This is a genomic window from Streptomyces sp. NPDC050534 (assembly GCF_044457745.1).
In the GTDB taxonomy this organism is placed as follows: Bacteria; Actinomycetota; Actinomycetes; order Streptomycetales; family Streptomycetaceae; genus Streptomyces.
Window position 1 is genome coordinate 512,877 of the sequence record NZ_JBITHF010000005.1, and the last position, 53,796, is coordinate 566,672.

Consider the following 53,796-nt stretch of genomic DNA (forward strand, 5'->3'; position numbering starts at 1 on the left):
CACGAAGTCCCCGGCGTGCGCCGTGACCACGAGTGTGGAGCGCGGGCCGGCGGGCGCGTTGGCCTGAGTCATTACTGCTCTCTCCTTGCTGGACAGGTGGGCGCCCGCCTCCCCCGCGTCCGGCGCGTGTGCGTCAGTCGCGCAGCGCCTCGATCACGCTGGTGAGGTGGGCGCGGACGGCCGTCTCGGCCGCCTGCGGATCCCTGGTCCTGATCGCCTCGATCATCGCCAGATGCTCGTTCAGGGAGTGCTGCGGACGACCCGGACGGAGCGCCAACTGGAAGCGGTGGCGCACCAGTTGGGCGTTCAGCCGCTCCAGCAGGTCCACGGCCGTGCGCTGGCCGGAGAACTCCCGGACCTTGGCGTGCAGCTCCTGGTTGAGCTCGGAGTAGGTCACCGGCTCACCGTCGGCCACGGCCTTGGTCATCGCCGTGCCCAGCTCGGTCAGCTCGGCGAGCTGCTCGTCGCTGGCCAGGGTGGCCGCCTTCGCCGCGCACAGGCCCTCCAGGACCATGCGGCACTCGGTGATGGCGACCGCCTCCTCGACGGTCACCACCCGCACCCGCGAGCCGCGGTTGCGGATCCGCTCGACGAGGCCCTGGGCCTCCAGGTCGATGAGTGCCGCACGGATGCTGGCCCGTGTCACACCGAACTGCTCGGCGAGTTCGTTCTCCACCAGCCGCTGCGCCGGCGCCATCTCGCCGTGCAGGATCGCCTGCCGCAGCTGCGCGAGCGCATGCTGCTTGGCCTGCTCTCCGGTGCTCGGACGGGCTTCCTTCGGCATCGCTGCCCTCCCTGAGTGAGTGCCTGTCGAACCTAAATCTAGCCAAACAAGATTGTCAACAATTTTGTCTGCCGTATTGCGGGCACAGCTCCGGCACTGCGGGCACAGCTCTGGCAGGGCATAGGGCGATCAGGACCGGCGGGCCGGGTCAGATGCCGGGAAACTCCGGCGGCCCGCCCTCGTACGCGGCCCGCAGCACCGCGAGCGCCCCCTCCGCCGTGACCGGGCGCGGATTGGCGTACGCCTGGACCGCCGTCTGGGCGGCCGCTTCCGCCAAGTCCGTCTCCTTCAGGCCCAGTTCGGCCAGGGTGCTGGGGGCGCCCAGCCGGGCGGCGAGGGACCGCAGGGCGTGCGGGGCGTCGGTGGCGGACAGGGCGCGGGCCACCGTGGCGGCCGCCTCGGGGGCCGCGGGGGCGTTGTAGGCGAGGGCGTAGGGCAGGACCACCGTGTGCGTCTCGGCGTGCGGCAGGCCGAAGGTGCCGCCCAGGACGTGGCACAGCTTGTGGTGCAGGCCCATGGTGGTGGCGCCGAGGCAGGAGCCGCACAGCCAGGCCCCGTACAGGGCACGGCCCCGGGCCTCGAGGGAGTCCGGGCGGTCGGCCACCGCGGGCAGGGCTCCCGCCATGGCCCGTACGCCCTCCTCGGCCATCAGCGCGATCAGGGGCGAGGTGTCGGGGGCGTAGAGCGCCTCGACGGCGTGGGCGATCGCGTTGATGCCGCTGGTGACGGAGAGCGGCACGGGCAGGGAGAGGGTCAGCGCGGGGTCGTAGACGACGCTGCGCGGCAGGACGACGGGGTCGCGGCCGGTGCGTTTGGCGCCGTCTTCGGTCAGGCCCCAGACCGGGGTCATCTCCGAGCCGGAGTAGGTGGAGGGCACCGCGATCAGCGACAGGCCGGTGCGCAGCGCGACGGCCTTGCCGAGGCCGATCGAGGAGCCGCCGCCGACCGCCACGCAGCCGTCGGCGCCCGCCGCGCGGGCCACCTCGACGGCACGGGTCGCGACGTCGGCGGGGACGTGCATCCGGGCGCCGTCGTGCAGGCCGACGCAGGCGGGCCCGAGGGCGTCGGCGACCGCGCGGGCGGTGCCCGTGCCGCGGCTGCCGCAGACCACCAGCAGGCGGCGCAGGCCGAGCGCGGCCGCCTCGCCGGGGGTCGCGGTGGTGGCGGCGCCGGGCCGGAAGACGACCCGCACGGGCCGGGACTCGTAGGAGAAGTCCAGGACGTCCTTCACGACCGCTCCAGGACGAGGTCGAAGCGGGCATGCCGGAACGGGTTCGCGACGCCGAACTCCCCCGCCAGGGAAGGATCGTCCGTCCTGGCGAAGTCCTTGACGAGGCTCCGCTTGACGGCGAACACGGCGTCGGAGTCGAGGTAGTCGGTGCCCGCGACGAAGATGTGCGTGGTGACCGGCACATGTCCTTCCGCCGAGGCGATGAAGTGGATGTGGGCCGGGCGGTAGGGGTGGCGGCCGGTCGCGTGCAGCAGGCCGCCGACCGGGCCGTCCGTCGGGATCGGGTACGGGCTCGGCACGCAGGTGCGGAACCAGAAGCGGCCCTCGGCGTCCGCGGTGAACAGTCCGCGGCCGTTGCCCGGCGGCTGCACGTCCGGGCGCTGGACGTCGTAGAAGCCGTTGCCGTCGGCCTGCCAGACGTCGATCACCGCGCCCGGCAAGGGAGTTCCGTCGCGGGACAGGACCCGGCCGCTGACCACGCAGGGCTCGCCGCCGCCCACCAGGTCGATGTCCGCGCCGAGTTCGCGCACCGGAGACTCGGTCATGTGGAAGGGGCCGAGCACCGTGGACTCGGTGGCACCGGCGGCGCGGTCGCCGTTGAGCGTCTCGACGAGCATCGACAGGCCCAGCACGTCGGACAGGAGGATGAACTCCTGCCGGGTGTCGGTGCAGGTCTGGCCGGTCCTGGTGAGGAAGGCGACGGCCTTCTCCCACTCCTCCTGCGTCAGTCGCGTCTCGCGCGCGAAGGCGTGCAGATGGCGGATCAGGCCGGCGAGCAGCTCGCGCAGCCGCGGGTCGGCGGTGCCGGCCAGGCTGCCGACGGCCTCGTCGGTGACGGTCGTGTCGGCGGAGGGCGTCCCGGTGGTCGTGCCGGTGGTCATGCCGGTGGCGTCGGTGGTCATGACAGCTCCCTTCCCGGGTGCGCGGGTCAACCGAACCAGACGGTGAGCCGTACGTGTTCGTCGCCGTGGTCGGCCGCGAGGTGGCGCATGGCGCCCCACACCTCTGCCCAGCATCCCTCGTCCGGCGGGGCGAGCATGCGGGCGGTGAGGACCACGGGCCGGTACACCGCGCCGTCCAGGTGCACCTCGGCGCCGGGCGGCCATTCCGGCGGTGCGAGCAACAGCCCACCGCCGCCGAAGAGTTCGCCGGCGGCCGTGCGCAGGGTGGGCGTCACCCGTACGAGGTGCTCGCCGCCCGGGTCCGAGCGGTGCGTCCAGTACCAGGCGGGCCGGGAGGCCAGCGGCTCGTCCCAGTCGACCGCGCCGGCGTCGGCCCAGCTGAGGTGCGTGTGGCCGTGCTGCCCGTCGCCGAACGCCGCCTCGCGCACCGGGTCCGACACGTCGTCGGGCAACCCGCGGTCGGCGAAGAGCGGGCGCTCCACGTCCCCGGTCCCGCGCACGCCGAAGAGGCAGTCCCAGGCGACGTAGTCCCGCGGCGGGCTGAAGTCCAGCAGATCGAACTCCATCCGCCAGCGTCCGTCGGCGCGGCGGCTTTCGATGACACCATCCATGTCCGTCCCCACGCGGCAGACCTTATGGCAGGACGGCCGGTCTGTGACGCCATCATTTGATGATCGCGTTCGCGACGACCACGATCATGCCGAGCAGCGCGTCCACCATTCCGGTGCCCACGGCGAGGAGCCAGGTGCGGTGCGACCACCGGGCGGTCACCAGGCCGAGCGTGAAGAGCAGGACGATGTTCAGCACGAACGCCGCGTACTCCACCCCCTTCGGCGGCCACCAGCCCCATCCGGCGCCGGCCAGCAGCAGCACGGTCGGCAGCACGGCGGCGATCAGGGGCCATTCGTCGACGAGGGCGCGCAGGACGTCCCAGCGGCGATGCGGCTCGCGTTCGGCGATGTAGTGGGCGTAGCCGTGGGCGAGGGCCGAGGCCAGCGCCGTGACCAGCAGCCACAGGGCGTCGTAGCGGCGGCCGGCGCGGGAGGTGTGGCCGTACTGGGAGAGTGCCGCGACCATCGAGCAGGCCAGCACCGAGCCGTAGACGCCGCCGAAGAGGACGGCCTCGCGGGTGTCGTGGCCCCGCCGGGCGGCGACGGGCGTCGCGGGGTCCGCCATGGAGTCGGCCATGCCCTCAACGATCACCCGGGGCCGGGCGGTGCGCCAGTTCGCGGCCGCCGCGACGAAGTGTCCTCCCACCTGGGCCGATAGCGCACACAGTGTCCACGCACGGGCGGCGGGCGCGCTCGTTAGGGTCGCGGCATGACCGACAGCCTCGCCATGCCCCACAGCTTCGTCGTGCACGTCCCGGACGCCGAGCTCGAGCCGGAGCCCCTCGACCCCGGGCAGATCGTCTCCGGTTCGCCCGAGGTGACCGGCAAGGTCGTCTGGGAGTCGCCGGACGGCACGCAGATCCGCGGCATCTGGCAGATCACGCCGGGCGTCGTCACCGACACCGAGGCGGACGAGCTGTTCGTCGTGCTCAGCGGGTCGGCGACCATCGAGTTCGAGGGCGGTCCGACGCTGCGGGTGGGGCCCGGGGACCTGGCCGTGCTGCGCGAGGGCGACCGCACGACGTGGACGGTGCACGAGACGCTGCGCAAGGCGTACGCCATCAACCTGTGAGCCCGCGCCGGCGGTTACCCGGCGGGCGGCGCCGCGGTCGTGCCGCGGATCTCCAACGCCGGTGCGGCCAGCTGCAGTTGCCCCGCTCCCCCGGGCCGCTCGAAGCGGTCCAGGAGGCAGCGCGCGGCGCGGCGGCCGACCTCGTGCCCGGCGTTGTCGACGGTGGTCAGCCAGACGTGGCGCAGCCGGGAGATGCTCGTGTTGTCGTAGCCGACGACGGACACGTCGTGCGGGACGCGCAGGCCGAGCTCCTCCGCGGCCGAGAGCGCGCCGACGGAGGCGATGTCGTTGACGGCGAACAGGGCGGTGGGCCGCGCGGGACGGCTCAGCAGCCGGACCGTGGTGCGGTAACCGCCCTCCTCCGTCATGTCGCTGGGCTCCACCACGGCCTCGTCCGCGAGGCCGTGCGCCCGCATCGTCGCCTCGAAGCTGCGCCTGCGCAGCTCGCCGACGGCGCCGTAGCCCGCGATGTGCGCGATGCGCCGGTGACCGAGCGCGATGAGGTGCTCGGTGACCAGCCGGGCGCCCTGCTCGTCGTCGCACGCCACCACGTCCACGCCGGCCGGGGCGGGCTCGCGGGCCCCCGCCACGACGACCGGGACGCGCTCGGCGGCCGTGCCCAGCGCGGCCGGGTCGGGCAGGGTGCCGACGACGACCAGGCCGTCCACCCGCAGGTCGAGGAGCGGGTCGGCGGGGTCCTGGCCGGCGCGGCGGTTGAGGCGGGCGTCGGCCAGCAGCATGCGCAGCCCGTTGTCGTGCAGCAGCGAGTTGAGGCCGTCGAGCAGGTCGACGAACCAAGGGTTGCGCAAATCGTTCAGGAGCACGCCGACGGTGCGCGTGCGCTGCTCACTGAGGCTGCGCGCCGCGGCATTGGGACGGTAGCCGAGCTCGCGCGCCGCCCGCAGCACGGCGTCGCGCTTCTCCGGCCGCACCTGCCCGGAGCCGCGCAGCACGAGCGAGACCAGCGACTTGGACACGCCGGCGGCTTCGGCCACGTCGCGGATGGTCGGCGATTTCATGGCCTGGACCGTTCCATGGACCGGAGGGCTTGTCAAAGGGTCCGGTGAGCGTCCGGTCAGGGTTGACAGCAGCGGATACGGGCCTTCAGGGTGACCTGGACAGATTGTGGACCGTTCCAAGCAGTGCCGAAGAGGGGCCGTCATGGTGGATTCGCTCGGTGTCGCCGTCATCGGGTTCGGCTGGATGGGCCGGGTGCACACCCAGGCGTACGCCCGCGTCCTGCACCACTATCCGCGGCTGGGCCTGCGCCCGCAGCTGGTGACGGTCGCCGAGGAGGTGCCGGGCCGGGCCGAGGAGGCCGCCGCGCAGTTCGGGTTCACCTCGACGACCCGGGACTGGCGCGAGGTCGCCGGGGACCCGCGCGTGCGGGCCGTCTCCATCACCGCCCCCAACTTCCTGCACCGCGAGATCGGCGTCGCGATGGCCGAGGCGGGCAAGCACATCTGGATCGAGAAGCCGGTCGGCCTGAACACGGCCGACGCGCAGGCGGTGGCCGACGCGGTCGCCCGCGCGGGCGTGCAGGGCGCGGTGGGCTTCAACTACCGCAACGCGCCCGCCGTCGAGACCGCCCGCGCACTCATCGCCTCCGGGGAGATCGGCCGCATCACGCACGTCCGCGTGCGCCTCTTCAGCGACTACGCCTCCCACCCCGAGGGCGCCCTCACCTGGCGCTACGAGAAGGAGCGCGGCGGCAGCGGCGTGCTGGGCGACCTCGCCTCGCACGGCGCCGACCTGGCCCGCTTCCTGCTCGGCGGCATCGAGTCGCTGACCGCCGACACGGCCGTCTTCATCCCGGAGCGGGCCCGTCCCACCGGCGCCACCGCCGGCCACACCCGCGCCACCGGCGGCGAGCTGGGCCCGGTCGAGAACGAGGACTACGTCAACTGCCTGCTGCGCTTCGCCTCCGGCGCCCGCGGCGTGCTGGAGGCCTGCCGGGTCTCGGTGGGCGAGCAGAACAACTACGGCTTCGAGGTGCACGGCACCGAGGGCGCCCTCTTCTGGGACTTCCGCCGTATGAACGAGCTCGGCGTCAGCCGCGGCCCTTCCGACACCGGCCCCAGCTACCAGGACCAGCCCGTCAGCACGGTGTACGTCGGCCCGGGCGCCGGTGAGTACGGCGCGTTCCAGCCGGGCGCCGCCAACGGCATGGGCTACGACGACCTGAAGGTGATCGAGGCGCACCGCTTCCTGCGCTCCGTCGCGGAGGGCGAGCCGCACGGGGCCACCCTGCCGGACGCCGTGCGCAGCGCCGCCGTACTGGAGGCGATGGTTCGGTCGGCCGCGAGCGGTGCCTGGGTCAACGTGCCGGATGCGTGACGGACTTGGCCGCCAGCAGCCGGACGCCGGTGACGAGGGCGTCGACCACGCGGCGCGGCGGATTGTCGGGGATCTCCGGGTCCCAGCCCGGCCTGCGGGTGCGGGCGGACAGCGGGAGTTCGACCTGGACACCGCCGCGCCGGGGCAGGTTGACCGGGTTCCTGGCGTGCACGCCGCGCAGGCCGGCCGGGATCTCGGCGAGCTCGGTGACCGGGTCGAACTCCGGTCGCAGGGCGCCCAGTCCCGAGGCGAGCAGACGGGCGGCCGGCCGGTTGGCCCCGCCGAGGAAGATGGACCGCGGTGTCGCCCGTCTCATGTGGCCGTGCAGCGAGACCGCGACGGTGACCCGGGACAGGAACACCCGCAGCAGGGCACAGTGCTCCACCGCCATGCGCGCGGAGGGGATGTGCACCGGCTCGGGCACGCCCGGCTGGGTGAAGACCAGGCTGGTGGCGCCGCAGCGCTCGGCCACCGACCGGGCGAGCTCGGCCGTGCCGCCCTCGTTGCTGCCGTGCAGCGCGAGCAGCCCGATCTCGCCGCCCGTCGTGAGCGTGGCGAGCAGGCGGACGCCCTCGATCTCCACGAGTTCCGTCCTGGTCATGACCTGTCTCCTCACCCCGTCGCCTGTGGTGGCATGTTGTACGGCGTCACCACCTGGATCACCGAGGGCAGCGTAGGCCCCGTGGGCGGCAGCGCGCCGTGAGCACGCATGACGATGTGGCAGGCCTCGCGCATGTCCTGGCGCAGGTCGTGGTGGAGGACGGCGGACAGGCGGTGTTCGCGCAGCAGGCGGGTGTTGTCGTGGTCGAGGTCGTGCGCCACGAACACCGCGCACTCGCGGCCCAGGTCCTCGAAGGCGCGCAGGGTGGCGATGTTGCCGCCGCCGATGGAGTAGACGGCGCGGATGCCGGGGTCGCGGGCGAGGGCGGCGCGCACGAGGTCGTACTGGGTGGCGTCCAGGCCCTGCCCCTCGGCGATCTCGACCAGCGTGCGGTCCGGGTGGCGGGTGCGCATGGCGCTGCGAAAGCCCATCTCGCGCTCCTCCTCGTTGCGGAAGAAACCGCTGCTGAGGCTGGTGAGCACGTTGCCGGGCCGCTCGCCCAGCCACTGCCCCATGAGGTAGGCGGCGGTGGCGCCGGCGGCGCGGTTGTCGATGCCGACGTAGGCGAGGCGGGCGGTGGCGGGCAGGTCGGTGAACAGGGTGACGACGGGGATGCCCGCCTCGGCGAGCCGGCCGACGGCGGCCGTGATCTCGGGGACGTCCGGCGCCTTGAGGATCACGCCCTGCGAGCCGCGCCGGGCGATCCGGTCCAGGGTCGCCGTCAGTTCCGCCACCGGGCCGGTCTCGCGGAAGTGGAAGCGCGAGCGCACCACGGCCGGGTGCAGCGCGGGCAGCTCCGCCTCCAGGGCGGCGCGGACGGCGGTGGAGAACCGCTCCGGCGCCTGCATCACGATGTCGATCATGAAGGTGCGCCCGACCAGCCGGACCTGGGTGCGCTGCCGGTCCAGGTCGCCGATGGCCTGCCGGACCTCCCGTGCGGTGCTCTCGCGCACCCCGCCCCTGCCGTTGAGGACCCGGTCGACGGTGGCCTCGCTCAGGCCCGCCTGCCGGGCGATCTCCCGGATCGGGAAGGGGTGGCCCATGCGCGGGCTCCTCTCGCTGGGTCCTTGAGGGGTTTTTGATGGCAGCGTGCCGGTTGTTCGCCAGGTTTGTCATGACAAGAATGACAGGGCAGCCCAGGACTGTCACCGAGCGCTGCGTGGCACCTCCGACCGAAGGAACGACGATGTCTCCGAGCTCCGTGGATCACCGCGCCCGGCTGTCCGAACAGGACTGCGACCTGGCCGGCTTCCGTGAGCTGGTCGAGCGGGGCACCGACCTCGCGGACTTCCCGCACGCGTCCGGGGTGGAGCAGAACGTCCTGATCTACGACAGTGAGCGGCTGCGCGCGGCCGAGCGGCACCCGGTCCGCTCCGAGCTGGTGCGGGCGTTCACCGAGGGGCCCGGGATCGTGGTCTTCAGGGGCGCGTTCCCCGACCCGTCCGTCGTCGACCGGCTCAGCGCCGTCTTCGACGCCCTGATCGCCGAGCAGCGCGCCTCGGGCGCCACCGCCGGGGACCACTTCGCCAGGCCGGGCGCCAACGACCGGGTGTGGAACGCGCTGGAGAAGGCGGCCCTGTACGACCCCGAGGCGTTCGCCGGCTACTACGCCAACGACATCCTCGCGCTGGCCTCGGCGGCCTGGCTCGGCCCCGGCTACCAGGTCACCTCGCAGGTCAACGTCGTCAATCCGGGCGGCGCCGCGCAGACCGCGCACCGCGACTACCACCTGGGCTTCCTCTCCAACGAGGCGGCGGCCGCCTACCCGGCCCATGTGCACGTCCTCTCCCCCGTGCTCACCCTCCAGGGCGCGGTCGCCCACTGCGACATGCCGGTGGAGTCCGGGCCGACGCTGTACCTGCCGTACTCGCAGCAGTACGAGCCCGGCTATCTGGCCTGGCGGCTGCCCGAGTTCCAGGCGTACTTCGACGCCCACCGCGTCCAGCTCCCGCTCGCCAAGGGCGACGCGGCCTTCTTCAACCCCGCGCTGTTCCACGCGGCGGGCACGAATCGCTCCACCGGCATCCGCCGCATGGCCAACCTGCTCCAGGTGTCCTCCGCGTTCGGACGGGCCATGGAGACGGTGGACCGCGAGGCCGTCGCCAACGCGGTCTTCCCCGTGCTGCTGAGGCGCGCGGCCGAGGGCGCGGATGAGGAGTGGCTGGAGAACGTGATCGCCGCGAGCGCCGAGGGATACCCCTTCCCCACCAACCTCGACAGCGACCCGCCGGCCGACGGCCTCGCCCCGCCCGCGCAGGCGGACGTGGTCCGGCGCGCGCTGCGCGAGTCATGGACTCCCGAGGCTCTACGGCAGGAGCTGCGGGCCGGCGCCGAGCGCCGGGAAAGCTGAAAGGACCCGGAACGCATGGGACTTCTCGACGACAAGGTCGTCCTCGTCAACGGCGGCAGTCAGGGCGTCGGCGCCGCGGTCGCCCGGGCCGCGGTCCGCGAGGGCGCGGCGGTCGTGGCCGTGAGCGGGCGGCGCCCGGCCCCGGGCGAGGCGCTGGTCGCCGAGCTGACGGCCGAGGGCGGCAAGGCGATGTTCATCCGCGCCGACCTCGCCGACGCGGAGCAGGCGAGGACCGCGGTGGGCGACGTGGTCGCGGCGTACGGGCGCATCGACTGCCTGGTCAACTCCGCGGGGCTCACCTCGCGCGGCACGCTGCTGGACACCACGCCCGAGCTGTTCGACCAGCACATCGCGATCAACCTGAAGGCGCCGTTCTTCGCCATGCAGGCCGCCGTCGCCGACATGGTCTCCCGCAAGGCCCCCGGCACGATCGTCAACATCATCACGTCCTCGGCGCACGGCGGGCAGCCCTTCCTCGCGCCCTACGTCGCCGCGAAGGCGGGCCTGATCGGCCTGACCCGCAACGCCGCGCACGCCCACCGCTGGGACCGGGTCCGGATCAACGGCCTCAACATCGGCTGGACGGAGACGGAGGGCGAGGACGCGACGCAGAAGCGGTTCCACGACGCCGACGACGACTGGCGTGCCCAGGCCGCGGCGAAGCTCCCGATGGGCAAGCTCGGGCAACCGGACGAGATCGCCGACTTCGTGGTCCTGCTGCTGTCGGAGCGGTCGGGCGTGGTCACGGGTTCGGTGATCGACTGGGACCAGAACGTGCTGGGCGGCCTGGACTGACGCAGGCCGAGCCGGACGGCGGACAGCAACACCACTCACGAAAGCAGCGAAGCTCATGCGTATCGGAATCCTCGGCCTCGGCCGCATCGGCGCCTTCCACGCCGAGACCCTCTCCGGACTCGGCGCGGTCGAGTCGCTCGTGCTCACCGACCCGTTCGCGGACGCCGCCAAGTCCGCCGCGGAGCGGTTCGGCGGCGAGGTCGTGGACTCGCCCCAGGCCCTGCTCTCCGCCGGCGTCGACGGCATCGTGGTCGCGGCCGCGACGGACGCCCACCCCGGGCTGATCCTGGCCGGGGTCGAGGCCGGCATCCCCGTCTTCTGCGAGAAGCCCGTCGCCGGGACGATGGCCGAGGGGGTGCGGGTGCTGAAGGCGATCGAGGGCAGCGACGTGCCGATCCAGATCGGCTACAACCGCCGCTTCGACGCCGGGTTCGTCGCCGCCCGCGCCGCCGTGGCGAGCGGCGAGCTCGGCAAGCTGCACACCGTGCGCTCGACCACCCTGGACCCGGCGCCGCCGCCGGCCGCGTACATCGCCGCCTCCGGCGGAATCTTCCGCGACTGCTCGGTGCACGACTTCGACATCATCCGCTGGGTGACCGGCCGCGAGGTCGTCGAGGTGTACGCCGTCGGCGGCAACCGCGGCGCCGAGTACATCAAGGAGGCGGGCGACGCCGACACCACCGGCGCGATCCTCACCCTCGACGACGGCACCATCGCCGTGGTCTCCAACTCCCGCCACAACGCGCGCGGTTACGACGTCCGGATGGAGATCCACGGCTTTGCGGACTCCATCGCCGTCGGCCTGGAGGACAAGCTGCCGCTGCGCTCCGTCGAGCCCGGCGTGACCTTCCCGGCGGGCACCCCGCACGACTTCTTCATGGACCGGTTCACCGCGGCCTACCGCGCCGAACTCACCGCGTTCACCGAGGTCGTGGCCGGCAGCCGCCCCTCGCCGTGCACGGTCGCGGACGCGCTGGAGGCCGGCTGGATCGCCGACGCCTGCACGCTCTCGCTGCACGAGCACCGGCCGGTGACGATCGCCGAGGTGCGCACCGCCTGACGGCGGCTCCAGTCCCTCGTGCTCCGGGCGTGGGCCGGCCTCCGGCGCCCGGAGCACGAGAGTGTGTCGGCCACCACGTTGCCCCCGACGGTCACCATCACGGGAACCTCCCGTACCACCATGAGGTCCACTCATGCCCGACCGATCGAGGAGCGACGATTATGAACACAGCCGAGACGTCCCGGCCCGACGGCCCCCGCCGCGTGATCGTCATCGGTGCCGGACCGAGCGGGCTGACGGCCGCCCGTGAACTGGAGCGCGCCGGGCACCGGGTGACGGTCCTGGAGGAGCAGGACACGGTCGCAGGCAAGTGCCGGAGCATGGAGGTCGAGGGCCTGGCCCACGACCTGGGCGGCCACATATGCACCAACCGGTACGAGCGGACGGCCCGGTTGATGGAGGAGCTCGGTGTGGAGACGGAGCGCACCACCCGCTACCGCATCCTCGACGTCGAGCGGCGCACCACGTCCCGCCAGGCCATGTCGTTCTTACGCGACCCGGCCTTCCGCCGCTACCGGGCCCTGCGCGAGCGGGAGTTCCCGCACATCGCCGAACCGGGCCTCGCCCACTCCGCGCGGGCGCTGGCAGCGCCCGTCACCGACTGGCTCGCGGAGCACCGCCTCCGGTCCATGGCCGCGTCGTTCGGCCCCGGCTACACGGCGGCCGGCTACGGCTGTCTCGACGACGCCATGCCCGCGCTGTACTTCGTCAAGTACGCCGAGATGACCGGACTGCTCTCCCCGGGACCCGAACTGCTGGGCCACGAAGGCTCGTTCACCGTCGCGGGCGGGTTCGCGACGCTGTGGCGCCGGGTCGCCGCGGAGCTGAAGGACGTGCGCTGCGGGGTGCGCGTGACCTCGGTGGAACGGCACGCGGACGGCGTACGGGTCCTGACGGACGCGGGCCCGCTGGACGCCGACGACCTGGTGCTCGCCGTCACGCTGGACCGGATCCTGCCGGCGCTGGACGCCACCGCCCAGGAACGCGACCTGGCCGGCCGGGTCCGCAGCAACGCGTACCACACCACCGTCGCCACCGCCTCCGAACTGCCCGACAACGCCTTCTACTTCCTCACCCGCCACACCGCGCAGCGCACGGCGACGGGCCACTGCGTCTCGTACCATCACCGCTACCCGGACAGCGACGTACGGACCTTCTACTCCTACGGCCGCCCCGAGGACGTCGCCACCCTGCTGCGGCAGGACATCGCACAGCTCGGCGGGCACCTTCGGGAGGTGCACCTGCACCAGCCGTGGGCGTTCATGCCGCACTTCGGCAGCGACGACCTCGGGGCCGGCGCCCTGGACCGCCTCGACGCGCTCCAGGGCCGGACCCGCACCTACTACACCGGCGGCCTGCCCGCCTTCGAGCTGGTCGAGTGCACCGTCGCCCATGCCCAGGACCTCGTCCGCCGCCACTTCCCGCCGGCCCAGGGCACACTGACTCCGCAGGAACGGATCAAGGAGGAACGCACGTCATGAGCGAAGAGGACCGCGCACCGCTGCGCATCGGCATCCTGGGCGCCGCACGCATCACCGAACGCGCCCTGCTCGACCCCGCCCGCACGGGCGGCCACCGCCTGGTCGCCGTGGCCGCGCGCGACCGGTCCCGCGCCGAGTCCTTCGCCGCCGAGCACGGCGTGGAGCGGGTCGCGGACTCCTACGCGGACCTGCTGGCCGACCCCGAGGTCGAGGTCGTCTACAACCCGCTCGCCAACGGCCTGCACGGCCCGTGGAACCTCGCCGCGCTCACGGCCGGCAAGCACGTCCTGAGCGAGAAGCCCTCGGCGAGCAACGCCGGGGAGGCCGCCGAGGTACGGGAGGCGGCGGCCAAGGCCGGCACCGTCTTCATGGAGGCCTTCCACTACCTCTTCCACCCGGTCACCCGCCGCCTGCACGAACTCCTGGCCGACGGTGAACTGGGCGAACTGCAGCGGGTGGAGACCACGGTCGCCATCCCGGCCCCCGCCGACACCGACCCCCGCTGGTCCCTCTCCCTGGCCGGCGGCGCCATGATGGACCTCGGCTGCTACGGCCTGCACGCCCTGCGCATGCTCGCCCCCTGGGCGGGCGGCGCGCCCCGCCTGGTCTCCGCGCGGGGCGGCGAACGGGCGGGCGCACCAGGAGTCGACGAATGGCTCGACGCCGACCTGGAGTTCCCGAACGGCGCCACCGCCAGCGCTCGCTGCCACATGGCCCACGACGAGCTCGAGATGAGCTGCCGCATCGTCGGCACCCGAGGCGAGGCCCTGGCCCCGAACTACGTCCTGCCCCAGCTCGACGACCGGATCGTGGTCCGCACGGACGAGGGCGAGCGCACCGAACGTCTCGGCACCAGGTCGTCGTACACCTACCAGCTGGAGGCATTCGCCGCGCGGATCCGCGCGGGCAGGCCGCTGCCGCTCGACGCGGACGACGCGGTGGCGACGATGACACTGATCGACGAGTGCTACCGGGCGGCGGGGTTCGAACCGCGGCCGCGCACCGCGCTGTAGCGGCCCCCGGCACGCGGCCATGGCTCTGAGATGATCGGCGCCATGGCCGCGCAGATCACCCCCGCCCACGTCACCGACATCCAGCAGGTCCTCACCGACCACCCCCGCTACTGGGGCGAGCGGGACCTCCGCGCGCTCCATCTGCTCGCCCTGGTGCAGGAGTTCGGCGAGACCTGCCTGGTCGCCCGCTCCGGCGACGGCAGCGGCATCCTCGGCTATCTGATCGGCTTCGTGACGCCGGACCGGACCGGGTACGTGCACCTGATCGCGACGAGGGACGACGCCCGCGGCACCGGTCTGGGGCGCGAGCTGTACGCCGCCTTCACCGAGGCCGCGCGGCGGCACGGGGCGGTCCGGCTGAAGGCGATCACCAGCCTCGGCAACAAGGGGTCCGTGGCGTTCCATCGCAGTCTCGGCTTCGAGGTGCGGGTGGAGAAGGACTACAACGGGCCCGGTGAGGACCGGGTCGTGTTCTCGCGGGCGCTCAGCTGACGTCGTAGAGCGCCGGCCGCTCCACCAGCTCGACCTCCACCCGGCCCCCCTCCTGGAGCGAGTGCACGCCGGCCTCGCAGACCGCGGCGACCGCGTAGCCGTCCCACGCGCTCGGGCCGGTGACCTCGCCGCGGCGGGTGGCGTCGGCCCACGTCTGGACCTCGCGGTCGTAGGCGTCGGCGAAGCGGTCGATGTAGTCCTGGGTGATGGTGCCGCCCCAGCGGCCGGCCATGCTGGTGACCATGGCGTGGCCGTCACCGATGCGTGCGGTGCCGCGTTCGCAGACCACCTCGGCCTGGACCTGGTAGCCGAAGCCGCAGTTGACGAAGATCTCGACGTCGACGATCGCGCCGCCGTCGGTCTCGAAGACGACGAACTGGGGGTCCTGCACGGCGTCCGGCGCGTTCGCCGACGGGGCCGGGCGCAGGACCGTGACGGCGGTGATCTCCTGGCCGAGCAGCCAGCGGGTGACGTCCATCTCGTGCACGACGGAGTCGTTGATGAGCATCTCGCTCGTCCAGCCGGGTGGGGAGGCGACGTTGCGGTGCCGGTTGTGGAGCAGGAGGGGGCGGCCCAACTGGCCTGTACGCAGAAGGGACTTGAGTTTCATGTATTCGGCGTCGTAACGCCGCATGAAGCCCACCTGGACGCGTCGGTGGCCCAGTCGCCGCTCGGCTTCCATGACGCGCAGCGCGGAGGCCGCGTCCGGGGTGAGCGGCTTCTCGCACAGGACGGGCAGGTCGCGGGCGAACGCCGTCAGCAGGGCCGCCTCGTGGGCGGGTCCCGGAGAGGCGATCAGGACGGCGTCGACGTCGTGCGCCGCCATCGCCGCGGCCGGATCGGTGTAGGCGGTGCAGCCGTCGACACGGGAGGCGACGGCCTTCGCCCGTTCCGCGTCGACGTCGACGACGGCGGTCACCCGGGCCCCGCTGATGACCTCCTGGATACGGCGGACGTGGTCGGCGCCCATCTTTCCCGCGCCGACGACGGCGACTTGCAGCGTCTCGGGCCGAGCCATGGTGACCCCCTTGGGACGGTCGGGCGGTCAGGCGCCGCAGGACCTGAGGAACTTTCTGGTGCGCGCCGCGATGGGCAGCGGCGCGTCCGGCTCGCAGGGGTACATGTCCTGCTCGACGATCGCGAACAGCTCGACGTTCAGCCTCTGTGCCGCCTCCAGGACGGGCCCCAACTCCGGTACTCCGGCGGGCGGTTCACACATCACGCCCTGCGCCACGGCCGGCCCGAACGGCGTGCCCTCGGCCCGTACGTCGGCCAGGATCTCCGGGTCGACCTGCTTGAGGTGCAGATAGCCGATGCGCTCGCCGTAGGTCTCGATCAGCTTGACGCTGTCGCCGCCGCAGTAGGCGTAATGGCCGGTGTCCAGGCAGAGGTTGACGAGGTCGGTGTCGGTGGAGTCGAGGAAGCGCTCGACGTGGTCCTCGGTGTCGATGTGGGTGTCGGCGTGCGGGTGCACGACGAGCTCGAGGCCGTAGGTCTCCGTCACCTCGTGGCCGAGGCGCTCCATGCCCTTGGTCAGGTGGGCCCACTGCTCGCCGGTCAGCTCGGGCGGCTCCAGGATCTCGGCGGTCCTGTCGTCCCGCCAGAAGGAGGGGATCACCACCAGGTGCCGCGCGCCCATCGCCTGGGTGAGCGCGGCGACCTGGCTGACGTGCCGCCACGTGGCGTCCCAGACGGCCGGGCCGCGGTGCAGGCCGGTGAAGACGGTGCCAGCCGAGACCTTCAGCCCGCGCCGGGCGGTCTCGTCGGTGAGCCGGGCCGGGTCCGTCGGCAGATAGCCGTACGGGCCCAGCTCGATCCAGGCGTACCCGGCCTCCGCGACCTCGTCCAGGAAGCGTTCCCAGGGCACCTGCTGCGGGTCCTCGGCGAACCACACGCCCCACGAGTCGGGGGCCGAGCCGACCCGGATGCGGTCCAGGGCGGCCGCCATGTCAGGACGTGCCTTCCGGGCCCGCCGCGAGGGGTGCGGTGAGGTCTTCCCGCTCCGGGAGCTCCTCCACGTCGACGCCGCTGACCTGAGACAACTCGTGTTTGAGGGCGGCGAGTTCGGCGCCTCCGGCCATGTGGTTGGTGAGTTCTTCCAGGCTGACCTCGCTGCGTGAGGCGGACAGTTCCATGGTGCCCAGGCGCAGCACGCTGAAGTGGTCGCCGACCATGTAGGCGTGGTGCGGGTTGTGGGTGATGAAGATGACGCCCAGGCCGCGGTCGCGGGCGGCGGCGATGTACTTGAGCACCACGCCGGACTGCTTGACGCCGAGCGCGGCGGTCGGCTCGTCCAGGATCAGGACCCGGGCGCCGAAGTAGACGGCGCGGGCGATGGCCACGCACTGGCGCTGGCCGCCGGAGAGGGTGCCGATGGGCTGTTCCAGGTCGTCCAGGACGATGCCCATCGCGCGCAGCTCGTGGTCGGCGGTCTGCTTCATCTTCTCGATGTCGAGGCGACGCACCGGCCAGGGGCCCTTGGTCATCTCGGAACCGAGGAAGAAGTTGCGCCACACCGGCATCAGCGGGACGGTCGCCAGGTCCTGGTAGACGGTGGCGATGCCGCGGTCGAGGGCCTCGCGCGGAGTGGAGAAGCGCACCGGGGCGCCGTCGACGAGGAACTCGCCCTCGGTGTGCTGGTGCAGCCCGGAGATGATCTTGATGAGGGTGGACTTGCCGGCGCCGTTGTCGCCCAGCACGCAGGTGACCTGGCTGGGGCGGACCTTGAGGCTCACCCCGTGCAGGGCGCGGATGTTGCCGTAGGACTTGCCCGCGTTGCGCAGCTCGACGACCACGTCGCCGTTCTCCGGCTCGGTGTCCGCGATGATCGCGCCGTGGGTTTCGGTGTTCTTGTCACTCATCGGGTCACCTCCGGGTCATGGTGCGCTGGACCCACAGATTGATCAGGACGGCGCCGAGGAGCATGACGCCGAGGAATGCCTTGAACCAGTCGGGGTTCCAGCCGGCGTAGACGATGCCCTGCTGGACCATGCCGAACATGAAGGCGCCGAAGACGGGGCCGATCGCGGTGCCGTAGCCGCCGGTCAGGAGGCAGCCGCCGATCACCGCACCGGAGATGTAGATCAGCTCGATGCCGACGCCCTCGCCGGACTGCACGGTGTTGAAGGAGAACAGCTGGTGCATGCCGACGAACCAGGCGCCGAAGCCGACCAGCATGAACAGGGAGATCTTCGTGAAGGCCACCGGGACACCGACGGCACGGGCGCTGTCCTTGTTGCCGCCGACCGCGAAGATCCAGTTGCCGTACCTCGTGCGCGTCAGCAGCCACGTGGCGATGACCGCGAACAGCAGCCACCAGAACACGGTGATCTTCACCTGGACGCCGCCGATGCCGAAGGACGACGCGAAGACCTTCCTGGCCTGGTCGAAGCCGTCCATGTTGCTGATGTCGTCGGTGGCGACGTTGCCGGTGACCAGTTTGGTCACCGCGAGGTTGACGCCCTGGAGGATCAGGAAGGTGCCCAGGGTGACCAGGAAGCTGGGCAGGCCGGTCTTGACGACCATCCAGCCGTTGAAGAAGCCGATCGCGAGGGACACGGCGAGGGCGGCGACGACGCCCACCCACACGTTCATGGTGAGCTGGTAGGCCAGCATGCTCGCGGTCAGCGCCGAGGTGATCACTCCGACACCGGCGGACAGGTCGAACTCGCCGCCGATCATCAGCAGCGCCACCGGGATGGTCACGATGCCGAGGGTGGAGGACTGGTACAGGATGTTCGCCATCGCGCTGGCATCCCGCACCGGGGGCGCCGCGATCAGGAAGAAGACGTAGACCGCGATGGCGCCGAGGAAGACGCCGACCTCGGGCCGGGCCAACGTCTTGACCAGCAGCGATCGTTGGCCCGTGCGTCCGTCGGCCTGTTTGGGGCCGGAGGCCGGCGGTGTGGTCACCGCCGGCTCAGCGTGTTGGGTCATACTCGTCACCGGGTGCCCTTCGCGGCGAACTGGGAGACGGCCGCGACGTTGGACTTGTCGACGAACGCGGGACCGGTCAGCACCGGCGCCTCCCCGCCGCCCATGTAGTTGCCGTTGTTCTTGTAGAGCCACAGCGAGTCGATCGCGAGGTAGCCCTGCAGGTACGGCTGCTGGTCCACCGCGAACTGGATCGTGCCCTTGCTGATGGCGCTGGTGAGGTCCTTGTTGAGGTCGAAGGTCGCGATCTTTGCCTTGCTGCCCGCGTCCGACGCCGACTGCACCGCCGTGAGCGCGAAGGGCGCGCCGAGCGTGGCGACGTAGTCGATGGAGGAGTCCTGCTTGAGCTTGGCGGTGATCGTCGACTTCACGGACGGCATGTCGGTGCCGTTGACGTTGAGTACTTCGCTCTTGCCGGAGAAGGTCTTCTTCAGGCCGTCGCAGCGCTGCGTCAGGCCGATGTTGCCCTGCTCCTGGACGACGCAGACCACGTGCTTCGCGCCGACCTCGTTGAGCTTCTTGCCGAACGCCTCGCCCGCGACGCTCTCGTCCTGGCCGAAGAACGACATCAGGCCGAGCTTCTTCCAGTCGCTGACGCCGGAGTTGAGGCCCACGACGGGTATGTTCGCCGACTTCGCCTTGCCGATGACGCCCTTGAGCGCGTCGGGCTTGGCGAGGGTGACCGCGATGCCGTCGACCTTCTGGTCGATCGCGTTCTGCACCAGGTTGGACTGGGTGCCCGCGTTCGGGTCGGCCGAGTAGATCAGCTTGATGTTGTCCTTGGCCGCGGCGGCCTCGGCGCCCTTGCGGACGATGTCCCAGAAGGTGTCGCCGGGCGACTGGTGCGTGACCAGCGCGACGGTCATCCGGGGCGTGGTGGCCTTGCCCGCAGAGGCGTTGCCCCCGCCCTCCTCGGACTTCTTGCCCCCGGAGCTGCTGGAACAGCCGGCGAGGGTCAGGGCTGCAGCCGCGGCCACCGCGACGACGGGGACGAGTCTGCGGGAGCGGGAATGAGAAACGCGGTCCATCTTTCCTGGCACCTCACTGTGCGTTGCGGGGGAAAGGAGAAGGGGATCACGAAGATCCGAACCCGGGATCTTGGCATGCCCGGGACGTGTGCCGCAAACGCGGCGGTCGGCCTGGGACGGGATCAAACCGCTGGCTGCGCCCGCTGTCAATACTTTGTTAAGACATCATTTCACCGTCAGGTCCGAATGTAAGTACAAACTATTGACAGCGCCACCCTCCGCGGCCTACACCTGGGATGCGGCGGCCCCTCCGGGTCCCGCGTCCCCGATCCGGTGCGAGGAGCGTCGCGCATGACCGAGTCAGCCCAGCCCTTCGACCTGATCACGATGGGCCGTATCGGAGTAGATCTCTACCCCCTCCAGTCGGGGGTGCCCCTGGCCCAGGTCGACACCTTCGGCAAGTTTCTGGGTGGCTCGGCCGCAAACGTGGCGGTCGCCGCGGCCCGGCTCGGCCGGTCCGCGGCGGTGATCACCCGCACCGGCGACGACCCCTTCGGCACCTACTTGCACCAGGCGCTGAAGGAGTTCGGCGTCGACGACCGCTGGGTCACGCCCGTCGCCGCCCGTCCGACGCCGGTGACCTTCTGCGAGATCTTTCCGCCGGACGACTTCCCTCTGTATTTCTACCGGCAGCCTAAGGCGCCTGACCTGGAGATACACACCGAGGAGCTGGACTTCTTCGCCATTCGGGCGACCCGGGTCTTCTGGATCACCGGCACCGGGCTGAGCGAGGAGCCCAGCCGCTCGGCCACGTTCGCCGCCCTCAAGGCGCGCGACAGGGCCGGCATCACGGTCTTCGACCTCGACTGGCGGCCCGAGCTCTGGAGTGCCTCGGCCTGGCAGGACCCCGCGGAGGCCCGCCCCTACTACGAGGAAGCGCTGCGGCACTCCACGGTCGCCGTCGGCAACCTCGACGAGTGCGAGGTGGCCACCGGTCTCCGTGAGCCGCGGGCGTGCGCCGAGGCGCTGCTGGCGGCGGGCGTGGAGCTGGCGGTGGTCAAGCAGGGCCCCAAGGGCGTGCTCGCGGTGCACCGCGACGGCACCACCGCCGAGGTCCCGCCGGTGCCGGTGGAGGTGGCCAACGGCCTCGGCGCCGGCGACGCCTTCGGCGGCTCGCTCGTGCACGGCCTGCTGTCCGGCCGGGAGCCGGCCGACATCATGCGGCACGCCAACGCGGCCGGCGCCCTGGTCGCCTCCCGACTCGCCTGTTCCTCCGCGATGCCCACCGAGGCCGAGGTCGAGGACCTCCTCGCGCGCGCCGCCGCCTGAAGCCGCCTGAAACGGAGCCCCCTGTTGACCCTCAGCATCCCCGACCTCGTCCCGGTCAGGGCCCGGCATCCCGAGGCCGTCGCCGAAGCGGCCGCCCGGCGCACCCGCCGCCCGCTCGTCGGCGACTCCGGCCGGCTGATGATCGTGGCCGCCGACCACCCGGCCCGCGGCGCGCTCGGCGTCGGCGACCGCCGGCTCGCCATGGCCGACCGCGCCGGCCTGCTGGAGCGCCTGTGCCTCGCGCTGTCCCGGCCGGGCGTGGACGGGGTGCTGGCCACCGCCGACATCCTGGAGGACCTGCTCCTGCTCGGCGCGCTGGAGGACAAGGTCGTCATGGGCTCGCTGAACCGCGGCGGCCTCCAGGGCGCGAGCTTCGAGCTCGACGACCGCTTCACCGGCCACCGCCCCACCGACATCGAGCGCATGCGCTTCGACGCGGGCAAGCTGCTGCTGCGCATCGACTACGACGACCCGGGCTCGCTGCGCACCCTGGAGTCGGCCGCCCGTGCGGTCGACGACATGGCGGCCCGCCGCCTCCCCCTGTTCATCGAGCCGTTCATCTCCCGCCGGGCCGCGGGGAAGGTCGTCAACGACCTGTCCGCCGAGGCGGTCACCAGGTCCGTCGCCATCGCCTCGGGCCTGGGCGGCACCTCGGCCTACACCTGGCTGAAGCTGCCCGTCACCGACGACGCGGACGACATGCGCGAGGTCCTGGAGACCTCCACACTTCCGGCCGTGCTGCTCGGCGGCGACGTGGGGGACTCCGCAGAGGATCAAGCCGGTGCGTACGAGCGGTGGCGCAAGGCCCTCGCGCTGCCGGCCGTGCAGGGCCTGGTCGTGGGCCGCTCGCTGCTCTACCCGGCCGAGGGCAGTGTGGAGGCAGCGGTGGACACGGCCGTCGGCCTGTTGTGACCTGGCGTTGTGACACGGAGGAACGCAATGACGTATCACCTTCCCGCAGGCAAGGCCCTCGGCGGCCCGTACGTCGTGGACGTCTCGCCCGAGAAGGCCGGCTGGGGCTACTCGAGCCTGCGCGTCCTGGAGCTGCCGCCGGGCGGCACACACACCTTCGACACCGGCGACAGCGAGTGGATCGTGCTGCCGCTGAGCGGCGGCTGCACGGTCGCGGCCGCCGACGACTTCGGCCATGACACCTTCGAACTCACCGGCCGCGAGAGCGTCTTCAGCGGCGTCACCGACTTCGCCTACGTGCCCAGGGACGCCCGTACGACGATCACGTCCGGCGGCGGGGGACGGTTCGCGTTCACCGGGGCCCGCTGCACCCGCCGGCTGCCCGCCCGCTACGGCCCGGCCTCGTCCGTGCCGGTGGAGCTGCGCGGCACCGGCAACTCCTCCCGGCAGGTCAACAACTTCGGCGCGGCCGGCGTCTTCGAGTGCGACAAGCTCATCGCGGTCGAGGTCATCACCCCGGGCGGCAACTGGTCGTCCTTCCCGCCGCACAAGCACGACGAGCACCGGCCCGGCGAGGAATCCGTCCTCGAAGAGGTCTACTACTTCGAGTTCGCCGACCACGACGGCACCCCCGGTCTCGGCTACCAGCGCGTCTCCCCCTCCGGGCACGGCCGCAACACCGACGTCCTGGCCGAGGTGCGCGGCGGCGACGTCGTGCTGATCCCCGACGGCTGGCACGGACCGTCCATGGCGGTGCCCGGCCACCACATGTACTACCTCAACGTCATGGCGGGCCCCGAGCCCGAGCGCGCCTGGCTGATCTGCGACCACCCGGACCACGCCTGGGTCCGCGGCACCTGGCCCGAGCAGCCCGTCGACCCCCGTCTCCCCCTCTACACGGCACCGGAGCAGTCCTGATGAGCACACCCACCCGCCGCCTGACCGTCGCCCAGGCCCTGGTGCGGTTCCTGTCCGTCCAGTACACCGAGCGCGACGGCGTACGCCACCGGCTGATCGCGGGCACCTGGGGCATCTTCGGCCACGGCAACGTCGCCGGGATCGGCCAGGCCCTGCTGGAGGCCGGCGAGCAGGCGATGCCGTTCCACCAGGGCCGCAACGAGCAGGCCATGGTGCACGCGGCCGTCGGCCACGCCCGCCAGCTCGACCGCCTCTCCGCGCAGGCGGTCACCACCTCCATCGGCCCCGGCGCCACCAACCTGGTCACCGGCGCCGCCCTCGCCACCATCAACCGCATCCCGGTGCTGCTCCTGCCCGGCGACTACTTCGCCACCCGCACGGCCGACCCGCTGCTGCAGCAGCTGGAGCACCCCACCGAGGCGGACGTCTCGGTCAACGACACCCTGCGGCCGGTCTCCCGCTACTTCGACCGCGTCACCCGCCCCGAGGCCCTGATCCCGACGGCCCTGAACGCCATGCGGGTCCTCGCCGACCCCGTCGAGACCGGCGCGGTCACCCTGGCCCTCCCCCAGGACGTGCAGGCCGAGGCGTACGACTGGCCGGAGGAGTTCTTCGCCGAGCGCGTGTGGCACGTACGGCGTCCCGCGCCCGACCCGGTCGAGCTGGCCGAGGCGCTGCGGGCCATCCGGGCCGCCGAGCGCCCGCTGATCGTCGCGGGCGGCGGCGTCCACCACAGCCGGGCCGAGGAGGCGCTGAAGGCCCTGGTGGACGCCACCGGCATCCCGGTCGCCTCCACCCAGGCGGGCAAGGGCGCGCTGCGCCACGACCACCCCGCCGACCTCGGCGGCATCGGCCACACCGGCACCGCGGTCAGCGACGGCATCGCGCGCTCCGCCGACCTCGTCATCGGCGTCGGCACCCGCTACACGGACTTCACCACCGCCTCGCACACCCTCTTCCAGAACCCGGACGTGCGGTTCGTCAACCTCAACATCGCCGCGTTCGACGCCCACAAGCTGGCGGCGCGCACCCTCGTCTGCGACGCCCGGGCGGGCCTGACCGCGCTGCTGGAGGGGCTGGCCGACCACCGTGTCGGCATCGAGTACGAGGCCGAGTACCGCGCCGGCAAGGCGAGTTGGGAGCAGGTCGTCGAGGCCGCCTACTCCGCCGAGGACGACAGCAACGCGCCGACCCAGACGCAGGTGCTCGGCGCGCTGGACGCGGTCGTCGGCGACGACGACGTGGTGATCAACGCGGCCGGCTCGCTCCCCGGCGACCTGCACAAGCTCTGGCGGGCGCGCGGCAGGCGCCAGTACCACCTGGAGTACGGCTACTCCTGCATGGGCTACGAGATCCCGGCCTCGATCGGCGTCCAGCAGGCCGCGCCCGGCACCCCGGTGTGGGCGCTGGCCGGCGACGGCACCTACCTGATGATGCCGACGGAGATCGTCACGGCCGTCCAGGAGGGCCTGCCGGTCAACCTGGTCCTGCTGCAGAACCACGGCTACGCCTCCATCGGCGGCCTGTCCGAGACGGTCGGCGGCGAACGCTTCGGCACCGCCTACCGCTACCGCGCCGCCGACGGCACCTTCTCCGGCGCCCCGCTCCCCGTCGACCTCGCGGCCAACGCGGGCAGCCTCGGCATGGACGTCCTGCGCGCCAAGACGATCCGCGAACTGCGCGAGGCGCTCGCCACCGCCCGCGCCTCCGACCGCCCCACCTGCGTCTACGTCGAGACCGACACCGCCGGCCCGGCCGCTCCCGGGGCCGAGGCCTGGTGGGACGTGCCCGTCGCCGAGACCGCCTCCCGCGAGGCCGCCGTCCAGGCCCGCGAGGAGTACGACCGCCACACCGCCGACCGGCGCCGTCACCTCTGAACTCCCGGTACCTGAAAGGCCCTTGCACCATGAAGACCATCACCCACTGGATCGGCGGCAAGCCCGTCGAGTCCGCCTCCGGCCGCCACGGCGCCGTCTACGACCCGGCCACCGGCGCGCAGGAGAAGCAGGTCGCGTTCGCGAGCGTCGACGAGGTGGACGCCGCCGTCGCCTCCGCCAAGGCCGCCTTCGAGACCTGGGGCGCCTCCTCGATCGCACGGCGCACCGCGATCCTGTTCAAGTACCGCGAACTGCTGGACGCCCACCGCGACGAGATCGCCGCGCTGATCACCGCCGAGCACGGCAAGGTGCACTCCGACGCGCTCGGCGAGGTCGCGCGCGGTATGGAGATCGTCGAACTCGCCTGTGGGATCAGCGTGCAGCTGAAGGGCGAGCTGTCGACGCAGGTCTCCACCCGCGTCGACGTGGCCTCGATCCGCCAGCCGCTGGGCGTGGTCGCGGGCATCACGCCGTTCAACTTCCCCGCCATGGTGCCGATGTGGATGTTCCCCCTCGCCATCGCGTGCGGCAACACCTTCGTGCTCAAGCCGAGCGAGAAGGACCCCTCGGCCTCCTTCCGGCTGGCCGAACTGGCCGCCGAGGCCGGCCTGCCCGACGGCGTGCTGAACGTCGTGCAGGGCGACAAGGTCGCCGTGGACCGGCTCCTGGAGCACCCGGACGTCGAGGCCGTCTCCTTCGTCGGCTCGACGCCGATCGCCAAGTACATCCAGCTCAAGGCGGTCGAGCACGGCAAGCGCGTGCAGGCCCTCGGCGGCGCCAAGAACCACATGCTGGTCCTGCCCGACGCCGACCTCGACTTCGCCGCCGACCAGGCGATCAACGCCGCGTACGGCTCCGCGGGCGAGCGCTGCATGGCCGTGTCCGTCGTCGTCGCGGTCGGTGACACCGGCGACGAACTGGTCGGCAAGATCGCCGAACGGGCGAAGAGCCTGCGCATCGGCCCCGGCGACGACCCGGCCTCCGAGATGGGCCCGCTGATCACCCGCGAGCACCGGGACAAGGTGGCCTCGTACGTGTCCTCGGCCGCCGCTCAGGGCGCCGAGGTGGTCGTGGACGGCACCGGTTACGCGGTCCAGGGCCACGAGGACGGCTTCTTCCTCGGCGTATCGCTCCTGGACAAGGTGCCGCTGACTGCGGACGCGTACCGGGACGAGATCTTCGGCCCGGTGCTGGTCGTGGTGCGCGCGGAGACGTACGACGAGGCCATCGAGCTGATCAACGACTCCCGCTGGGGCAACGGCACCGCGATCTTCACCCGGGACGGCGGCGCCGCCCGCCGCTTCCAGCTGGAGGTGAAGGCGGGCATGGTCGGCGTGAACGTGCCGATCCCGGTGCCCGTCGGCTACCACTCCTTCGGCGGCTGGAAGGACTCCCTCTTCGGCGATCTGCACATCTACGGCAACGACGGCGTGGCCTTCTACACCCAGGGCAAGGTGATCACCACGCGCTGGCCGGACCCGGCCGACGCGGGGATCAACCTCGGCTTCCCCAGCCACTCCTGACGCCGCCTCAATTCATCCGAGGGAGGGACGCCATGGCGAGGACCGGCGCCACCGCACGTGCCGCGACGGCCGCACTCGACTCGCTGGACTTCGCCCTGGACCGGGCCAGTCCGGTGCCGCTGTACTACCAGCTCGCACAGCAGCTGGAGGCGGCCATCGAACACGGGGCCCTCGCCCCGGGAAACCTCCTGGGCAACGAGATCGACCTCTCCACCCGGCTCGGCCTGTCCCGGCCGACCGTCCGCCAGGCCATCCAGTCCCTGGTCGACAAGGGCCTGCTGGTACGGCGCCGCGGCGTCGGCACGCAGGTGGTGCACAGCCAGGTCAAGCGTCCCCTCGAACTCAGCAGCCTCTACGACGACTTGGAGGCGGCCGGACAGGGCCCCACCACGCAGGTCGTCCGCAACGAGCGCGTCCCGGCGTCCCCGGACGTCGCGGCCGCGCTCGGCATCGCGGAGGGCGGCGAGGTGATCGTCCTGGAACGGCTGCGCCTGACCCATGGCCAGCCGGTCGCCCTGCTCTGCAACTACCTGCCCGCGACCCTGCTGGACCTGGACACCGACCGCCTCCGGTCCACGGGCCTGTACCGGATGATGCGCGGTGCCGGCATCACCCTGCACAGCGCCCGCCAGACCATCGGCGCCCGCTCCGCCACCGCCGACGAGGCGGGCCGCCTCGACGAGAAGGAGGGCGCCGCCCTGCTCACCATGCAGCGCACGGCGTTCGACGACACGGGCCGCCCGGTCGAGTTCGGGACGCACATCTACCGGGCGTCGCGGTACGCGTTCGACTTCCAGCTGCTGGTCAGCCGGTGATGCGGCTGCCGGACATGCCGCTGCACGACCCGTTCGTGGTCGCCGACGCCGGCAGCCGTACGTACCACCTCTTCACCTCCAACGACCCTTCCGTGTCGGGTGTGGAGGGCACCGGCACGATGGTCTACCGCAGCCGGGACCTGCGTGACTGGCTGCACCCCGTCGTGGTCTTCCGGACGGCCGACCAGCCGGAGCTCTGGGCGAGCGACGGCGGTTGGGCACCGGAGGTGCATCAACTGGCCGGCCGGTACTACCTGTTCACCACGCTGCACAACGAGGACAGACCGCTGCCGGTGCCGCCGTCCAGCCGTTACGGCACGCCGTTCCGGCTGAGCAACCACATGCGCGGCACGGTCACCGCCGTGTCCGACTCGCTGCTGGGCCCCTTCACCGTCGTCGATCCCTCGCGCCCGACCCCGCCCGCGCATCTGATGACGCTCGACGGCACGCTGTACGTCGATCCGTCCGGGCAGCCGTGGATGGTGTACGCGCACGAGTGGCTTCAGACGATCGACGGAACCATGGAGGCGATCCGGCTCGCCCCGGACCTGACCTCGACGATCGGCGACCCCGTCTTCCTCTTCAAGGCCTCGGACGCCTCCTGGCTCGGCGAGCAGATCCCGGCCGGTGTCCCGCACCAGCTCGCGCCGTACATCACCGACGGCCCCCAGCTGCACCGCGCCCCGGACGGGGCGCTGCTCATGCTGTGGTCGACGTACGAGAAGAACGTCGCGGGTCAGGACGGCACGATCAGCGGGGGCTATGTGCAGACCTACGCGGTCTCCGAGTCCGGTGAGCTCGCCGGGCCCTGGCGGCAGCAGCGGCCGCTGGTCCGCGAGGACAGCGGGCACGGCATGCTGTTCCACACCTTCGACGGCCGGCTGATGATGATCCTGCACCGCCCCTTCGCCGACGCACGGGGAAAGCTGTACGAGATGCGGCTCGACGGGCATGAACTCCGGGTGCTGCGGCGGCGCGACGACCTCGACGGCGGCGGCTGACGGGCGGCCGGAACACGTCAGGTCGTCGTCCAGGGCCGGAGCTTCTCGGGATTGCGCACCGCCCAGATGCGCCTGATCCGGTCGCCCGCGAGGCCGAACGCGATCACGACCACGATCGCGTCGCCCTGCTGCGCGACCAGGCAGGGCTGTCCGTTGACCGTGCGCTCCAGGAGCGTCAAGTCCGGTGCTCGGTCCATGAGTTCGACCATACGGCGGGCGATGCGACCGCTGCCGTGGACCGGGTGGAGCTCGGCGCTGACGAGACCGCCGCCGTCGCCGATCGCCGTGGCGTCGGGGTCGAGGACGCCGATGAGGGCGTCGATGTCCTTGGCCTCCCACGCCTCCTTGAAGGCCCTGACGACGTCCGGGCGCGCGGCTGCCGGGGTCGCCGGCGTCTGCGAGTCGCTGATCCGGCGCCGGGCCGAGGTGGCCAGCTGGCGGCAGGCCGCGGGTGTCCGGCCGACGATCTCGGCGACGTCGGCGAACGGGTAGCGGAAGACGTCGTGCAGGATGAACGCGACCCGCTGCGCCGGGGTCATCGACTCGAGCACGACGAGGAAGGCCATGCTGAGCGACTCGTCAAGGGTGACCCGGTCGGCGGGGTCCGTGCCGGTGCCGCCCGACCACCCGGTGATCCACTCGGTACGGCCCGGCAGCGGCTCCGGAATCCACTCGCCGACGTAGCTCTCGCGCCGGACCCGCGCCGAGCGCAGCAGGTCGAGGCAGATCCGGCCGGCGACCTTCGTCAGCCAGGCGCCGGGCGACGCGACGGCCTGCTGCTGCCGCGCGGACATGGCGTACCAGCGGGCGTAGGTCTCCTGCACCACGTCCTCGGCGTCCGCGAGCGAACCGAGCAGCCGGTACGCGAGATTGATCAGATGCCGGCGCTCACTCATGACCGCGCGCACACTCGGGTCGGGCGGGACGTCTTCCGGCTCGGACTGGCTGGTCATGGTGCTACGGCTCCCTCGGTCGGATCGGTCCTCACAGGTTCGACGACGCAGCGCGGTGAAATGTGAGCCGCATTCTCCACCTACCTCGCCTCACATTCCGGGACGCTGTCCCGTCGTAACGGCCATGACGACCACGATCCACGCCGGCACCGAGCTGACCGGCGACTACGTCCTCGACACCAGCCGCACGCGGCTCGCCTTCGCCGGCCGGGCCATGCTGCTCGCCAAGGTGCGCGGCCACTTCGACGACTTCGAGGGCAGCGCGCACCTGGACGGCGACGACCCGTCGAAGTCGGGCGCGCGGCTCACGATCCGGGCACGAAGCATCCGGACCCACAACCGCAGGCGCGACGACCACCTGCGCAGCGGCGACTTCCTCGCGGCGGACGACCACCCGGCGATCACCTTCGCCTCGACCGGCGTGCGGCGCGTCACCGAGAACGACTTCGAGGTCACCGGCGACCTGACCGTCCGCGGCGTGACCAGGCCCGTCACCGTGCGACTCCGGCTGACCGGCGCCGAGAGCGATCCACGGGGCGCCTCCCACGTGGCTTTCACCGGCCGGGCGACGATCGACCGTACGGAGTGGGGGATCAGCTGGGGCCGGGGCGTGGTCGGCAGGAAGGTGACGCTGGAGTTCGAGGTCGCGGCGAGGCGGCCGTAGAACGCGACCGCCCTGCCGCGCGCCTCGAGACGTCCGCCCCCGCTTCAGGAGGAGTCGTCCGGCGTTTCGTCGTGCCGGGGATTCGGTGGCGGGTCGAAGCGCACCCGGACCTTCTGGAACCCCTTGAATGCCTCGGTGGCGGCGTACGACCGGTAGGCGCGGCGGTCCGCCGGGGTCAGTGTGACCCGGTCGGTGAACGGCGTCAGCAGGCTGCGGGGCCACAGGCGCATGGCCCGTACGGCTCCCACCTCGGCCGCCGTGATGAAGATCAGGGCCCCGACGTAGAGCCAGGCGATCAGGCCCAGGACGATGCCGAACATGCCGTAGGTGGCGGTGGCCCCGCGCAGGACGTGGCTGACGTAGTAGGTGCCGACCCACTGGAGCGCCTGCCACGCGAAGGCTCCGCCCAGCGCGACCGCGGCCAGCCGGCGCAGGGGCAGTGCCCGGTGCGTGAGCAGCTTGTAACTCATGAGCAGCAGAAGGGCGTTGAGGCACACGGAGCCCGCGGTGGCGGCGATCCAGGTGCCTCCTCTCAGCCGTGTGCCGAACAGGAAGGTCTGTGAGGACGCCACCGACAGCAGAGTGAACGCACCCAGCCCGAGGGCCAGGACCAGCAGGAACAGCAGGGCCTTCAGCCGCGACCGGAACGGATCCGGGCGCGCGTGCCGAGGGACCGCCCAGATCTTGTTGAGGGCGTACTGCGCGGCCTGGGCGACCCCGAGCGAGCCGTAGAGGCTGCCCACGATGCCCACGGCGAGTGCGGCCCCGTTGCCGTGGAACGAGTGGATGTTCGCCCCGAGCTGGTCGCCGATGACCGGGAACTCGCCCAGCGCCGAGTCCAGGACCCGTTGCCGCAGCGCGGGATCGCCGCTCAGGAAGGTGCTCAGGACGGCGACGAGGATCAGGAGCAGGGGGAAGAGCGAGAGGAAGCCGTAGTAGGTGAGGAGCGCGGCGAGGTACAGCGCCTGGTCGTCGTAGAACTTGTACACGACGGCGAGGGGCAGACCCACCCAGCGGTGACGCCTCTGGAAGCCGTCAGCCCGCTCGAGCCATCTCATCGCTCGCGACTTCTCTTGCGGTTCCTCATCAGGTCGACGGGTTTCCCCGCGCCTCGCGCCGAAACGGCCGGTCAGGTTGTTCGCCCAGGTGGGCGTCCGGGAACTCCGTTCCGGCGCGGGCTCAGGGGCGCGGGCTCAGTGCAGGTCCGCGCCCGCGGGATGTTCGCCCACGGGGCGGTCCGTCACCGGGCTCTCGGCGAGGAAGCCGCCCGACTGGTGCTGCCACAGCTTCGCGTACGCGCCGTCGGCCGTGAGCAGCTCCTGGTGGCTGCCCTGCTCCACGATCCGTCCGCGGTCCATGACCACGAGCCGGTCCATGGTGGCGACCGTGCTCAGCCGGTGCGCCACCACCAGCGCCGTGCGCCCCTCCATGAGCCGCCACAGCGCCGCCTGGACGAGGATCTCGCTCTCCGAGTCCAGGGCGCTGGTCGCCTCGTCGAGCAGCAGGACCGGTGCGTCGCGCAGGATCGCCCGGGCCAGGGCGACCCGCTGGCGCTGGCCGCCGGAGAGCTTGATGCCCCGCTCGCCGACCATCGTGTCGAAGCCCTCCGGCAGCGCGTCGGCGAACTCCGTGACGTGCGCCGCCTCGGCCGCGCGGCGGATCTCCGCGTCCGAGGCGTCCGGCCGGGCGAAGGCGATGTTGTCGCGCAGGGTGCGGTGGAACATCGCCGGGTCCTGCGGCACGTAGGCGATCAGGCCGCGCAGGTCGGCCTGGCACAGTGTGCTGATGTCCTGGCCGCCGATCAGGATCCGGCCGCCCTGGACGTCCGTCATCCGCAGCAGCAGCCGGGTCAGTGTGGTCTTGCCGCCCCCGGACCGGCCGACGAGGCCGATCTTCGTCCCGCTGGGCACGGCCAGCTCGAGGTCCTCGAAGAGCGGGTCCCCTCCCCCGTGGGCGAAGGTCACGCGCTCGAATCGGACGTCGGCGGGCCCCGGCAGCAGCGGCTCCGGCTCCGCCGGGTCGAGCACGGTCGGCCCGGCCAGCAGCAGCTCGGTGAACTGCGCGGCCTCCGTCATCGAGCTCTCCAGGCGGCGATAGATCTGGTTGAAGTCGAACATGATCTTCGTCGCGTTGGTGTAGTACGTGAAGGCGACGACCACGGCCTCCACGCCGTGCCCGCCACCGCTGAGCGCGACCGCGAGCAGCAGACCCAGCACGTTGGTCAGTACGGACATGGGCGCGACCAGCGTGTCGATGCGCAGGTTGCCGTAGTCCCACGACTTCAGCATGAGCCGGCAAGAGTGGGCGACACGGCGCCGGTGCTCGGCGGCCTCCATGGGCTCGGCGGCGAACGCGCGCACCGTGTCCATGTTCATCAGGCTGTCGGCGACATGCCCCGACACCCGGGCGATGGCCTCCTCGCGCTGGTCGACGAGCGCCTGACGGCGCCGGATGAGCGGCGCGACGCACACCGCCGTCAGCGCGATCATGGCCAACAGACCGACGACGAGCAGGGGTTCGTAGCGCCACAGCACCACGGACCCGAACGCCAGCGGCACGACGCTGCCCAGCACGTTGAACGTCAGCGTGTCGGCGAAGTCCTCGAAGCGGGAGGCGAAGCTCAGCACCCGCTTGGTCAGCGCCCCGGCGAAGTTGTCGTGGAAGAAGGCGGCGTCCTTGGCGAACAGCTCGTCCATCCCGATCACGTACAGATGCTCGACCCCACGGGCGTCCAGCCGGTTCAGACAGTGCAGGCCGATCCGCCACAGCACCTCCGCCAGCAGCAGGATGCCGGCGAAGCCGAGGACGTAGGGCAGAGCGGACCGGACGCCGCTGCCGCCGCCCGTGGCGATACGGCCGACGAGCTTGGCGACGACCAGCGGCGCGACGTAGTTGATCCCGATGTTGCCCACCGCCGGCAGCAGCATCGCGGGTACCGTCAGCAGCCGCAGCCGGGCCAACTCCCGTCCGTAGTAACGAAGCGCGAGGAACACGGAGCCCCTGCGCGGTGGAATCTCACGCGATTCAGGTAAACCCATCCCGATCCTGTCTGGTCGTGGCGATCCGGGCAGACAAGGAAGGGAGTGTCCCGCGACGGCGGGTACGGAGTCCAAGCGTTTTCCCGGCGCGGGCAGTGCGGGGCGGAGATGGCCCGCCGCTGCGATACTGACCCCTGTGTCGTCCCTGGAGGGCACCCTCCTGCGGCAGGTCGCCGCCGATCCGCGGGGGCTGCCCGAGCAGCTGGCTGTGTTCGCCGTGCGGCACCTGGGCGAGACGGCCCGGCGCACGGTGGCCGCACTGCCCGAGGGCGGCGGACCGGAAGAGGCGCGCGCGCAGGTGATCCGGCGGGGTCATCGGGCCGTCACGGCCGAGGGGGCCTTCGTCGGCGGGCCGTTCCTGCTGCTCATTCCCGTCGCCTTCTGCGCCGCCCTGCTGCGTCAGGCCCGTATCGTCCTGGAACTGGCCGCGTTGGACGGCCGCGATCCGGCGGACAAGGAACGGGCCTGCGAACTCCTCGTCGTGCAGGGCGTGTACGGGGACGAGGCCACCGCGCGGGCGGCCCTCACCGCGTACCGCCCCCGCCCGCCCGGACGCCGGCCCCGCCTGGCGTCCCTCTGGGATATCACCTGGCGCATGGCCCGCCTCCTCGGGCTGCTCACCCCGAGCGGATCCGCCGACCGGACCCGGTGGACGGTCCAGGCAGGCCGCTGGCTGCTGGTGGGCGCGGTCTTCCTGACGGGCCTGGTCGCCCCGCTGGTGTGGCTCCCGTACATGGCCGTCTCCTACGACCGCGCCACCACCCGCCTCACCGACCGCGCCGTGCGCCACTACTTCGCCGACGTCCCCGTCCCCGCCCGTCGGCGCCTCGAACCGGGCACACTGGCGAGCACCGGGCGCGCCCTGCTGTCCCTGCTCGTCCCGATCGCCATGGTCGTCACCGTCGTCGCCACCGACCTGCGCATCGCCGGCAGCAACTGGCCGGTGCTGGGGATCGCGCTGACCGCGACATCGCTCGTGGTGGGCGCCGTATGGCTGTGGCGGTGGTCCGCGCGGCGGCGCCGGGAACGGCGGTAGGCCGGGCTCCGGTTGCGTCCGGTGGGGCCACGCGGCCCACCCTGCCGGGAACGCGAGAAGGCCGCCCTCCCATCATGTGAGAGAACGGCCTCCGACCTGCCGTGAAGCTGGTCGGGACGACAGGATTTGAACCTGCGACCCCTTGACCCCCAGTCAAGTGCGCTACCAAGCTGCGCCACGTCCCGGTGCGCGCTTCGCGTGGTGAACCACGTGATCGCGCGGACAGTACTTTACCCCACGTCGGGGACCGCTTTCGAAGCGGGCCGCGGGGGCGCGCGACAATCGGTGCCATGGGCAGCACATCCGCAGGAGACTCAGGACGGCCGGTGGCCGCGCGCGACCGGGACGGCGAGGGGCGGGCGCGCAACGCGCGGCCCCGCGACGGGCTCGGGCGGCCGCTGCCGTACGGCGCGGACGGGGTGGAGCGGCAGCCCGAGGGCGTCGTGCGGGCCCCGGAGCGGACCGTCGCCGAGGCGCAGCGGCTGCTGGACGCCGGGAAGCCCTTCCATGCGCACGAGGTGTTCGAGGACGCCTGGAAGTCGGGCCCGGAGGAGGAGCGGGCGCTGTGGCGGGGCCTGGCGCAGATCGCCGTGGGGCTCACGCATGCCGCCCGCGGGAACGTCACGGGTGGTGTCCGGCTGCTGCGGCGCGGTGCCGGGGCCGTCGAGGAGTGGGCCGCGGAGGCGGGGCGGCAGCGGCCGTACGGGATGGATCTGGTGGGGGTGGCCGGCTGGGCGCGGGAGCTGGCCGGCGAGGTGGAGGGCGGTGGCGAGGCCGTCGACGCCGGGGCCCGGGCCCCTCGGCTGCGCGGGCGGACCCCGTAGGCCGGCACTGTCGGTGGCGTACGGCAGACTCGGGGTGTGCGAAAGATTCATGTCATCGGTATCGGCGCTGGCGACCCCGACCAGCTGACCCTGCAGGCGGTCAGGGCGCTGCGGAGCACGGACGTGTTCTTCCTGCTCGACAAAGGTGAGGTGAAGGACGACCTCACGCAGCTCCGCCGGGACATGCTCGATGCGCACATACCGGACCCGGCGTCGTACCGCGTGGTCGAGGCGCGGGATCCGGAGCGGGACCGCAAGGCCGGGGGCGCGGCCTACTCGCCCGCCGTCGGGGACTGGCGCACTGCCCGCGCGGACATCTACGAGCGGCTCATCGCCGAGGAGCTGGGCGTGGACGAGAGCGGCGCGTTCCTGGTGTGGGGGGACCCGGCGCTGTACGACAGCACGCTCGGGATTCTCGAGGAGGTGCGGGAGCGGGGTGCCGTCGACTTCGAGTACGACGTCGTGCCCGGCATCAGCAGCGTCTCGGCGCTCGTCGCGCGGCATCGTACGGGGCTGAACCGCGTCGCCCGGCCCGTGCAGATCACCACCGGGCGGCGGCTCTCCGAGGGCTTCCCGGAGGGGGTCGACGATGTCGTGGTGATGCTGGACGCGCACCAGTCGTTCCGGCAGTACGCCGGCGAGGACATCGACATCTACTGGGGGGCGTACATCGGCACCCCGGACGAGATCCTCGTCTCCGGGCCGATCGGTGAGGCCGGGCCGGAGATCGAGCGGGTGCGGGCCGAGGCGCGGGAGCGCAAGGGCTGGATCATGGACACGTATCTGCTGCGCCGCCACCCGGAGAAGTGATCGGGAGGGGGCCCGGCGTGAGGGCGGGCTCGGCGGCTACCGAAGCGCCGCTCCGCGGCTACTGAAGCGCGTCGAGACCCAGCCGGGTCAACACCCCCGCCACATCCGGCACCGCGTTCACGCCTTCCGGCAGCGGCGGCCGGCGCACCAGCACGACCGGCAGCCCGAGGCGGCGAGCGGCCGTGAGCTTGGCGGCCGTCGCCTCTCCCCCGCTGTCCTTGGTCACCAGGACGTCGATCAGGTACTCGCGCAGGAGCGTGGTCTCGTCGGCGAGCGTGAACGGCCCGCGGGCGAGCAGGACTTCGGTGTGCGGGGGCATCGGCGGCTCGGGGGGCTCGACCGACCGTACGACGAAGTGCAGGTCTGTCAGGTGCGCGAAGGCGGCGAGACCCAGGCGGCCGGTGGTCAGGAACGCGCGGGAGCCGAAGCGCGGCAGCAGGTCCGCGGCCCCGGCGAGCGACGGGACCATGTGCCAGCGGTCCTCGGGGCCCGGCCGCCAGCCCGGGCGGCGCAGCACGACCGCGGTCACACCGCTCGCCGCCGCGGCCTGCGCGGCGTTCGCGGTCATGCCTTCGGCGAAGGGGTGCGTGGCGTCGACGAGGGCGTCCACGTGCTGTTCTCGCAGCCAGTCGGCCAGTCCCCGCGCCCCGCCGAAGCCTCCGACCCGTACGTCCCCGGCCAGTGCGCCCGGCCGGGTCACGCGCCCCGCGAGGGAGGTGGTGACGCGCACACCGGGGCGTGCCGCGAGCGCGGCGGCCAGTTCGCGGGCCTCGGCGGTGCCGCCGAGGATCAGGACGTGGGGGGACATGGGGTGAGCGTACGAGGCCGGGGGCCGGGAGGGAGCCGCAGGGGGCCGCTCGTGCGCCCGCCGCGGCCACCGGCCACCGGCCACCGGCCACCGGCCGCCGCCGAACACTATGAACACAACGATCAGGGCGTGGTTCCCGGCCGTCCCCCTCCCTAGCATCGCCGCCGACGGCGCGACGCGGCGCCGACGAGGACGAGGAGCAGCGTCTTGGAGACGACGAGAACGCGCGCACTGATCCGCGGAGCGAGCCGGCGCCGGCGTACCGGAGTGCTCGCCTCCCTGACCGCGGTCGCGGCCGCGCTGACCGGCGCCCCTCCCGCCCAGGCGGGCACGGCGCCGCCGGCGGCCGTGGCCTGCCCGGCCGAACTGGGCGCGAAGGCGACGTGTTTCACTGGCCAGGACGCCGACGGCGCCGCCTACGCGATCGCCGTCCCCAAGCACTGGAACGGCTCCCTGGTCGTGCACGCCCACGGCGGCCCCGACCTCGGCGCCGGCTCGGACCCGCAGCGCAGTGTCGACGATCTGGCCCGCTGGTCGGTGATGGTCGACGAGGGGTACGCGTGGGCGGGTTCGTCGTACCGCCGCGGCGGTTACGGCACGCGGATGGCCGCGGCGGACACCGAGAGCGTGCGCCGGCTGTTCGTCGAGCGGTTCGGCAAGCCGAAGCGGACGTATGTGCACGGCCAGTCCTGGGGCGGGGACGTGGCCGCCAAGGTCGTCGAGACGTACGGACGCGAGAACGGCCCCTATGACGGCGCGCTGCTCACCAGCGGTGTGCTGGGCGGCGGTTCGCGAGGCTACGACTACCGGGTGGACCTGCGCGTCGTCTACCAGTACTACTGCCACAACCACCCCCGCCCGGCCGAGCCCCAGTACCCGCTCTGGCAGGGGCTGCGCGCCGACTCGGCGATGACGACGGCGGGGCTGCGCTCGCGGCTTCAGGAGTGCACGGGCTACGCCTCGCCTCCCGAGGAGCGCACCGCGCTCCAGCAGCGCAACCTCGACGACATCCTGGCCGTCACCCATATCCCGGAGCGCACGCTGGAGTCCCATCTGCGGTTCGCGACCTTCACGTTCCGGGACATCGTGCGCGACCGGCTCGGCGGCCGTAACCCGTTCTCCAACACGGGTGTGCGGTACTCCGGTTCGCACGACGACAAGGCGCTCAACGCCGGAGTCGAGCGGTTCTCCGCCGACCCCACCGCCGTACGTGATCTGTCCTACGACAGTGATCTCACCGGCAAGGTGTCGATCCCGGTGCTCACCCTGCACGCGATCGACGATCCGACGGCGTTCGTGGAGCACGAGGCGGCCTACCGGGCCACGCTCCGGGGCGCGCATCGGGACCGCTACCTGGTGCAGTCGTTCACCGACGAGCACGAGCACAGCGAGCTGAGCAACTCGGAGTACGCCAACTCCATCACGGCGCTGGACAGTTGGGTGCGCACCGGCCGCAAGCCGACGCCCGGGTCGCTCGCCACCTCGTGCGGCGCCTTCGACCGGACGTACGGGACGGGCTGTTTCTACGAACCCGGCTTCCACCCCTCCGCCTACGCCACGCGCGTGCGGCCGCGGCCGGGCGGGCTGCACTGGCCCGCGATGACGGCGGCGCAGGAGACGGCGTGGAGCAGGATCGACGGGGTCGGCATCACGCCCTGAGAAGCCGGAGGACCCTCAGGACACCGCGAAGGGCGGCCCCCCTCCTGGGAGGCCGCCCTCGCGCGGTTGGTCAGCCCTGGCGGGCCTTGAAGCGCGGGTCCTTCTTGTTGATGACGAAGACCACGCCGCGGCGGCGGACCACCTGGGCCCCGGGCTTGGACTTCAGCGAGCGCAGGGAATTGCGCACCTTCATGGTTCTGCTCTCCTAGTGACGCGTCGCGGTGCGGCCGTAGCGGCGCTCGAAGCGCTCCACTCGGCCTGCGGTGTCCAGGACCCGCGACCTGCCGGTGTAGAAGGGGTGGCTCGCCGACGAGATCTCGACGTCGATGAGCGGGTAGGTGTTCCCGTCCTCCCACTCGATCGTCTTGGCCGAGTCGGCGGTGGAACGGGTCAGGAACGCGGCGTCCGCGGCGCGGTCGCGGAAGACCACGAGCCGGGAGTCGGGATGGATGCGGGGCTTCATGGGGTTACCTCCTCGGTGCCCTGTGCGTCTGGCTGCGCAGGTCGGTTCAGCGCTCTTCGCGGAACGCGACGTGCTCGCCGACCACGGGGTCGTACTTGCGCAGGACCAGTCGGTCGGGGTTGTTGCGGCGGCTCTTGCGGGTCACGTAGGTGACTCCGGTGCCGGCCGTCGACTTCAGCCTGATGACGGGACGCGCGGTGCTGCGTGCCATGAGGTCCTCCCTTCGCCCACGCCCTGGATCTCTGATCCGAGCATGTCAATCACAGTGGCTGTAACGCAGTCGCCCGCCGCCGCATTCCCGCCCCAGTGGGCGCCTTGCCGCGGGCCTCAGCGGAGCAGGAGCTGGAGGCCGCCCACGATCGTCGCGGCGATCACGAGCTGTTCGAAAAGCCGCTGGTTGATGCGGTTCACGGCCCACTTGCCGAGGAACGCGCCGGGTACGACGAACACGGCGAGGGCGGCGTCCAGGAGCAGTGAGCGGCCGTCGATGAGGCCGAGGCCGGCGCTGAAGGGGACCTTGGAGACGTTCACGATGAGGAAGAAGAACGCCGACGTGCCCAGGAAGCCGAGCTTCTGGAAACCCGCCGACAGCAGGTACATCGACATCACGGGGCCGCCCGCGTTGGCGACCATCGTGGTGAAGCCGCCGAGGACGCCGTAGGAGCGGGCCTTGGCGCGGCCGGAGCGCGTGGCCACCGAGTCCGGCTCCTCCTCGGCCTCCGCCCTGCGGCGGCGCCAGATCGTCACCCCTGCCATCAGCAGCAGGATCGCGCCGATCGACGTGCGGACGACCGCGTCGTCCGCCCACACCAGGAACAGCGTGCCGACGACCACGCCCGCCGCGACCGCCGGGAACAGCCGCCACAACGTCGGCCAGTGGGCGTGCCGGCGATAGGTGAGGACGGCGAGGACGTCACCGACGATCAGGATCGGCAGGAGCACACCGGTGGAGGCACGGGCGGGCAGCACCGCCGCGAAGATGGCGAGGCTGACCGTGTTGGCCCCGCTCACGGCGGTCTTGGAGAAGCCGACCAGGAGTGCGGCGGCGGCGAGGGCGGCGAACTCCCAGCCGGATATGTGCCAGAGCGTCATCGTGTTCATGCGGTGACCGATGGTATGTGCAGACATCCGGCCCTGTAAGCACCGTCTCGCCTGGTGGCCCTTTCGCCGCCGGAGGATCCGGATCATGCTGAGGCCCTGCACCACGGCGGCATCACCGTTCACCGACGCAGCTGGAGGAGAGACATGGCCGACGCCCGCGAGCACGTCCTGACCGGCACCCGGGGCACGATCGCCGTACGCGAGTGGCCCCGGGAGCGGCCACGCTACGTCGCGCTCGTGGTCCACGGCTACGGCGAGCACGTCGGCCGGTACGCGGAACTGGCCGGGCTTCTGCGCGAGCACGGCGCGGCCGTCTTCGGGCCCGACCACATGGGCCACGGCGCGTCGGCGGGCGAGCGGGTGCTGATCGAGGACTTCGAGGACGTGGTCACCGACGTGCACGCCGTGGCCGAGCTGGCCCGCTCGGCACACCCGGGCCTGCCGCTCGTCCTGATCGGGCACTCCATGGGCGGCCTGATCGCCGCCCGCTACGCGCAGCGCCACGGCGACGAGCTCGCCGCGCTCGTGCTGTCCGGGCCGGTGATCGGCGCGTGGGAGCTGCCGGGGCGCCTGCTCGCGTTCGACGAGATCCCCGACACGCCCATCAGCCCGGCCGCGCTCTCCCGCGACCCGGCGGTCGGGGCGGCGTACGCCGACGATCCGCTGGTCTGGCACGGACCGATGAAGCGGCCCACGCTCGAGGCCTTCGAACGGACGCTGGAGACCGTCGCCAAGGGCGGCGACGTCGGGCGGCTCCCGGTGCTGTGGGTGCACGGCGACGACGACCGGCTGGTCCCCCTGGCCGGCAGCCGCGTCGGCGTCGAACGGCTCCGCGGTGACCACCTCACCGAGCGGGTCTACCCAGGCGCCCGGCACGAGGTCTTCAACGAGACGAACAAGGCGGAGGTCTTCGCCGACGTCATCCACTTCCTGGACGGCGTGCTCACCGGCTGAGACGGCGCCGAGACGGAGCGAGGCACTTCAGCGCCGTGTTTGCACCACTTCGACCTGGGCACTCGCGGCGGCATGCACTACGCCGGAAGGAGAAGCACGCTATGACCGTGGTGAAGAGCACGCTTCCGGAGCCGGCCCGCAAGGTCGTCGGCGAGGCTCTGCAGGGCACTCTCGTGGATCTTCTCGGGCTCTCGCTGATAGGGAAGCAGGCGCACTGGAACATCGTGGGTCCGCGGTTCCGCTCGATCCATCTCCAGCTCGACGAGGTCGTGGACTTGACGCGTACGTACGCCGACACGGTGGCGGAGCGCGCCGCCGCGCTCGGCGTGGCCCCCGACGGGCGGCCCGAGACGATCGCGACGGGCTACACGCTGCCCGGCCCGAAGGTGGGCTGGCTGCGGGACACGGACGTCGTCCAGGTGATCGCGGACGCCCTGGAGGCGGCGATCGCGCGGCTGCGAGAGCGCATCGCCGCGACCGACGAGCCGGACCCGGTCACCCAGGACCTGCTGATCGCGATCACCGCCGAGCTGGAGAAGCAGCGGTGGATGTTCGACGCCGAGAACTGGCCGCGCGACAACTGACCGCGACCGGCCGGAGTGAACGGCGAAGGACCGGAGTACATACCGACGGAAAGGGGGGCCCGATGACTGACGCCCTCGAACTCGACGCGCTGTGGGAGGACTTCCACCGCGTGGTGAACATGACGTCGCAGGAACTGGCCGCCTGGCTGCGGGTCGCCGACGCCGACGAGACCACCGAGCCGCTGCCCGACCAGGCGGGCCCGCCGACCGGGCAGCACGTCCTCGCGATCCTGCAGAAGCGGCGCACCGACCTCACCGACGACGACGTCCAGGTGATGTACGAGGTGGTGGACACGGTGACGGAGCAGACGGACCCGGAGAACGAGCCCAGGGCCGAGGACTCCGACCTCAGGCACCGTCTGATGACGATCGGCCACGACCCGCTGAAGCCGTGACCGCCCCGTCGAGTGTGGTGCGGGAGCTCGTCGGAGAACACGGACGCACGTACGCCGAGGAAGCCGGCATCAAGCTCAAGGACACGCCCCAGCCGCTGTACCGGCTGCTCGTCCTCGCACTGCTGCTCAGCGCCCGCATCCGCGGGTCCATCGCCGTCGACTCGGCCCGTGAGCTGTACGACGCGGGGCTGCGCGACCCGCGCCGTATGGCCGGGGCCGACTGGCAGCGGCGCGTGGACGCGCTGGGCCGTGGCGGCTACCGGCGCTACGACGAGCGCACCGCCACCCAGCTCGGCGACGGCGCCGCGCTGGTGAGCGACCGGTGGGGCGGGGACCTGCGCCGGATGCGCAAGGAGGCGGACGGCGACGTCGGCGAACTGCGCACCCTGCTCCAGGAGGTGCCGGGCCTGGGCCCGGCCGGCGCCGACATCTTCCTGCGCGAGGTCCAGCGGGTCTGGCCGGAGATCGCGCCCTACCTGGACGGCAAGGCCCTCGACGGAGCACAGCGGCTGGGCCTGCCGAAGGACCCCGACCGGATCGTGGAGCTCGCGGGCGACACCGAACCGGCCGTGCTCGCGGCCGCGTTGGTGCGTGCGGCGCTCGACAAGGGCGTGGTGGAGGACATCAGACGGCGCGCCTCGTGACCCGTGTGCGGGCTCAGGCGGGCCTGCCGCCCCGCAGGAACTCCGCCAGCGCACTCAGATCCTTCCCGCCGAAGCCCTTCTCGATGGCCTCCCCGACCAACTGCCGGTTCGTGGCGGCCTGTCGCATGGGCGTCCCCACGCGTTCGGCGAGCGCCAGCGCCAAGTCCAGGTCCTTGGCGACCAGTTCGAGCGTGAAGGCGACCGTGGCCCGGTCGGGGTGCAGATACGCCTCCCTCTTGTACCGTACGAAGGGCGCCCCCGCGGCGCCCGAGGCGAACACCTCGTACGCGGACTCCCGGTCCACCCCGGCCCGCTCGGCGAGCACGAGAGCTTCCGCGAGGGCCTGGTTCAGGCCCATCAGAAGGGAGTTGACCGCGAGCTTCATCGCGGCGCCCGTGCCGAGGGGGCCGAGCGGGACGACGTGGGCGGCCAGGACGTCCAGCACGGGCCGGATCCGCTGCAGGGCGGCGGCGTCTCCGCCCGCCATGACCGTGAGCGCGCCCTGCTCCACCACGCTGATGCTGCCGGAGACGGGGGCGTCCAGCAGGACCCCGCCCGCCTTCTCGACGCCCGGGTTCAGCGCGATCACCGTCTCGGGTGCGACGGTGCTGGTCTCCACGACCACCGTGCCGCCGTCCAGCCCGGCGACGATGCCGTCCTGTCCGCCGTACACCCGCCGCACGGCCTCGTCGTCGGCGAGGGAGACGAGGACGACGTCCGCCGCCGCGGCGGCCTCCCCGGGCGTGCCGACGACGGTCGCCCCGGTCGCCTCGGCCTTCGCCCGCGTGCGGTTGTACGCCGTCACCGTGAAGCCCGCCTCGCGCAGCCGTACCGCCATGGCCGCGCCCATCCGGCCCGTGCCGATCACCGCCACGCGCTGCTTCCCGTCGCCTGCCCCGGTGGTGCTCACCCCAGCAGCCACCCCCCGTCCACGCTCAACTCCACCGCGTTGACGGACCTGTTGCGCAGCAGGAAGTCCACGGCGTCCACGACGTCCGCCATGGTGGCGAGGCGTCCGGTCGGGGTCCGCGCCCGCAGCCCGGCCAGCACCTCCTCCGGCTTGTCCCGCCAGTAGGGGCTGTCGCCGACGACGCCCGGGTGGACGGCGTTGACGCGCACCGGGGCGAGTTCGACCGCGAGGGTGTTCACCAGGCCCCGCACGCCCGCGTTGACGGTCGCGACCGTGGTGGCGCCCGGGTAGGGGCGTTCCTTGGCCTGGCCGCCGAACAGGACGATCGCGCTGTCGTCGTGCATATGGGGCCGCAGGCGGTGCACGACCTCGGTGTAGCCGACGAGTTTGAGGGTCACCAGGCGCAGGGCGGCGCTGATGTCGTACTCCGTGGCCCGGTTCTCGTCGCGGGAGATGCCCGCGAGGACGAGGTGGTCGACGCGCCCGACATCCGTGAGCGCCCCGGCGAGTTCGCGCGGCCGGGACAGGTCCAGGGCGAGGCCGCGGGCGCCGATCTCCTTGGCGACGGCGTCGGCGCGGCCGGCGTCGCGGCCGGTGAGGACGACCTCGTCGCCCCGTTCCGCGCGCACGCGTGCCAACTCCCGGCCGATGCCCGACGTGCCGCCGACGACCACCACGCTGCTCATGACTCCAGGGCCTCCCTCAGGTACTCCCAGTCCCGGGTGAACCGGTACGAGTGGCGCGACGGCGGCTGCGGCGCCTGGGTTTCCAGCCAACGCAGTGGTCCCTGACCGGCGTTGGCGAAGCCGTGCACGCAACCGGCGCCCGCCCAGGCGCAGTCGCCCGGCCCGAGCCGGTGGTGCTCGCCGTCGAAGACCGCGTCCGCCTCGCCTTCGAGGAAGTAGTACGTCTCCTCGAAGGGGTGGTCGTGCGTGCCCGCGACGCCGTCGGGCGCGTACTGGACCATGAACATCGTGGAGGCGACCGCGCCGAGGTCGCCGTCGACCATCATCTTGACCGTGATGCCGCTGTAGACGAGCAGCGCGGTGCGCATGCTCGCGGAGACGGCCAGCAGGTCCTGGGACTGCTTGCCCGGGTCCATCTGGGCGGGCTCGAAGTGGCCGAAGGAGCGGGTGCGCGGGTCGCGGACGTCGATGCGCACGGGGTGGCGCGCGGGCAGGTCGCGCACCGCCTGGGTGTCGTGCCCGTAGCGGGCCCGTGGCACGGGCGCGAGCATGTCCACCCAGCGTGCCACGGCGTCGCCTGCGCCGCGCCAGGCGTGCGGGACGCCGGTCGGGAGGATGCCGTAGTCGCCCTCTTCGAGGAGGTGGGAACCCTCCGGCACGTCGAGGACGACCGTGCCGTCGAGGATGTGGAAGCTCTCCTCGTAGGAGTGCACATGCGCCGGCACCCGGCCGTCCGGGCGCAGTTCGCACAGGCCGAAGCCGGTGTGCACGCTGCCGTCGCCCTCACCGACCAACTCCCGCCGCCGGTGACCGAGTTGGTCGTAGGACGGCTCGGGCACATCCGCGGCCCGTCGCACCAGATGCCGGGTCATGCCGTCTGCTTCGCCTCCTTCGCCGCCAGGAGGCGGTCGCGGGACTCGTCGACGAGCCGGCGGGCCCGCGCGACGTCGGCCAGCAGCTTCCCGTCGCGCTTGCAGATCTCACCGTCGACGATGACCGTCTCGACGTTGGACACGTCCGCGCACAGCGTGACCGCGGCGGCCGCGTCGTGCACCGGCGCCATGTTCAGTGCGGTGGCGTCGAGGGCGACGACGTCGGCGCGCTTGCCGGGGGTCAGGGAACCGGTGCGGTGCTCCAGTCCCGCGACATGCGCGCCGCTGGCCGTCGCCGCCTCCAGCATCCGACGTGCCGTCAGCATCGTTTCGGGGACGGGCACATCGGCCTGCCAGCACTCGGCGTTGACCCGGGCCCGCTCGGCGCCGAAGGCCGCGCGGATCTGGGTGAACATGTCGCCGGGCACGGTGGTGACGACGTCGATGCTCAGGCTGGGCCGCAGACCGTACTCGATCGCCTTCATCACGGGCGGCCAGCCGTGCCCCATCTGGGTCTCCACCTGGGGCGCGATCGAGACGGTGCCGCCGCTGTCGGCGACCATCCGCCACTCGTCCTCGCTGAGGTAGCAGCAGTGGATGTAGGTGGTGTCGGGGCCGAGGAGGCCCATCTCGTGCAGCTGCTTGACCATGCCGAAGCGGCCGGCGAGGCGTCCCATGGCCACGTGCACGGTGATGGGGATGTCCAGTTCGCGGGCGAGGGCCCACTCGGAGGTGACGACGTCGCCCAGGCAGAAGCCGGGGCCGCGGGTGGCCAGGGCCATGGTCAGCAGGCCGTCGTCGGAGGCGAAGTACTTGGCGCGGATGCGGCGGACGTCGTCCCCGGGAATCGCGATCTTGCTCTCGAACCAGTAGTCGGCGAGGGAGGTGTTGGCGCTGCCGTAGGCGTACTGGGCGCGGATGCCGCTGTCGCCGAGCGCCTGGATCGCGGCGTCCGGGTGGTCGGGGGTGTTGTTGATGTGGGACCAGTCGACGAGCGTCGTGATGCCGGCGTTGACGCACTCCAGGGCGCCGGCGAGGTTGGCCGCGTAGACGTCCTCGGGGGTGTAGAGCGGGGCGAAGGTGTCGAGGATGTCGACGAAGTAGTCGTCGAGGGTGGCGTCGGGGGCGACGCCGCGGATCGATGCCTCCCAGGTGTGGCGGTGGGTGTCGACGAAGCCGGGGATCACGATGCGCCCGGTCATGTCGAGGACCTCGGCGTCCGCACTGATCTCCGGCTGCACGGCCACGATGCGGCCGTCCTCGATGAGGACGTCACCCTTCGGCAGGTCCCCGACGGAGGCGTCCATGGAGATCACGTGCCCGGCGCGAAGGAGTTTCCGATCGGTCATCGCGCTTCCTCCTCAGAGGTGTTCAGTACGCGGCGAGGCTCCGGACGGCCGCCACGACCTTGTCTACGGTGGGGATGACCCGCTCCTCGAGCGCGTCGGCGAAAGGCAGCGGGACGCACTCCCCCGCCACCCGGCGCACGGGCGCATCCAGCAGGGAGAACCCCTCGTCGGCGACGACCGACACGAGGGTGGCGCCCCAGCCGCCCTGGTAAGGGTTCTCCTCGACGGTCACGAGCCGTGAGGTCTTCGCGAGGGAGGCGAGGACCGTGGCGGTGTCCAGGGGGACGAGGCTGCGCAGGTCCACGACCTCCGCGTCGACGCCCTCCTCGGCGATCCGCGCGGCTGCCTCGAGCGCCACCGGGACCATCGAGGCGAGCGCGACCATTGTCACGTCGGTGCCGTCGCGGACGACGGCCGCGCGGCCCAGCTCGACCACGTGATCCGGTGGCGGTGCGGCGCCCTTGCTCGCCAGCAGTCCCTTGTGCTCGAAGAAGACGACGGGGTCGTCGCTGCGGATGGCCGCCGCCATCATGCCGATGACGTCGGCGGGCGTGGCGGGGGCCGCGATCTTCAGCCCCGGTACGGTCAGCGCCCAGTTCTCCGTGGCCTGCGAGTGCTGGGCGCCGAATCCGAGGCCGCCGCCGTTGGCGGTGCGCACGACGAGGGGCACGGTGACCTGACCGCCCGTCATGTACCGCACCTTGGGGATCTCGTTGGCGAGGTAGTCCCAGCAACAGGCCAGGAAGTCCGAGAACATGATCTCGGCGACCGGCCGCATCCCGGTCATCGCGGCGCCCATCGCCGCGCCCACGATGGCCTGTTCGGAGATGGGCGTGTCCCACACCCGCTCGGGGCCGAACTCCTTGAACAGGCCGGCGGTCGTCTTGAACACCCCGCCCGCCTCGCCGATGTCCTCCCCCAGGCATACGACGGCCGCGTCGCGCCGCATCTCCCGCGCGATGCCCTCGGCGACCGCCTCCCGGTAGGTGATCACGTCACGGTCCGTGCTCACGTCCGCCATGCCGCACCTCCGTCCGCCCACACGTCGGTCAGCGCCTGGTCCGGGTCGGGCGGCGGCGCGTTCTTCGCCGCCTCGACGGCCTTCTGCACGAGGTCACGGGCGCGCTCGTCGGCCGCGGTGAGCGTCTCCTCGGGTACGCCCAGCTCGGCGAGCCGGCCGCGGGCGACGTCCAACGGGTCGTGCTTGAGCCAGCGTTCGACCTCCTCGGCCGGGCGGTAGGTGGCCGGGTCGGCGCGGCTGTGCCCGAAGTGGCGGTAGGTCTCGGCCTCCAGCAGGGCGGGCCCGTCTCCTGCCCGGGCCCGCCGGGCCAGCGTGGCCACCGCGTCCCGGACCGCGACGACGTCGTTGCCGTCGACGACCTCGCCCGGGATGCCGTAGGAGGGGGCCCGGTCGGCTGCGGGCCGGGCGACGGCGGTGACGTCGGCGATGGGCGTGTACTCCATGTACAGGTTGTTCTCGCAGACGAACAGCACGGGCAGCTTCCACACGGCGGCCAGGTTGAGCGCCTCGTGGAAGGCGCCGATGTTGGTCGCCCCGTCACCGAAGAAGGCGACCGCGATCTGCCCGGTGCCGCGCAGCCGGGCCGACCAGGCGGCGCCGGCCGCCATCGGGAGGTGGGCGCCGACGATGGCGTAGGAGCCGAGCATGTTCTCGGACGCCTTCGTCAGGTGCATGGAGCCGCCCTTGGCCTTGCACAACCCCGTGGCGCGGCTCATGAGTTCGGCGAGGCACTCCTCGGGGGTGGCGCCGCGGGCCATGGCGTGGTGGTGGCCGCGGTAGGTGGCGAAGACGTAGTCGTCGCGGCGCAGCGCGGCGCTCGCGCCGACGGCGATCGCCTCATGGCCCGCGGCGAGATGGGTGGTGCCCTTGACCAGGCCGGACAGGAACAGGTCGTGCGCGGCCTTCTCCGTACGGCGGATGACGGCCATCTGCTCATACAGGGCGAGGAGTTCGTCCCGGTCGGTCATCAAGCACCCCCGCTCCGGCCGGTGTTGAGATGGGACTGGGATTCGCGGCGGGTGTTGAGCTCGCCGCCGACGGTCCAGTACTTGCGGCCCGCGACCAGCAGTTCCTCGGCCGGGAACTTGGTGATGACCTCGCAGCCGTCGGCGGTGACGACCAGTTCCTCCTCGATACGGGCCGCGGACCAGCCGTCGGCGGCCGGCCAGTAGGTCTCCAGGGCGAACACCATGCCCTCTTCGAGGACTTCGGGGTGGTCCAGGGAGACCAGCCGGCTGAAGATGGGCTTCTCCCAGATCGACAGGCCGACGCCGTGGCCGTACTGCAGGGCGAAGGCGGCGGTCTCGTCGGCGAAGCCGAACTCCTCCGCGCGCGGCCAGACCTGGACGATGTCGGCGGTGGTGGCGCCGGGGCGGACGAGGGCGATGGCCTCGTCCATGTACTCACGGCAGCGGACGTAGGCGTCGCGCTGGGCGCGGGAGGCGCTGCCGACGGCGAAGGTGCGGTAGTAGCAGGTGCGGTAGCCGAGGTGGCTGTGCAGGATGTCGAAGAAGGCGGGGTCGCCGGGGCGGATCAGGCGGTCGCTGTAGACGTGCGGGTGGGGTGAACAGCGTTCGCCGGAGATGGCGTTGACGCCTTCGACGTACTCGCTGCCGAGGTCGTAGAGAACCTTGCTGACGAGGCCGACGCACTCGTTCTCGCGCACGCCCGGCCGGAGGTACCCGTACAACTCCTCGTACGCGGCGTCGACCATCGCGCACGCCTGGGTGAGCAGGGAGATCTCGTCGCGAGTCTTGGTGCGGCGGGCCTCCAGGAAGATCTGCTGGCCGTCGACGACGTCGATACCCTCGGCCCGCAGGGCGGTCAGGACGGGCATCTCGGCGACGTCGATGCCGAGGGGTTCGCCCGCGAGGCCGTGTTCGCGCAGCTCCGCGGCGATCTTGCGGGCCACCTCCTCGGCGATGCCGGCGTCCGGGTGGAAGGCGCCGCGCAGGGTGGAGATCCCGGCCCGGGCGCCCGTGGGCTCGCCGCCCTTGCCGTCGCTGTAGTCCAGCCAGGGATTGTAGAGCTGGTGGTGCCGGGCGGCGGAGCCGAAGTCCCAGACGACGGGCTCGCCGCCGCGCACCAGCAGGGCGAAGCGGATCAGCTTGTCGATCGCCCAGGTGCCGATGTGCGTGGCGGTCATGTAGCGGATGTTGGCGAAGTCGAAGCTCAGCACAGCGCCGAGTGACGAGCTGTTCAGCTTCTCGTTCAGCCGGGACAGGCGCTCCTTGCGCAGCCGGTCCAGGTCGATGCGCTCTTCCCAGTCGACGGCATTGGGGCCGTATGTACGGATCGCCATGGCGACCACCCCCACTTGGGAGTGAACGACCATGCGGCACGGGTGTCAAGTGTCACTGAACACGAACCAGACTCCGACGGCGGGTTCCGCGCCGTCGTTGCGGTAGCGGTGCGGGGTCGTCGACTCGAAGCACACCGCGTCACCGGGGCGCAGGGTGTACTCCTCGAAACCGAGGGTGAGGACCAGTTCGCCCGAGGTCAGGCAGCCGTACTCGGTGCCCGCGTGCCGCATCAGGCCACCGGAGCCGGAGGAGGCGCCGCCGGGGCGGTAGGTCACCTGGAGGAAGTCGACGTCCGTGCCGGGAACGTGTCCGAGCCGCTCCCACACCACCCCCGAGTCCAGCTCCAGCACCTCCCGCTCCCCCGGCGTGACCACCGGGCCGATACGGCGCCCCGGGTCGGCGGCGAAGGCCGCGAGCGCGCGCAGGACGGGCGCCTGCGCCGCCGCCGGGGACGCGGCGGCGAGAGGGGAGACGGCGACGGCCTCCCCGGCGTCGAAGAGCGACTCGACGGAGATCCCGAGCGCCGTCGTGATGGCGTAGAGCGTGCTCACCGACGGCTGGCTCTTGCCGGTCTCGATCTGGGAGACCAGGCTGGCGGAGACACCGACGTCGCGCGCGAGGGCGCGCAGGCTCACGCCTTTCGCCAGGCGCGCCTGGCGGATGCGCGCCCCGACGGGCGGCACGGCGGCGGGAGACACGGCGGCTCCTCTCCGGTGCGGGCATGTGCAGCACCATTGAACAGCCGGGGTGGACCGGGACGCCAGAGCCCCAGGTGAGGCCCGCCGTGCGTCAGGCTTCCAGGCCGAGCACCCGCGCGATGGTGCGCAGCACGCCGTTGTCGTTGTTGGAGGGGGCCAGGTGGCGGGCCCGGGCGACGACGTCCGGGTGGGCGTTGGCCATGGCGAAGGACCAGTCGGCGGCGTCCAGCATCTTCAGGTCGTTGAGGTAGTCGCCGAAGACCATGGTCTGCGCGGGCGTGATGCCCAGCTCGTCCTGGAGCCTGCGCAGGGCGGCGCCCTTGTTGGCGGTGCGGTTCATGACGTCGACCCAGTGCTCGCCGGATACGACGACCTGGTGGGTGGCGGCGAAGGGCGCCAGCGCGGGGGCGGTGGTGCGCTCGGCGGAGCCGAAGTCGAAGAGGGCGATCTTGATGACGTCGTCGTCGACCGCGGTGGCGTCCTCGACGACGCGGTGCTCGACGTAGTACCTGCGCACCTCGGCCAGGAACGCCTCGTCGCCGCGCTCGACGTAGGCGGAGCGCTTGCCGCAGACGACGGCTCCGACGTCCACGCCGCCCGCCGCCAGCCGCCGCACCGCCCGCACGACAGCGGCCGCGACGGCCGGCTCCAGCGGATCCGAGCTCAGCTCCGCGCCGTCGCGCACCACATAGGTGCCGTTCTCCGCGATGAACGCCATGCCCTCGGCCACGTCGGCGAACTCCCGTGCCAGCGTGGCGTATTGGCGTCCGCTCGCCGGGCTGAAGAGCACTCCGCGGCGGCGCAGCTCAGCCAGCGTGTCCCACAGTCCCGGCGGAATCCGCTTGGCGTCGTCCAGGAGCGTGCCGTCCATGTCGGTGACGATCAGCCGGATGCCGGCGGAGCCGGTGGACGGGTCGGTGGCGGTGGACGGGTCGGTGGCGGTGAGGACGGGCGCGGGGGCGGAGGACATGACCTGCTTCCGGATACGGGCGCGACGGGGCGCCGGACGACCTGCGGCGGTCCCGTCACCCTACGCGAACGGTGTGAGCGGTCAGTTTCCGGACCGGATCAGGCCCGTCAGGTAGCGCCACAGCGAGGAGCGCCGCCAGGCGGACGGCCCTGTCACCGCGGCCACACCGGGCGCGTCCGATTCCCGCGATACGTCCGCCGTGTCTGCTGCGTCCGATGTGTCTGCTGCGCGCGCCGCGTCCACCGCCGGCGGCGGCGTGACCGGCAGCTCCGGCCCTGTCAGCTCGTAGCGCACGGGCAGCGAGCGCAGCCCCCGCATGAAGGGCGAGGAGCGCCAGGGCAGCTGGTCGACGGGGAGGGCGAGCTCGATGTGCCCGAACCGTTCGAAAAGGCGGCTCACGCCGACCGCCGCGATGGCCGACGCCAGCTCGCGGGCCGGGCACTGGCGGGGCCCCGCGCCCCAGGACAGATGGGCCCGGCTGCTGATGCTGGAGTCCGGTGCCATCCGCGCGGCGAAGACGGGGTCGGCGTGCGCGGCGGCGGCGGAGACCCACACCGGGTCGCCGGCGCGGACGGTGTAGTTGCCCAGCCGGGTGTCCTCGGTGGCGAACCGGGGCACGAAGTTGACCAGCGGAGGCTTGCGCATGACCACGCGGTTCATGGTCTCGCGGACCATGCCGGCGGACAGGGCGGTGCGCACGCCGCCCTCGCTCTCCCCGGAGATCACCTCGACGACGGTGTTGGAGATCAGGATGCCGACGTGGTCGGAGACCATGCCGAGCAGCATGAACAGCTCCCGGGCCAGGGCGTCGACGGACAGCTCCGGATGGGCGGCGGCCAGGTGGGAGGGGAAGTCGTCGCCGGGTTTCTCGATCTTGGTGGCGGCCAGGTCGCAGAGCGTGACCAGCAGGCGTTCCAGTGCGGGCTCGGCGTCGGGCCCCGCGTCGAGGACGCGCCACATGTCCATCAGGGCGTCGTCGCCCCGCGAGGTGGGGAAGCCGAGCAGGTGGCTGGCGGCCATCAGCGGCAGCGGGCGGGAGAACTGCGCCGACAGGTCGGCCAGGCCGGTGCGGCCGCCCTGCCCGAGCAGGGTGATCAGTTCGTCGGCGTAGCCGGTGACGGCGGCCCTGAGTCGCTTGGCCTGCGGGTTGCGCGGGTCCTGGAACGGCCGCAGCGCCATGTCCCAGGCACCGCGCAGGGTGCGGTATCCCGGGCCGCCCTGGATCAGCACGTGGTTGACCTCGAGGGAGGGGCCGAGCGGCCAGTCGGCGGGGACCAGGCCCTCCGAGCGGGCCCGCCAGTTCTCCAGGCCCTTGGGCCAGGCCGCGTCGTTCTGGAGCACCTCGAAGGACTCGCGGTAGCCCAGCACGAGCCAGGCGGGCACGCCCAGCAGGTCGACCGGCGCGACGGGGCCGTGGTGCTTCCGCAGCCGTTCGTAGACGAGCTCGGGGCGGGTCTCGTAGTCCCGGGTCAGCAGGGGCTGCGGGGCGAGGTCCTCCAGGCGGGTGCCGTCCGGCTGCGGGGGCCCTTCGCCGTCGTCGACCAGGTGGAACTCCATGCCTGCGGCGCCCCCTTCGGCCCTGCGCGTAGCGGTCCGCGGGCGGCGGATGCGCGCGGACCCGGGAGGGACCGTACCTCAGACGTCACACGTGTCACACGGCAGGGTACTGGCGGGTAGCAGGCGGCGTTCCCGGCGTCGGGCGCGCCCGCCGTGCGATGCCGCCCGGTGTCACTCCGGCTCGCCGTCACTCCCGCCCGGCGTCACTCCCGCCCGCCGTCGCCGGCCATCATCCGCTCCAGCCGGTCGAAGCGCTCGTGCAGGGCGTGCACGGTCTCCTCACTCAACTCCCGTGCGTGGCTGGCGATATGGCGGCGACGCCGCTGTTCCCGCCCGACGAACCAGGTCGCGAGCGCGGCCGTCACCATTCCGTACGTGGTGATCCCGACGACCATCACGGCCGCCGCGACGACGCGGCCGCCGAAGGTCACGGGGAAGTAGTCGCCGTAGCCGACGGTCGTCGCCGTCTCGACGGCCCACCACAGCGCCTGCGGATAGGTCCTCAAGTTGGCGCGCGGGGCGCCGTGTTCGGCCACGACGACGGCCCACGCGCCGAGCAGCGTCACCACGGCCAGGACGGCCGTCGCCGCGCCCGCCGCCTTCACATGCAGCGAGCGGCCCTCCCGGCCGAGCAGCAACTCGACCGCCCTGGCGAGGAATCCGGGCAGCATGGCCACTCCTTGGGTCACTCCGGCATGCCGCCAGTGTCACCGCGGGCGGCCGTGCGGGCATGCCGGGGGCGGCGTTCGGGTTGCCGCGGGGCGGACTCCCCCGAACGGACCGGTGCGCTGGTGGGCGGCTGCCGCCGGTGGTGCGCTGAGGGGAGCCCCTGCTGTCGCGGTTCCTCTGGAGGCATCCGCCATGTCCCGACGTCCGTCCCCGCCCCGTGGTCCGAAGGGCATGGCAGGTGCCCCCTCCGTCCGCGTGCTCGCCTCCGCGCTGGCCACGGCCGCCCTGCTGGCCACCGCGGCCTGTTCCGGCAGCGGCGACGGCTCCGGTTCCCAGGCCGCCGACGTCGCCGCCTCCCCCCTCGCCGAGACGTCCAGGGCCGCCGCGCCGCACACGGCCGCCACCTCGGCCCCGCCGCGCCTGACCGCGGCCGGCGCGCAGGCCGCGCTGATCACCGAGACCGACATCGAGGACAGCTGGAACCAGGTCAAGGACGCCGCCAAATGGGGCGACACGCTCCTGATCGGCAAGGTCGACGTGGCCGGCTTCCTCACCGCCAAGGCCGACGCCGCCGACTGCCAGAAACTCCTGAACGCCCTCTACGACCACAACCTGCTGGGCAAGCCGTCCGGCGCGTCCGCGCTGCGGGGCTTCGAACAGGGCAACTCGCGCCTGCTCTACCAGGTCGCCTCCTACGACCCCGCCAAGCTGAGCTCCGCGCAGGCGTGGCTGAAGACGCTGCCGGTCAAGTGCGACCAGTTCACCGCGACCGACGCCAAGGGCGGCAAGCGCACGGTCCAGGTCACCCAGGGCACGGTGCCCG

General features: G+C 72.2%; 58 protein-coding genes and 1 tRNA gene (2 of these 59 running past the window's edge). 25 read left to right on the forward strand and 34 right to left on the reverse strand.

From position 1 onward, the window contains the following. The 6 genes from ACIBN2_RS19610 to ACIBN2_RS19635 all read right to left on the reverse strand — a co-directional run. Window positions 1-72, reverse strand: the 5' end (the start) of a protein-coding gene (locus tag ACIBN2_RS19610) for a PIG-L deacetylase family protein (protein WP_399135731.1). It extends 678 nt beyond the left edge of the window; 72 of the gene's 750 nt are visible here — the first part of the coding sequence; its start codon is at window positions 70-72; its stop codon lies beyond the left edge, outside the window. Window positions 73-133: 61 nt separating this feature from the next. Then, window positions 134-784 carry a GntR family transcriptional regulator gene (locus tag ACIBN2_RS19615; protein WP_399135732.1) on the reverse strand — a complete coding sequence of 217 codons (651 nt, stop codon included), beginning with the start codon at window positions 782-784 and terminating at the stop codon, window positions 134-136. A 148-nt stretch (window positions 785-932) separates the two neighbouring features. Next, window positions 933-2,015, reverse strand: a complete 1,083-nt coding sequence (locus ACIBN2_RS19620) for a maleylacetate reductase (RefSeq protein ID WP_399135733.1) — start codon at window positions 2,013-2,015, stop codon at window positions 933-935. Then, window positions 2,012-2,917, reverse strand: a complete 906-nt coding sequence (locus tag ACIBN2_RS19625; RefSeq protein ID WP_399135734.1) for an intradiol ring-cleavage dioxygenase — start codon at window positions 2,915-2,917, stop codon at window positions 2,012-2,014. The genes ACIBN2_RS19620 and ACIBN2_RS19625 overlap by 4 nt, the downstream gene beginning before the upstream one ends. 26 nt (window positions 2,918-2,943) lie before the next feature. Next, window positions 2,944-3,540 (reverse strand): hypothetical protein, encoded by a 597-nt coding sequence (locus ACIBN2_RS19630; protein WP_399135735.1) that lies wholly within the window; start codon window positions 3,538-3,540, stop codon window positions 2,944-2,946. A gap of 40 nt (window positions 3,541-3,580) precedes the next feature. Further along, window positions 3,581-4,105: a hypothetical protein gene (locus ACIBN2_RS19635; RefSeq protein ID WP_399135736.1), complete on the reverse strand. Its 525-nt coding sequence runs from the start codon at window positions 4,103-4,105 to the stop codon at window positions 3,581-3,583. Between the two features lie 150 nt (window positions 4,106-4,255). Between ACIBN2_RS19635 and ACIBN2_RS19640 the strand changes: the two genes are divergently transcribed. Next, window positions 4,256-4,600 (forward strand): cupin domain-containing protein, encoded by a 345-nt coding sequence (locus ACIBN2_RS19640; protein WP_399135837.1) that lies wholly within the window; start codon window positions 4,256-4,258, stop codon window positions 4,598-4,600. A gap of 14 nt (window positions 4,601-4,614) precedes the next feature. Here ACIBN2_RS19640 and ACIBN2_RS19645 read toward each other — a convergent pair whose 3' ends face one another. Then, the gene (locus tag ACIBN2_RS19645) at window positions 4,615-5,619 is read right to left on the reverse strand and encodes a LacI family DNA-binding transcriptional regulator (RefSeq protein WP_399135737.1); all 1,005 of its coding nucleotides are present in this window, start codon (window positions 5,617-5,619) and stop codon (window positions 4,615-4,617) included. 142 nt (window positions 5,620-5,761) lie between these two features. Between ACIBN2_RS19645 and ACIBN2_RS19650 the strand changes: the two genes are divergently transcribed. Next, the gene (locus tag ACIBN2_RS19650) at window positions 5,762-6,937 is read left to right on the forward strand and encodes a Gfo/Idh/MocA family protein (protein ID WP_399135738.1); all 1,176 of its coding nucleotides are present in this window, start codon (window positions 5,762-5,764) and stop codon (window positions 6,935-6,937) included. On the opposite strand, the gene ACIBN2_RS19655 is transcribed toward ACIBN2_RS19650, so the two are convergent. Further along, complete coding sequence (locus ACIBN2_RS19655) at window positions 6,918-7,538, reverse strand: poly-gamma-glutamate hydrolase family protein (RefSeq protein WP_399135739.1); 621 nt, start codon at window positions 7,536-7,538, stop codon at window positions 6,918-6,920. The two genes, ACIBN2_RS19650 and ACIBN2_RS19655, sit on opposite strands and share 20 nt — an antisense overlap. Window positions 7,539-7,549: 11 nt before the next feature. Then, window positions 7,550-8,581: a LacI family DNA-binding transcriptional regulator gene (locus tag ACIBN2_RS19660; RefSeq protein ID WP_399135740.1), complete on the reverse strand. Its 1,032-nt coding sequence runs from the start codon at window positions 8,579-8,581 to the stop codon at window positions 7,550-7,552. A 143-nt stretch (window positions 8,582-8,724) separates the two neighbouring features. On the opposite strand from ACIBN2_RS19660, the gene ACIBN2_RS19665 reads away from it, so the two are divergent. From ACIBN2_RS19665 to ACIBN2_RS19690, 6 genes are all read left to right on the forward strand, one after another. Then, window positions 8,725-9,888 carry a phytanoyl-CoA dioxygenase family protein gene (locus ACIBN2_RS19665; RefSeq protein ID WP_399135741.1) on the forward strand — a complete coding sequence of 388 codons (1,164 nt, stop codon included), beginning with the start codon at window positions 8,725-8,727 and terminating at the stop codon, window positions 9,886-9,888. 15 nt (window positions 9,889-9,903) lie between these two features. Then, window positions 9,904-10,683, forward strand: a complete 780-nt coding sequence (locus ACIBN2_RS19670; protein ID WP_399135742.1) for an SDR family oxidoreductase — start codon at window positions 9,904-9,906, stop codon at window positions 10,681-10,683. Window positions 10,684-10,738: 55 nt separating this feature from the next. Beyond that, complete coding sequence (locus tag ACIBN2_RS19675) at window positions 10,739-11,743, forward strand: Gfo/Idh/MocA family oxidoreductase (protein ID WP_399135743.1); 1,005 nt, start codon at window positions 10,739-10,741, stop codon at window positions 11,741-11,743. 161 nt (window positions 11,744-11,904) lie between these two features. Then, entirely contained in the window at window positions 11,905-13,224 is a 1,320-nt protein-coding gene (locus ACIBN2_RS19680; RefSeq protein ID WP_399135744.1) for a protoporphyrinogen/coproporphyrinogen oxidase, read from the forward strand. Beyond that, a complete protein-coding gene (locus ACIBN2_RS19685; RefSeq protein ID WP_399135745.1) occupies window positions 13,221-14,237 on the forward strand; it encodes a Gfo/Idh/MocA family protein in 1,017 nt (338 codons plus the stop codon). The genes ACIBN2_RS19680 and ACIBN2_RS19685 overlap by 4 nt, the downstream gene beginning before the upstream one ends. Before the next feature lie 42 nt (window positions 14,238-14,279). Next, window positions 14,280-14,729, forward strand: a complete 450-nt coding sequence (locus ACIBN2_RS19690) for a GNAT family N-acetyltransferase (RefSeq protein ID WP_399135746.1) — start codon at window positions 14,280-14,282, stop codon at window positions 14,727-14,729. Here the strand turns inward: ACIBN2_RS19690 and ACIBN2_RS19695 are convergent. Genes ACIBN2_RS19695 through ACIBN2_RS19715 form a run of 5 tightly spaced genes read right to left on the reverse strand, consistent with a single transcriptional unit; the run spans window position 14,722 to window position 19,690 of the window. Further along, window positions 14,722-15,747, reverse strand: a complete 1,026-nt coding sequence (locus ACIBN2_RS19695) for a Gfo/Idh/MocA family protein (RefSeq protein ID WP_399135747.1) — start codon at window positions 15,745-15,747, stop codon at window positions 14,722-14,724. The genes ACIBN2_RS19690 and ACIBN2_RS19695 overlap by 8 nt on opposite strands. Window positions 15,748-15,774: 27 nt before the next feature. Next, window positions 15,775-16,677, reverse strand: coding sequence for a sugar phosphate isomerase/epimerase family protein (locus tag ACIBN2_RS19700; protein WP_399135748.1), 903 nt, complete (start codon window positions 16,675-16,677; stop codon window positions 15,775-15,777). 1 nt (window position 16,678) lies between these two features. Continuing rightward, the gene (locus tag ACIBN2_RS19705; protein WP_399135749.1) at window positions 16,679-17,590 is read right to left on the reverse strand and encodes an ATP-binding cassette domain-containing protein; all 912 of its coding nucleotides are present in this window, start codon (window positions 17,588-17,590) and stop codon (window positions 16,679-16,681) included. A gap of 4 nt (window positions 17,591-17,594) precedes the next feature. Further along, window positions 17,595-18,665 (reverse strand): ABC transporter permease, encoded by a 1,071-nt coding sequence (locus ACIBN2_RS19710; protein ID WP_399135750.1) that lies wholly within the window; start codon window positions 18,663-18,665, stop codon window positions 17,595-17,597. Window positions 18,666-18,670: 5 nt separating this feature from the next. Beyond that, a complete protein-coding gene (locus tag ACIBN2_RS19715) occupies window positions 18,671-19,690 on the reverse strand; it encodes a sugar ABC transporter substrate-binding protein (protein WP_399135751.1) in 1,020 nt (339 codons plus the stop codon). A gap of 291 nt (window positions 19,691-19,981) precedes the next feature. On the opposite strand from ACIBN2_RS19715, the gene iolC reads away from it, so the two are divergent. From iolC to ACIBN2_RS19750, 7 genes are read left to right on the forward strand one after another with little or no spacing between them, the layout of a single operon-like run. After that, the gene (iolC, locus tag ACIBN2_RS19720) at window positions 19,982-20,959 is read left to right on the forward strand and encodes a 5-dehydro-2-deoxygluconokinase (protein WP_399135752.1); all 978 of its coding nucleotides are present in this window, start codon (window positions 19,982-19,984) and stop codon (window positions 20,957-20,959) included. A 24-nt stretch (window positions 20,960-20,983) separates the two neighbouring features. Then, on the forward strand, window positions 20,984-21,871 hold the full coding sequence (locus tag ACIBN2_RS19725) for a deoxyribose-phosphate aldolase (RefSeq protein WP_399135753.1): 888 nt from the start codon (window positions 20,984-20,986) through the stop codon (window positions 21,869-21,871). A 27-nt stretch (window positions 21,872-21,898) separates the two neighbouring features. Next, window positions 21,899-22,789, forward strand: coding sequence for a 5-deoxy-glucuronate isomerase (gene iolB, locus ACIBN2_RS19730; protein ID WP_399135754.1), 891 nt, complete (start codon window positions 21,899-21,901; stop codon window positions 22,787-22,789). Further along, window positions 22,789-24,666 (forward strand): 3D-(3,5/4)-trihydroxycyclohexane-1,2-dione acylhydrolase (decyclizing), encoded by a 1,878-nt coding sequence (gene iolD, locus ACIBN2_RS19735; protein ID WP_399135755.1) that lies wholly within the window; start codon window positions 22,789-22,791, stop codon window positions 24,664-24,666. The genes iolB and iolD overlap by 1 nt, the downstream gene beginning before the upstream one ends. 29 nt (window positions 24,667-24,695) lie before the next feature. Next, window positions 24,696-26,189 (forward strand): CoA-acylating methylmalonate-semialdehyde dehydrogenase, encoded by a 1,494-nt coding sequence (locus ACIBN2_RS19740; RefSeq protein WP_399135756.1) that lies wholly within the window; start codon window positions 24,696-24,698, stop codon window positions 26,187-26,189. Window positions 26,190-26,221: 32 nt separating this feature from the next. Then, window positions 26,222-27,004, forward strand: coding sequence for a GntR family transcriptional regulator (locus tag ACIBN2_RS19745; protein ID WP_399135757.1), 783 nt, complete (start codon window positions 26,222-26,224; stop codon window positions 27,002-27,004). Beyond that, window positions 27,004-28,005 carry a glycoside hydrolase family 43 protein gene (locus ACIBN2_RS19750; RefSeq protein WP_399135758.1) on the forward strand — a complete coding sequence of 334 codons (1,002 nt, stop codon included), beginning with the start codon at window positions 27,004-27,006 and terminating at the stop codon, window positions 28,003-28,005. The genes ACIBN2_RS19745 and ACIBN2_RS19750 overlap by 1 nt, the downstream gene beginning before the upstream one ends. 17 nt (window positions 28,006-28,022) lie before the next feature. On the opposite strand, the gene sigJ is transcribed toward ACIBN2_RS19750, so the two are convergent. Then, window positions 28,023-28,958: an RNA polymerase sigma factor SigJ gene (gene sigJ, locus ACIBN2_RS19755; protein WP_399135759.1), complete on the reverse strand. Its 936-nt coding sequence runs from the start codon at window positions 28,956-28,958 to the stop codon at window positions 28,023-28,025. Between the two features lie 124 nt (window positions 28,959-29,082). On the opposite strand from sigJ, the gene ACIBN2_RS19760 reads away from it, so the two are divergent. Further along, complete coding sequence (locus ACIBN2_RS19760; protein ID WP_399135760.1) at window positions 29,083-29,622, forward strand: YceI family protein; 540 nt, start codon at window positions 29,083-29,085, stop codon at window positions 29,620-29,622. Window positions 29,623-29,666: 44 nt separating this feature from the next. Here ACIBN2_RS19760 and ACIBN2_RS19765 read toward each other — a convergent pair whose 3' ends face one another. Continuing rightward, window positions 29,667-30,680: a YihY/virulence factor BrkB family protein gene (locus tag ACIBN2_RS19765; protein WP_399135761.1), complete on the reverse strand. Its 1,014-nt coding sequence runs from the start codon at window positions 30,678-30,680 to the stop codon at window positions 29,667-29,669. 135 nt (window positions 30,681-30,815) lie between these two features. Then, window positions 30,816-32,660 carry an ABC transporter ATP-binding protein gene (locus ACIBN2_RS19770; protein ID WP_399135762.1) on the reverse strand — a complete coding sequence of 615 codons (1,845 nt, stop codon included), beginning with the start codon at window positions 32,658-32,660 and terminating at the stop codon, window positions 30,816-30,818. 136 nt (window positions 32,661-32,796) lie between these two features. Here ACIBN2_RS19770 and ACIBN2_RS19775 point away from each other — a divergent pair, with 136 nt between their 5' ends. Beyond that, window positions 32,797-33,696 (forward strand): hypothetical protein, encoded by a 900-nt coding sequence (locus ACIBN2_RS19775; RefSeq protein WP_399135763.1) that lies wholly within the window; start codon window positions 32,797-32,799, stop codon window positions 33,694-33,696. Between the two features lie 108 nt (window positions 33,697-33,804). Here the strand turns inward: ACIBN2_RS19775 and ACIBN2_RS19780 are convergent. Then, window positions 33,805-33,881: transfer RNA gene (locus tag ACIBN2_RS19780), tRNA-Pro, on the reverse strand. A 105-nt stretch (window positions 33,882-33,986) separates the two neighbouring features. Here ACIBN2_RS19780 and ACIBN2_RS19785 point away from each other — a divergent pair. Next, window positions 33,987-34,520 carry a DUF309 domain-containing protein gene (locus ACIBN2_RS19785; protein WP_399135764.1) on the forward strand — a complete coding sequence of 178 codons (534 nt, stop codon included), beginning with the start codon at window positions 33,987-33,989 and terminating at the stop codon, window positions 34,518-34,520. Window positions 34,521-34,556: 36 nt separating this feature from the next. After that, window positions 34,557-35,330: a precorrin-6A synthase (deacetylating) gene (cobF, locus tag ACIBN2_RS19790; RefSeq protein WP_399135765.1), complete on the forward strand. Its 774-nt coding sequence runs from the start codon at window positions 34,557-34,559 to the stop codon at window positions 35,328-35,330. A 58-nt stretch (window positions 35,331-35,388) separates the two neighbouring features. On the opposite strand, the gene ACIBN2_RS19795 is transcribed toward cobF, so the two are convergent. Then, on the reverse strand, window positions 35,389-36,138 hold the full coding sequence (locus ACIBN2_RS19795) for a cobalt-precorrin-6A reductase (RefSeq protein ID WP_399135766.1): 750 nt from the start codon (window positions 36,136-36,138) through the stop codon (window positions 35,389-35,391). A gap of 267 nt (window positions 36,139-36,405) precedes the next feature. Between ACIBN2_RS19795 and ACIBN2_RS19800 the strand changes: the two genes are divergently transcribed. Beyond that, a complete protein-coding gene (locus ACIBN2_RS19800) occupies window positions 36,406-37,797 on the forward strand; it encodes a hypothetical protein (protein ID WP_399135838.1) in 1,392 nt (463 codons plus the stop codon). A gap of 70 nt (window positions 37,798-37,867) precedes the next feature. Here the strand turns inward: ACIBN2_RS19800 and ykgO are convergent, their stop codons facing one another. The 4 genes from ykgO to ACIBN2_RS19820 form a co-directional block, all read right to left on the reverse strand. Next, on the reverse strand, window positions 37,868-37,990 hold the full coding sequence (gene ykgO / locus ACIBN2_RS19805) for a type B 50S ribosomal protein L36 (RefSeq protein WP_248775818.1): 123 nt from the start codon (window positions 37,988-37,990) through the stop codon (window positions 37,868-37,870). Between the two features lie 12 nt (window positions 37,991-38,002). After that, a complete protein-coding gene (locus ACIBN2_RS19810; protein ID WP_399135767.1) occupies window positions 38,003-38,260 on the reverse strand; it encodes a type B 50S ribosomal protein L31 in 258 nt (85 codons plus the stop codon). Between the two features lie 46 nt (window positions 38,261-38,306). Beyond that, window positions 38,307-38,471: a 50S ribosomal protein L33 gene (gene rpmG / locus ACIBN2_RS19815; RefSeq protein ID WP_399135768.1), complete on the reverse strand. Its 165-nt coding sequence runs from the start codon at window positions 38,469-38,471 to the stop codon at window positions 38,307-38,309. Window positions 38,472-38,587: 116 nt separating this feature from the next. Then, window positions 38,588-39,361, reverse strand: coding sequence for a sulfite exporter TauE/SafE family protein (locus ACIBN2_RS19820; protein ID WP_399135769.1), 774 nt, complete (start codon window positions 39,359-39,361; stop codon window positions 38,588-38,590). A gap of 144 nt (window positions 39,362-39,505) precedes the next feature. Here ACIBN2_RS19820 and ACIBN2_RS19825 point away from each other — a divergent pair, with 144 nt between their 5' ends. The 4 genes from ACIBN2_RS19825 to ACIBN2_RS19840 all read left to right on the forward strand — a co-directional run bounded on the left by ACIBN2_RS19825 (window position 39,506) and on the right by ACIBN2_RS19840 (window position 41,938). Continuing rightward, window positions 39,506-40,315 (forward strand): lysophospholipase, encoded by an 810-nt coding sequence (locus ACIBN2_RS19825; RefSeq protein WP_399135770.1) that lies wholly within the window; start codon window positions 39,506-39,508, stop codon window positions 40,313-40,315. Between the two features lie 101 nt (window positions 40,316-40,416). Then, window positions 40,417-40,899: a Dps family protein gene (locus ACIBN2_RS19830; RefSeq protein ID WP_399135771.1), complete on the forward strand. Its 483-nt coding sequence runs from the start codon at window positions 40,417-40,419 to the stop codon at window positions 40,897-40,899. 62 nt (window positions 40,900-40,961) lie between these two features. After that, complete coding sequence (locus ACIBN2_RS19835; RefSeq protein WP_399135772.1) at window positions 40,962-41,294, forward strand: DUF3140 domain-containing protein; 333 nt, start codon at window positions 40,962-40,964, stop codon at window positions 41,292-41,294. Next, window positions 41,291-41,938 (forward strand): endonuclease, encoded by a 648-nt coding sequence (locus ACIBN2_RS19840; protein WP_399135773.1) that lies wholly within the window; start codon window positions 41,291-41,293, stop codon window positions 41,936-41,938. Before ACIBN2_RS19835 ends, ACIBN2_RS19840 begins: the two co-directional genes overlap by 4 nt. Window positions 41,939-41,951: 13 nt before the next feature. On the opposite strand, the gene ACIBN2_RS19845 is transcribed toward ACIBN2_RS19840, so the two are convergent. The 11 genes from ACIBN2_RS19845 to ACIBN2_RS19895 form a co-directional block, all read right to left on the reverse strand. Further along, on the reverse strand, window positions 41,952-42,848 hold the full coding sequence (locus ACIBN2_RS19845; RefSeq protein WP_399135774.1) for an NAD(P)-dependent oxidoreductase: 897 nt from the start codon (window positions 42,846-42,848) through the stop codon (window positions 41,952-41,954). Continuing rightward, entirely contained in the window at window positions 42,845-43,534 is a 690-nt protein-coding gene (locus ACIBN2_RS19850) for an SDR family NAD(P)-dependent oxidoreductase (protein ID WP_399135775.1), read from the reverse strand. Before ACIBN2_RS19850 ends, ACIBN2_RS19845 begins: the two co-directional genes overlap by 4 nt. Next, window positions 43,531-44,406: a cupin domain-containing protein gene (locus tag ACIBN2_RS19855; protein WP_399135776.1), complete on the reverse strand. Its 876-nt coding sequence runs from the start codon at window positions 44,404-44,406 to the stop codon at window positions 43,531-43,533. The genes ACIBN2_RS19850 and ACIBN2_RS19855 overlap by 4 nt, the downstream gene beginning before the upstream one ends. Then, window positions 44,403-45,755, reverse strand: coding sequence for an amidohydrolase family protein (locus ACIBN2_RS19860; protein ID WP_399135777.1), 1,353 nt, complete (start codon window positions 45,753-45,755; stop codon window positions 44,403-44,405). The genes ACIBN2_RS19855 and ACIBN2_RS19860 overlap by 4 nt, the downstream gene beginning before the upstream one ends. A gap of 22 nt (window positions 45,756-45,777) precedes the next feature. Continuing rightward, window positions 45,778-46,776 carry an alpha-ketoacid dehydrogenase subunit beta gene (locus ACIBN2_RS19865; RefSeq protein ID WP_399135778.1) on the reverse strand — a complete coding sequence of 333 codons (999 nt, stop codon included), beginning with the start codon at window positions 46,774-46,776 and terminating at the stop codon, window positions 45,778-45,780. Beyond that, on the reverse strand, window positions 46,764-47,744 hold the full coding sequence (locus tag ACIBN2_RS19870) for a thiamine pyrophosphate-dependent dehydrogenase E1 component subunit alpha (RefSeq protein ID WP_399135779.1): 981 nt from the start codon (window positions 47,742-47,744) through the stop codon (window positions 46,764-46,766). The genes ACIBN2_RS19865 and ACIBN2_RS19870 overlap by 13 nt, the downstream gene beginning before the upstream one ends. Beyond that, window positions 47,744-49,078, reverse strand: coding sequence for a M24 family metallopeptidase (locus tag ACIBN2_RS19875; protein ID WP_399135780.1), 1,335 nt, complete (start codon window positions 49,076-49,078; stop codon window positions 47,744-47,746). Before ACIBN2_RS19875 ends, ACIBN2_RS19870 begins: the two co-directional genes overlap by 1 nt. 45 nt (window positions 49,079-49,123) lie before the next feature. Further along, window positions 49,124-49,777 carry a helix-turn-helix domain-containing protein gene (locus tag ACIBN2_RS19880; RefSeq protein WP_399135781.1) on the reverse strand — a complete coding sequence of 218 codons (654 nt, stop codon included), beginning with the start codon at window positions 49,775-49,777 and terminating at the stop codon, window positions 49,124-49,126. Between the two features lie 91 nt (window positions 49,778-49,868). Beyond that, window positions 49,869-50,747, reverse strand: coding sequence for a Cof-type HAD-IIB family hydrolase (locus ACIBN2_RS19885; protein ID WP_399135782.1), 879 nt, complete (start codon window positions 50,745-50,747; stop codon window positions 49,869-49,871). An 81-nt stretch (window positions 50,748-50,828) separates the two neighbouring features. Beyond that, window positions 50,829-52,304: a cytochrome P450 gene (locus ACIBN2_RS19890; protein ID WP_399135783.1), complete on the reverse strand. Its 1,476-nt coding sequence runs from the start codon at window positions 52,302-52,304 to the stop codon at window positions 50,829-50,831. Between the two features lie 203 nt (window positions 52,305-52,507). Then, entirely contained in the window at window positions 52,508-52,975 is a 468-nt protein-coding gene (locus ACIBN2_RS19895; protein WP_399135784.1) for a potassium channel family protein, read from the reverse strand. Window positions 52,976-53,165: 190 nt separating this feature from the next. Here ACIBN2_RS19895 and ACIBN2_RS19900 point away from each other — a divergent pair, with 190 nt between their 5' ends. After that, a protein-coding gene (locus tag ACIBN2_RS19900) for a hypothetical protein (protein WP_399135785.1) crosses the window boundary here: on the forward strand, window positions 53,166-53,796 show its 5' portion. The gene runs 242 nt beyond the window's last position; the window shows 631 of its 873 coding nt (coding positions 1-631); its start codon is at window positions 53,166-53,168; its stop codon lies off the right edge, out of view.

Bases quoted from the DNA above. Each gene is read 5' to 3' on its own strand.
- ACIBN2_RS19885 (WP_399135782.1), bottom strand. From the start codon at position 50,747: ATGTCCTCCGCCCCCGCGCCCGTCCTCACCGCCACCGACCCGTCCACC.
- ACIBN2_RS19750 (WP_399135758.1), top strand. From the start codon at position 27,004: ATGCGGCTGCCGGACATGCCGCTGCACGACCCGTTCGTGGTCGCCGAC.
- ACIBN2_RS19615 (WP_399135732.1), bottom strand. From the start codon at position 784: ATGCCGAAGGAAGCCCGTCCGAGCACCGGAGAGCAGGCCAAGCAGCAT.
- ACIBN2_RS19860 (WP_399135777.1), bottom strand. From the start codon at position 45,755: ATGACCGATCGGAAACTCCTTCGCGCCGGGCACGTGATCTCCATGGAC.
- ACIBN2_RS19635 (WP_399135736.1), bottom strand. From the start codon at position 4,105: ATGGCCGACTCCATGGCGGACCCCGCGACGCCCGTCGCCGCCCGGCGG.
- ACIBN2_RS19685 (WP_399135745.1), top strand. From the start codon at position 13,221: ATGAGCGAAGAGGACCGCGCACCGCTGCGCATCGGCATCCTGGGCGCC.
- ACIBN2_RS19765 (WP_399135761.1), bottom strand. From the start codon at position 30,680: ATGAGATGGCTCGAGCGGGCTGACGGCTTCCAGAGGCGTCACCGCTGG.
- ACIBN2_RS19650 (WP_399135738.1), top strand. From the start codon at position 5,762: ATGGTGGATTCGCTCGGTGTCGCCGTCATCGGGTTCGGCTGGATGGGC.
- ACIBN2_RS19855 (WP_399135776.1), bottom strand. From the start codon at position 44,406: ATGACCCGGCATCTGGTGCGACGGGCCGCGGATGTGCCCGAGCCGTCC.
- ACIBN2_RS19655 (WP_399135739.1), bottom strand. From the start codon at position 7,538: ATGACCAGGACGGAACTCGTGGAGATCGAGGGCGTCCGCCTGCTCGCC.
- ACIBN2_RS19705 (WP_399135749.1), bottom strand. From the start codon at position 17,590: ATGAGTGACAAGAACACCGAAACCCACGGCGCGATCATCGCGGACACC.
- ACIBN2_RS19865 (WP_399135778.1), bottom strand. From the start codon at position 46,776: ATGGCGGACGTGAGCACGGACCGTGACGTGATCACCTACCGGGAGGCG.
- ACIBN2_RS19690 (WP_399135746.1), top strand. From the start codon at position 14,280: ATGGCCGCGCAGATCACCCCCGCCCACGTCACCGACATCCAGCAGGTC.
- ACIBN2_RS19645 (WP_399135737.1), bottom strand. From the start codon at position 5,619: ATGAAATCGCCGACCATCCGCGACGTGGCCGAAGCCGCCGGCGTGTCC.
- ACIBN2_RS19625 (WP_399135734.1), bottom strand. From the start codon at position 2,917: ATGACCACCGACGCCACCGGCATGACCACCGGCACGACCACCGGGACG.
- ACIBN2_RS19670 (WP_399135742.1), top strand. From the start codon at position 9,904: ATGGGACTTCTCGACGACAAGGTCGTCCTCGTCAACGGCGGCAGTCAG.
- ACIBN2_RS19835 (WP_399135772.1), top strand. From the start codon at position 40,962: ATGACTGACGCCCTCGAACTCGACGCGCTGTGGGAGGACTTCCACCGC.
- ACIBN2_RS19695 (WP_399135747.1), bottom strand. From the start codon at position 15,747: ATGGCTCGGCCCGAGACGCTGCAAGTCGCCGTCGTCGGCGCGGGAAAG.
- ACIBN2_RS19770 (WP_399135762.1), bottom strand. From the start codon at position 32,660: ATGGGTTTACCTGAATCGCGTGAGATTCCACCGCGCAGGGGCTCCGTG.
- rpmG (WP_399135768.1), bottom strand. From the start codon at position 38,471: ATGGCACGCAGCACCGCGCGTCCCGTCATCAGGCTGAAGTCGACGGCC.
- sigJ (WP_399135759.1), bottom strand. From the start codon at position 28,958: ATGACCAGCCAGTCCGAGCCGGAAGACGTCCCGCCCGACCCGAGTGTG.
- ACIBN2_RS19875 (WP_399135780.1), bottom strand. From the start codon at position 49,078: ATGGCGATCCGTACATACGGCCCCAATGCCGTCGACTGGGAAGAGCGC.
- ACIBN2_RS19820 (WP_399135769.1), bottom strand. From the start codon at position 39,361: ATGAACACGATGACGCTCTGGCACATATCCGGCTGGGAGTTCGCCGCC.
- ACIBN2_RS19675 (WP_399135743.1), top strand. From the start codon at position 10,739: ATGCGTATCGGAATCCTCGGCCTCGGCCGCATCGGCGCCTTCCACGCC.
- ACIBN2_RS19640 (WP_399135837.1), top strand. From the start codon at position 4,256: ATGCCCCACAGCTTCGTCGTGCACGTCCCGGACGCCGAGCTCGAGCCG.
- ACIBN2_RS19715 (WP_399135751.1), bottom strand. From the start codon at position 19,690: ATGGACCGCGTTTCTCATTCCCGCTCCCGCAGACTCGTCCCCGTCGTC.
- ACIBN2_RS19760 (WP_399135760.1), top strand. From the start codon at position 29,083: ATGACGACCACGATCCACGCCGGCACCGAGCTGACCGGCGACTACGTC.
- iolD (WP_399135755.1), top strand. From the start codon at position 22,789: ATGAGCACACCCACCCGCCGCCTGACCGTCGCCCAGGCCCTGGTGCGG.
- iolB (WP_399135754.1), top strand. From the start codon at position 21,899: ATGACGTATCACCTTCCCGCAGGCAAGGCCCTCGGCGGCCCGTACGTC.
- ACIBN2_RS19700 (WP_399135748.1), bottom strand. From the start codon at position 16,677: ATGGCGGCCGCCCTGGACCGCATCCGGGTCGGCTCGGCCCCCGACTCG.
- ACIBN2_RS19870 (WP_399135779.1), bottom strand. From the start codon at position 47,744: ATGACCGACCGGGACGAACTCCTCGCCCTGTATGAGCAGATGGCCGTC.
- ACIBN2_RS19660 (WP_399135740.1), bottom strand. From the start codon at position 8,581: ATGGGCCACCCCTTCCCGATCCGGGAGATCGCCCGGCAGGCGGGCCTG.
- ACIBN2_RS19825 (WP_399135770.1), top strand. From the start codon at position 39,506: ATGGCCGACGCCCGCGAGCACGTCCTGACCGGCACCCGGGGCACGATC.
- ACIBN2_RS19785 (WP_399135764.1), top strand. From the start codon at position 33,987: ATGGGCAGCACATCCGCAGGAGACTCAGGACGGCCGGTGGCCGCGCGC.
- ACIBN2_RS19850 (WP_399135775.1), bottom strand. From the start codon at position 43,534: ATGAGCAGCGTGGTGGTCGTCGGCGGCACGTCGGGCATCGGCCGGGAG.
- ACIBN2_RS19830 (WP_399135771.1), top strand. From the start codon at position 40,417: ATGACCGTGGTGAAGAGCACGCTTCCGGAGCCGGCCCGCAAGGTCGTC.
- ACIBN2_RS19680 (WP_399135744.1), top strand. From the start codon at position 11,905: ATGAACACAGCCGAGACGTCCCGGCCCGACGGCCCCCGCCGCGTGATC.
- ACIBN2_RS19745 (WP_399135757.1), top strand. From the start codon at position 26,222: ATGGCGAGGACCGGCGCCACCGCACGTGCCGCGACGGCCGCACTCGAC.
- ykgO (WP_248775818.1), bottom strand. From the start codon at position 37,990: ATGAAGGTGCGCAATTCCCTGCGCTCGCTGAAGTCCAAGCCCGGGGCC.
- ACIBN2_RS19740 (WP_399135756.1), top strand. From the start codon at position 24,696: ATGAAGACCATCACCCACTGGATCGGCGGCAAGCCCGTCGAGTCCGCC.
- ACIBN2_RS19890 (WP_399135783.1), bottom strand. From the start codon at position 52,304: ATGGAGTTCCACCTGGTCGACGACGGCGAAGGGCCCCCGCAGCCGGAC.
- ACIBN2_RS19895 (WP_399135784.1), bottom strand. From the start codon at position 52,975: ATGCTGCCCGGATTCCTCGCCAGGGCGGTCGAGTTGCTGCTCGGCCGG.
- iolC (WP_399135752.1), top strand. From the start codon at position 19,982: ATGACCGAGTCAGCCCAGCCCTTCGACCTGATCACGATGGGCCGTATC.
- ACIBN2_RS19795 (WP_399135766.1), bottom strand. From the start codon at position 36,138: ATGTCCCCCCACGTCCTGATCCTCGGCGGCACCGCCGAGGCCCGCGAA.
- ACIBN2_RS19665 (WP_399135741.1), top strand. From the start codon at position 8,725: ATGTCTCCGAGCTCCGTGGATCACCGCGCCCGGCTGTCCGAACAGGAC.
- ACIBN2_RS19810 (WP_399135767.1), bottom strand. From the start codon at position 38,260: ATGAAGCCCCGCATCCATCCCGACTCCCGGCTCGTGGTCTTCCGCGAC.
- ACIBN2_RS19710 (WP_399135750.1), bottom strand. From the start codon at position 18,665: ATGACCCAACACGCTGAGCCGGCGGTGACCACACCGCCGGCCTCCGGC.